Consider the following 52706-nt stretch of genomic DNA (forward strand, 5'->3'; position numbering starts at 1 on the left):
AGAAAAATATGAGCACAGTTATCCCCACTGTTGGCGTACCGATATGCCCATTTTGTACTATCCGCTGGAAAGCTGGTTTATCAAAACTACGGCCTATAAAGACCAACTGGTAGCCCAAAACAAAACCATAAACTGGATGCCGGCCTCAACCGGTACCGGTAGGTTTGGCAACTGGCTGGAAAACCTGGTGGATTGGAACCTCAGCCGCTCCAGGTTCTGGGGTACTCCTCTTCCGATTTGGAGAAACAAGGCAGCAACCGAAACCAAATGCATCGGTTCAGTGGCAGAATTACAGGCGGAAATCCAGCAGTCCATTGACAAGGGATTCATGAAGGAATCTCCCTTTAAGGATGGAAATGTGGACCTGCACCGGCCCTATGTGGACGAAATCATATTAGTTGGAGAAAATGGGGACAAACTGTTCCGCGAGCCGGATCTGATTGATGTTTGGTTTGACTCGGGGGCCATGCCCTATGCACAATGGCACTATCCCTTTGAAAACGAAGATTTGTTCAAAGCCAATTATCCGGCCGACTTTATTGCGGAAGGAGTAGACCAAACCCGGGGTTGGTTTTTCACCCTGCATACCCTGGCCGTGATGCTCTTTGACAGTGTGGCGTTTAAAAATGTAATCGCCAATGGGCTGGTACTGGATAAAAATGGCAACAAAATGTCTAAAAGGCTGGGCAATGCGGTAGATCCTTTCCAGAGTCTGAAAACCTTTGGTCCGGATGCCTTGCGCTGGTACATGCTCAGCAATGCCAACCCATGGGACAACCTGAAATTCAACGAGGAAGGAGTAACCGAGGTACAGCGAAGGTTCTTCGGTACCCTTCAAAATACCTATAACTTCTTCGCCCTGTATGCCAATCTGGATGATTTTGTGTACCTGGAAGAATCAAAAGTACCGGAAAAGGAAAGACCTGAACTGGACCAATGGATCCTATCTAAGCTTCAATCTCTCATCATAGAAAGCGAAAGGGCCTATGAGGCGTATGATGTGACCCCAGCTACCCGTGCGATCATGAATTTTACGGTAGACCAATTGTCCAATTGGTATGTCCGGCTGGCCAGAAAACGTTTTTGGAGAGGAGAAATGAATGCAGACAAAAAAGCAGCCTATGAAACGCTATTTGAGTGCCTGATCAGCATCTCCAGGATCATGGCGCCGGTAGCCCCTTTCTATGCAGATTGGATGTACCAAAACCTCACCGCCAGCCAGCCAAAGAAATTGGCATCCGTACATTTGACAGACTGGCAACAGGTAAATGAACCTTTGATCAATGAAGGCCTGGAAAACAGCATGCAGCTTGCTCAGGACATCTCTTCTTTGGTACATTCCCTGAGAAAAAAGGAAAAGCTGAAGGTACGACAACCCCTTCAGAAAATCCTAATCCCAATACTTAATCCCGAAACCCGGGGTTTTATCGAGCATGTGGAAGAACTTATCAAGTCAGAAGTGAATGTGAAATCCATCGACTATATCGATGATACCTCCGGAATATTGGTCAAAAGCGTTAAGCCTAATTTTGCCTTATTGGGTAAACGTTTTGGGCCAAGAATGAAATTGGTGAATCAGGCCATTCAGCAATGGGGGCAGGAGGAAATTGCCAGCATCGAAAAGGATGGACAAATAAAAATTGACCTGGGTGGTAATGCAGAAAGCTTAAGCTTAGAAGAGGTACTGATACAATCCCAGGATATTCCAGGATGGTCTGTGGCCAGTGATAATGGCATTACGGTAGCCCTGGATGTAAGCCTGACTGTTCCGCTTAAAGAAGAGGGAATTGCCAGAGATTTTGTCAACCGCATCCAAAACCTAAGAAAAGATCTTGGATTGGAAGTTCAGGATAAAATACAAATCAGCGTCATTCCGCAAAGTGAGGCGGTAGATTCCGCCCTGGAAAACTTTGCCGAATACATCAAAACAGAAACCCAGGCGTTGAAACTGACGTTGGATGATCAAATAACTAACCCTACCCTATTGGATATGGATGAGTTTGAGTTATCCGTAAAAGTAGAGAAAGTATAAACAAATGAAATCGAGCATGACGTACCCGTCACACACCGGGATGATTATAAACCATGCGAGATTCCAGGTGACCGCTAAAAGACAATTATAAACAAATGAAATATTGGAAATATTTTGGTATCACTTTAATCGTGATCCTGATTGATCAGGCAGTAAAAATGCTGGTGCACAACGGAATGGATTTCGGTACTGCAGGTCAAATTAAAGTGTTTGGAGACTGGTTCAAGCTTCACTATACCACCAATCCGGGAATGGCATTCGGGATGCAATTGGGTTCTGAATACGGAAAACTGATTCTCACCAGTTTCCGGCTGATAGCCATGTTTGGAATCGGCTTTTATCTGTTTATGCTGATCCGGAAAAAATCCCATCCGGGCTACCTGATCTCCATAGCCATGATCTTAGGCGGTGCCGTGGGCAACCTGATCGACAGTGTTTTTTATGGTGTTTGGTTAAAAAATGCTCCATTTGATGCGCCCAACCCCTGGTTTCATGGGCAAGTAATAGACATGTTTTATATTGACATTTGGGAGGGATTTGTTCCAAAATGGATTCCGCTTTTTGGCGGCAGCTATACGGCTTTATGGCCGATATTCAATATCGCTGATGCATCCATATTTATTGGGGTGGCCATCATCCTTATCTTTCAAAAACGTTTTTTCGAAGAAGAAAACAATAAGGACTCAGAGGACGAGGTGCAAAAGCAATTCATTGATGAAAAACAGGCTTAAGCTTAATTTTTGAAGCAAACTTAGCAATGAAATATTTGCTATAGCAGAAGAATTTCAAAGGAATTGCCCTCCTGCCTTGGTGAGTTGAGTTCTTACAGGCTGGCTTCCTATAAACTGTGAAACCCTATTTTCTACCGGCCATATACCCTAAGGGCGGGAAGCGCAATGAATACACAAGGTACTTTCTGGCATAAATAGCAAACGGTTGATATTGATCTCATTTCCGCATCTGCTGCATTTACCAAAATCAGGGCTACCTAATTTAGTCAGCCAGTTTTTCAGTGCTTTCAGCTTGGCTTCATTTTTCCTCAGCTGGGACTCGTTGATGGATTTATTGTTGATATAATCCATTCTACTGACCCTTCCTATGGCACTGTCCAATCCCTGTGGTTGGGTCATTTCTTTCAGGGTAATGTTTTCCCTGGTAAGTGTTGTTATTTTCTCCTGTATTACCGCTTTTATTTTTGCCTCTTCTGATGGATTCATAGTTTCTCCTTCCAAAAACTTTTGGTTTTGTTTGGTTCAATACCAATTAACTCCAACTTAATATTTTTGTATTCGGCAGTCTTTTTAAAATCCATAATAATCTCAAAGATATCCGGATGCATGAATTTTGTATCCCTGCCGTCAATTACCAGGTGGTGGTTTTCCGGAAGGTGATCCAAGAATAGCATGATATCGGCCTTGTTTAAAAAGGTCGTTTCCTGAGAAAGCCTGATAATGGTTTTTTCTTCTCCTTCGTGCTCCACCTTATCATGAAGATACGCATTTTTATAGTTATCCCTTAAAACAAAAAATATGGCTACGGTACCACCCACGATTATACCGGTAATCAGGTCCGAAAACATGACCACCAATATGGTAATGATAAAAGGTAAAAACTGCTTTTTTCCCTGTTCGAAAACGGATTTGTATACCGAGTAACTTGTAAGCTTGTAACCAACTACAAACAGCACTGCAGATAAGGATGCCAAAGGAATCATGTTGAGTAACTGTGGAATAAGGGCCACACAAACCAGCATGATGGTACCATGCGTAATGGTAGAGGTTTTGGTAAGGCCGCCTGCATTGACATTAGCAGACGTCCGGACGATTACGGCTGTCACCGGCAAACCACCCACCAATCCTGAAACTATATTGCCAAGCCCCTGGGCCTTCAGCTCTGTATTAGTGGATGTCCTCCTTTTGTAGGGATCCAGTTTATCTCCCGCCTCGGTACTCAACAAGGATTCCAGGCTGGCAATGAAAGCAATACTTAATGCGATGGTCACAATCTGAGGATTGCCAATTTGTGAAAAATCAGGAAAAGTAAAAAATCCGAAAAATTCACCTAAACTTCCTGCCTCCGGCAACTGAACCAAATGGTTTCCTGTCAGTGCCAATTCAGGAATAAAAGCGTGATAGGCCACATTTACACCAATACTTACCAGTACTGCCGCCAGCGCAGAGGGAAAAAACTGAAAAAAGGTATATTTTTTCATGACAGGCCTGTCCCAAAGCAGAATAATGGCCAATGATATCAGGGTAATAATGGTAGAACCCCAACCAATATTTCCCAATACGTAAATGATTTCAGTAAAAGTGTTTCTTCCATCATTTTGACTGAAAGACTCCATCCCTTCAAACACCTCATTGATACCCAGGGCATGGGGTATTTGCTTTAAAATCAACACCAGGCCAATGGAGGCCAGGATTCCCTTGATCATGGCATTCGGAAAAAAGTAAGCTACCGTACCGGCCTTCAGGTATCCCAATCCAATTTGAATGATTCCTGCCAACACAACCGCCAGGAGGACAGCCTCATAATTTCCCAGGGTTTGTATGGCCGTATAGATGACCAGGGCAACACTTGCTGCAGGGCCACTGACATTGATATTCGAGTTACTGAAAAAACCCACCACAATACCGCCTATTATTCCAGCTATGATGCCGGAAAATAAAGGCGCTCCGGAAGCCAGAGAAATACCCAAACAGAGGGGAAGGGCAATTAAAAACACCACCAATCCGGCAGATAAGTCTGTTTTAAAATGTTTTCTCTTGGATAATTTATCAGCTGGAGTCATAGGTTATGGTATAATGGATTTCCTTGAAAATAAAAGGTAATGGTTTACCGCAAAAGGATAGCTCTAAAGATCCGGAGGGACAAAAATGCTTAGGTTAATCGTTCGTTTTTTCTGGTAAATTAAGGTGCAAAAATAAATCTTTGCCGAACAAAAAGAAATTTTTTCGGAAAAAACAGTAAAAAATTTAACGAATCAGTATAAATGTTCCTGAAAGTTGCTGCTTGCTCCCGTCCGGAGCTGTATATTGAAGTTTGTAAACATAGGTTCCGGCCATGGCTTCCCTGCCCTGAACAGCCCCATCCCATCCAGAAGAATTCGCATCATCGGTATAGAAAATCACCTCTCCCCATTTATTAAATACCCAAAACTCCAGATCACCTATCTTTGCAAAAACCGGGAAATAGTGGGTATTGTTACCGTCAGCGGATCCGGGAGTAAAGGCATCCGGCATCCGGACCTGAAACTCCAGGATAGAAATTTCCCTGGTTTCCATGGCTGTGCATCCATTGGCATCTGTTACCTCCAAGGTCACCTGATAATTTCCCTGCCGGCTGTACCTGTGCGTTGGACTGGCTTCCACACTATTGCTCCCATCACCAAAGTCCCAGAGGTAAGTACTGATGTTTCCTAAAGATTGGGCTTCAAACCGGATTTCATCTGCAATAAAGAAGTCAGTACTGGAATCCGGACCAAAAAAATCAAAGGCCGCATCCAGAGCATAAGGCAATACCTGCACCTGCTGTTCTGACTCACATCCATTGTCATCCAATAGACTGACTGTGTAGGTCCCAGGCTCGGAGCTGACCATTTGCTTCCCATCATCTGTAACTTGTCCACTACTCCATGTTATACTTGTAGCTTCCACCCCGTCCGGTAGCTCTACAAAAAAAGTTGTTCTTAGGCCCGGCTCACCACAAATCACCTCAGATGCAGAAGCAATCGAAAATGTGGTAGGTGCAATGGGGTCTATGGTAAATTGTTCCTCCCTGCTACAACCAAATTGATCAGAGATTACCACGGAGTAGTCTCCGGCACCCAAATCCTGAATGCCGGCCGTGGTTGCTCCATTGGACCAGAGATAATTGTACGCTCCGGGATCTCCATCAGGTATGATGGAAATGGCAGCAGCCTCCGCTTGCTGGCAAGAGGTTAAAGGGCTCACCGATGTGGTATATGATAAAGTAGGAGGGCCCTCAACCGTAAAAGAAATTTCCTGGGTACAGGCATTGGTATCGGTTGCCTTAATGATATAATTACCCGCTTGAAGGGCATCAAAGCCAAAATTCCTGTTGACCCGGAAATCATAGTCACCTATTGATTCCTCCGCCCCAGACTCACCGATCATTAGCAATTCCGCCTTTACCGGTACACTACCACCCCTGATTTCAAAATTGACAATTCCTCCATCTTCGGTTCCACAATCCAGGTTAAATACAGAACTTTCATCATCTACCTGGATTTCAAGTGGCTGGGGCTGTTCCAGGGTAACAGCAGCGGTGGCGGTACAGGACTGGCTATCTGTGATGGTGACAGTATAGGTCCCTGCCGGCAGACCTTCCAGGCTACTGGAAGTGGAATTACCAGGATCATCCCACTGGTAACTGTAGGGAGGAATACCTCCCTCTACCAGGGCAAGTACAGAACCGTCTGAAGCACCATGACAGGAAATATTGGATCCTTGAAAAGCTGAAGTGACCGTAGGTAGTGCTTCCATGTCCTGGTAGTTGATGGAAAATGGTCGAAAACATCTCCCATCACCTTCCAAAACCGCAACATAATCCTGCTTCTCATTTGTTTTGGGAAAGGGGTTACGCGCAGTATACTCCTTGGCAGCAGGATCGGGTGGAAAAGTATCGTAAAACCTAACTCCTGCTGGAAAATATCCTGCCATTTCCGAAAGCGGTATGTCCTCTCCGGGAACATTACACAGGTTAATTTCCAATACAGCATCATCCGTTGAACAAGCATTACCATCTGTCAACACCTCAAAAAGCATGGGTTCTGAATTGGGGTTTGAAGGACAGTCCTCATCAGCACTAAATTCCTGAATAACGGGAGTGGAAAATGGAATATTGTTTTCAGCGTTCTTTCCGGTTACCTCTCCAGACAGCGAAAAATCCGTTTCACATTGAAAGCCATCCGGCCCGGCACAATTATCCGGTGAAACCAAAGTATATTCCAGGTAACCTAGCAATTCTTCCGGATCATTTGAAACGGGAATAGCTCCAATTTCCCAGATGAGCGTACCACCAGGACCTATGGATGCATCAAAAAAGGCCTCTTGCGGATTTCCAGAATCATCCAGCCAATGGGTAGATACTTCAGAAAATTCAGCAAGCAAGGGCAGGGGAATTTCTACCCGGGCATCCTCAATAGGCTCCTGTCCCTTGTTTCGGACTTCCAAACGAAAAGTCAGGTCCTCATTGGCCGCTACCTGATGTACCTCTTCGTTCAATTCGCTGGCACTGATCAATTGATTCAGTGCTTCAAGTTTGGTTTGCCTGGCATTGATAGAAAAAGTAATGTTAAAAATAACATAGGTATCAATAACAGTAGCGTATTTTATCCTTGTTTTGGTTTGCCCATTTGCAATGATACCATTGTTTTCATTGGGAAGCTCAAAAACCGCCAAATCCATTCCGGTATTGTTTATCAGATCCGGGTTGCGTGGGTTACCTCCTGTAAAAATACTGGAATTGAAAAAATTAAAAGTGTCATTGCTTTCATGCTCCAGTCGGACAAATTCTCCTGTGTTTTCCCCTTTCTCAATTTCGACAAAATCTCCAGTACCCCCTCTTTCTCCCTCAGCACCCATCACACCCATTTTTACCTTTACATCCCCGGACTCCACGGCAGAAAAACCCTCCAGATTTAAGAAATAATCATCCTCCAAATAAGAGGCTACATAGGCATATCCATCAAAAACCACCACATCTCTGGCCTCCATTACCGGGTTTTCATAAATAACTACCAGTCCCCATCCCCCAAAAAACCCGATGGATCCCCCGGTTCCTTCTTCCAAAGCAATATCTGCCAACCAGTATTCTCCCTGACCTGCAGCTTTTACCAGATCGGTTACTTCCGCATAACCTACAAACAATCCATCTTGCTCCAGGTAGGATTCCGGAAACCAAATCTGTTCGTTCTGGGCGCTAATGGTCGTATACTCAGATTGACCGGGTACTTTAAACGAGACAGATTGCTTATCATAGCTCTTTGTAACACCTGATTTGGCTACTTCAAACTGACTCTCCTCCGACGATCTTCCAGTCCAATACAAGCCTGCATAAACCACCTGGGTGCAAGAGGGGTCGGCACCGTTTTCATCGGAAAAAACCAGACTAGCTGAGGAAGAGTTGAGGGTTTGGGGGTCATCATCTGCATCCACATAAACCATGGGGTAGTTATTTTGAAAATTGAGACTGTAATTTTCAAGCGTCAGGTTGGTATTGCCCAGAATGGCAAAATCCCCGTTGATATTATAAATATTGGTGCTGGGCCCCTTATCGCCTACCCGGGGTAAAAATGGCTGTACCAACTGTGCATGTAACTGTAAGACAGGCATCAACACCAACAAAAAAACAAACAGGCAGATTTGTTGGTAAAAATTTGTATAAGATCCCTGTGCAGCAATCACTTTGCCTATTCATTGACATTCCAAGAGTCAATTATACAAAGAATTATTGAATGAGAGGTAATGCACCTAAAAAAATAAAACTGAAACATAAAACTTCAGGAAATCCTGGTGAACCGATCAATCCCTGAAAAGCTGACTTACTTTCTCCTTAGGTAGAGCTTTAACTATCCTTCCATTTTTGCCTTTCATATCATCTGCGGCAAAGAGAGAGTTAATGATGGCTTCTTCAGTCGCTTCAATGGCAGCCAAAAATAAAGGCGTGACCTGATCATTACCCAATACGGCTATTTCTCCGGAAGTTATATGCTGCTCCTTGGTAGTACTGAAAGCCAGTACATAGTCTCCACTACCATTGGAGGCAATACCTCCTGTTCTTGCCAATCCCATCATCGCCCTTTTGGCGATACGTTCCAGGCTTCGGTGATCCAGCGGTGCATCCGTGGCTACCACCATCATACAAGAACCATCTGCAGATTCCAGTTGATTTTTAAAGCTATACTGCCCCAGGATTTTACCTACCGGCTGGCCGGCTATTTGTAAAACTCCTCCAAAATTACTTTGTACCAATACCCCCACCGTAAATCCTCCCAGGCTCTCGGGAAGTTTTCGGGAAGCAGTACCTATGCCTCCTTTGAAGCCAAAACATACAGTACCAGTACCGGCACCCACATTTCCTTCCTTAACAGGACCATCTTTTGCTTTCCTGATGGCTTCCACTACATGCTCAGGCTTCACATGCCTTCCCCTGATGTCATTTAAATACCCATCGTTTGTTTCTCCCACGACGGCATTTAGTGATCCCACATGCTCATTTCCTTTTAAAAACAACATGTAATCCAGTATGCCTTCCATACCTGCGGCCACACTCAGCGTATTGGTAAGAATAATGGGGGACTCCAGATTTCCCAATTCCTGAATCTGGGTGCTCCCAACCAGCTTACCAAAACCATTCCCTACAAATACTGCTGCCGGGATCTTTTGTTGAAAAAGGTTACCCTGATGGGGCAAAATGGCAGTAACCCCGGTACGGATATTTTCTCCCTCATTTAAGGTGACCTGACCAACGGCTACACCAGGTACATCTGTAATTGCGTTCCATTCTCCCGGAGCCAGCACACCCAAATTAATGCCCTGATCTCTTGCACTGTTCTGAGCCAAAAGCAGCTTGGGGACCATCCCAACCAGTAAAAAGAAGATTAATGTAATACGCATCTTTTCAGGGGTTTTGCAAAATGGATTCCAAATCTGCCGGTGAGTAATGAATGGATTTTAGGGTCTTATTATCAGCACTTCTGTAGACCAGGTAAGTGCCCTGATCACAGACAAAATAGCAATCTATCCCTTTGTTTTGGTAATGGTTTACGGTTTCCATCGCTTCCGCTTCTTTATTGCAGGCCTTGCTCATGTTTGATCGCTGGACTTCCTCAAACAACGCTTGAAATTTATCTCCAAGGCCAAATTCCAGGATGGCTCCAGATAGCACATATTGAATATCGCATAAAGCATCGGCTACCTCTGTGAGATCCTGCTTGTCAATGGCTTCCTTTAATTCCTGCAATTCTTCAGCGATCAAGTCCACCCGGAGTTGACACCTGGAAGGAGAGGGGATGCGGGGTTCAGCTAAAACAGGGTGCTTAAAGGTCTGGTGGAATCTGGCTACAGCAGACAGGCATTGTGGTTCTTTCATTTGTCGTTAGCGTATGTCTTTCCAAATAAAAAAAGAGCCTGCTTAAGAAGCAAGCCCTTTTAAATTTAAAACCTTTTTTTGGTTAGGATTTCCTTTCGAATTTAACCGATGATTCCAGGTTACCTTCTATTTTGCTGTACAAACTGGAATTGCCATCCACATCACCGGGTCCAATCTCTATTATTCCATCGGAATTTCCATCTACGGCAGCCTCAAAATCTACTCCCTGGAACAAATCTTCCAAATCAAAGACCAGCAACAGTTCCGTGTTTTCATTGACCTCATGTCCCTCATCATTTTCCGCCATGGCCCTGATTTCACTTTCCACATCCATCCAAATCTGGCTGGTTTCTCCGTTAATTTCTCCATTTATCCACAGGGATTTTCCATACATGGGATCATCATTGTCCACTGAGGTATTGGTATACAATTCAAATTGAATTTCCTGATAGTTGCCTTTTGGCGTGTTTCCTTCGCCGATAGCAGAAACCCTGGCCTGTCCATCACTGATCAACACCAGCGTTTGGGGTTCCCCGGAAGCAGCACCAAGCGCTGTATTTACATTAGATTTCAAGATTATACTGCCCAGGTCTATGCCGGCTACTATATCTGCTTCAGCAGCATATTTCATCTCCATATCTTTCGTACCTACTTGAAATGCCGACACTACCATGGCATTTAGCATGCTTCTGGCTCCCGGATCCGAAGCTGCAGATTGCCTCGCTGTGGATTGTAGCTGTACTTCTTCCTGATTTTCCGGTGGATTGTTTTCTTCTTCCGTTTGGCACGAAACCAACAACAGAAAAATTCCTAAACAAAGTCCGGAGGTAGTCAATTTCTTCATTGTGATTAGCATAATAAATTGGTTTGGTTCGGGTTTCCAACAGGCAAGGTATATGCCAAAAATTATATCAACAGCGTGATAATAGATGTAAATGGCTTATTTTAAGTGATTAATAAATTTTAATTTTCAAAAAGGCTAATCCTGAGTTTGGCACTTCCGGGCCTCTATTCCTGATTGTTTCAGGAAAAATTCTACAAATTGAGGTTGTCCTACAAGTAGTATATCCAACGGACATCAGGGCGTTATACATGTCTTTATTTAAGATTCCATTTTCCAATCCTCAAACATGCATTCCAAAACATCCGTACTTTCCCCGGGAAATTCCATAGTTAATTGAATATAAACCCGAAATTTCGGACAAGATGATTATTTTTGTATTTCATGCTGATATTGGTGAGGTTTTTGATGCAGTAAGCGCACCAAACCTGTTTCCTTTAAGTTAGTTATCAGGATGTAACTTGTTTAGCTTCAAATGGATATCAAATTTTATAAATACCAGGGTACAGGAAATGATTTCATCATGTTGGATGGAAGGGAATATTCACTTGGAGAGGATGCTATCCACCAAATAAAGTTCCTTTGCCATAGAAAATTTGGAATCGGGGCAGATGGTCTGATCATTCTCCAGGAAAAAGAGGGGTATGATTTTGAAATGTGCTACTATAATGCGGATGGAAGCCAAAGCATGTGTGGCAATGGTGCCAGGTGTGCCGTCGCTTTTGCCGCCTTTTTGGGTATCATTTCGGAAAAAACCGTTTTCCTTGCCATAGATGGCCCGCACCATGCCCGCATTTCAGGCGATTGGGTGGAATTGGAAATGGGGGATGTACAGAAGGTCCAGCCTGTGGGAGAGGATTTTTTTGTGGATACCGGATCTCCTCATCATATCGTTTTTGTGGACCAACTGCAGCAGTTTGATGTGTTGGGTAGGGGCAAAAAAATCCGGCATGATGTGCAAAGATACCCCAAAGGCACCAATGTGAATTTTGTGCAAGGGCTAGCAAAAAATCACATTCAAGTCAGAACCTTCGAACGTGGGGTGGAAGATGAAACCCTTTCCTGTGGAACCGGTGTGACCGCCTGCGCTTTGGTATATGGTGCACAACAGCAACAAAATTCAATAAAAATTACCACCTTGGGAGGAAACCTTGAAGTACGGTTTAACGAAGATAATAATGGTGGATTCAAAAACATCATTCTGGCAGGACCTGCCAGGCAAGTATTTTCAGGAAATATTGCATTAATTCCTGAGGTCAAAGAAAAAGAAAATTTAGGACAGCGATAAAGAATTTACATATATGATAGAAGCAATAGCAAAGGGGTTGGCAAAAGTTTTTGGTACAAAATCTGACCGTGACATCAAAACCTTGAGCCCAGCGGTGGCGCTGATCAATTCCGCCTATGATCAACTGTCATCTGTTTCGGATGATGAATTGAGAAATGAAACCAAAAGCATCAGAAATACTATAGACGAAGACCTCAAGGAGTTTGATGATAAAATTGCCCAATTGAGACAAGAGATTGATTCGCTTAATCCGGATCAGGTACAGGCAAAAGATGCCTTGTTTAATGATATAGATAAAGTAGAAAAAGACCGGGACGAGGCTCTTGAAGTCAGCCTTGAAAAGGTACTGCCGCGTGCATTTGCTGTGATTAAAGAAACAGCCCGCCGACTCAAGGAAAACAAACAACTGAAGGTTACTGCCACGGAAACTGACCAGGAAATGGCAGCATCCAAGTCCTATGTGGAGTTGGAAGGAGAACATGCCATCTGGCACAACAAGTGGACGGCAGCTGGGGTGGAAGTCACCTGGGACATGCTGCATTATGATGTACAGCTTTTGGGTGGTGTTGCCTTGCACAGGGGCAACATTGCAGAGATGGCAACCGGTGAAGGTAAAACCCTGGTTTCAACACTTCCGGCCTACCTCAATGCACTTTCCGGAAGAGGCGTCCATATCGTTACAGTAAACGATTACCTGGCAAAAAGAGACTCCGAGTGGAATGCGCCATTGTTTGAGTTTCATGGATTAAAGGTAGATTGTATCGACAAGTATCCACCCAATTCGGAAGGCAGAAAAAAAGCCTATCAATGTGATGTGGTATATGGCACCAATAATGAGTTTGGATTTGACTACCTGAGGGATAACATGGCCAGAGATGCCAAGGATCTGGTACAGGGAAAACACCATTTTGCCATGATTGATGAGGTTGACTCCGTTTTGATAGATGATGCGAGGACGCCACTGATCATTTCCGGTCCGATTCCAAAGGGAGATCAGCACGAGTTTTATGATATGAAGCCCCGGGTATCTACTCTGGTGGATGAACAAAGGAAACTGGTTCAAAACTTCCTTACCGAAGCCAAAAAACTCATCAAGGAGGGTAAGGAAAAGGAAGGCGGATTGGCCTTATTCAGGGCATTCCGGGGACTTCCCAAATACAAGCCATTGATCAAGTACCTTTCCGAACCAGGTATCAGGGTTATCCTTCAGAAAACAGAGAACTTTTACCTGCAGGATAATAAGCGCAACATGCCTGAGGCGGATGAACCCTTATTGTTTACCATCGATGAAAAATCCAACAGTGTAGACCTGACAGACAATGGCATTGAAACCATTACCAGAAAAAATGAAAATGCAAGCTTCTTTATCCTTCCGGATATAGGTAGCGAAATTGCCGACCTGGAAAAAGACGAGGCAATAGATGACAAGGAAAAGCTGATAAGAAAAGAAGAACTGATCAAGGATTACGGGGTAAAGGCGCAACGAATTCATACGGTCAATCAGCTGCTCAAGGCCTATTGCATGTTTGAAAAAGACACCGAATACATTTTGGTAGATGGCAAAGTGAAAATTGTGGATGAGCAGACAGGTCGGGTCATGGAAGGAAGAAGGTATTCTGACGGCTTGCACCAGGCAATAGAGGCCAAGGAAAATGTAAAAGTAGAAGATGCTACGCAAACCTATGCGACCATCACCTTGCAGAATTATTTCCGGATGTACCACAAACTTTCCGGCATGACCGGTACAGCAGAAACCGAAGCCGGAGAGTTCTGGGAAATTTACAAGTTGGATGTAATTGTCATACCAACCAATAAACCCATACAGCGACAAGACCGCGAGGACAAAGTATATAAGACCGTTCGGGAAAAATTCAATGCTGTTGTTGATGAAATCAATGAACTGACAGATGCCAACAGGCCTGTATTGGTGGGTACCACATCCGTAGAAATTTCAGAATTGCTCAGCCGGATGCTGACCATCCGGAAAATCAAACACCAGGTCCTGAATGCCAAGCAACACGCCCGGGAAGCAGATGTGGTAGCAGAAGCGGGCAAACCCAAAACCGTCACCATTGCCACCAACATGGCCGGTAGAGGTACAGATATCAAACTTACCCCTGAATCCAAACAGGCCGGCGGCCTGGCAATCATCGGTACCGAGAGGCACGAATCCCGAAGGGTAGACCGACAGCTAAGGGGTAGATCCGGCCGGCAGGGAGACCCCGGTTCCACCCAGTTTTTTGTATCCCTGGAAGATAACCTGATGCGCCTTTTTGGCTCAGAAAGAATAGCCAAACTTATGGACCGCATGGGCTTGGAAGAAGGGGAAGTGATCCAACATTCCATGATTACCAAATCCATTGAAAGGGCACAGCGTAAAGTGGAAGAAAACAACTTCGGAGTAAGGAAGAGACTGTTGGAATACGATGATGTAATGAACAGCCAACGGGAAGTCGTTTACCGAAGAAGAAAAAATGCTTTGATCGGCGACCGTCTGGAGCTTGATATCCTGAACATCATGTATGATGTTGCGGAGGATTTGATTGAAATGGCCAAGGCTACTGAAGACCTGGAAAACCTGAGAATGAATATTTTCAGTTCATTGGGACTGGATTACCAGTTTACCGAAACGGACCTCAAAGAAAAAGATGTCGCCAGCCTGACCAAAATCCTTTTCAATGCAGCTTACGAAAATTACATCAAGAAAAACCAGAACATTCTGGAAAGGGCCATGCCTATCCTCAAGGATGTGCATAAAAACAGGGGAGCTACGGTAAAAGAAATCATGGTTCCCATCTCCGATGGCATCAAACAGATAGGAGTAGTCATCAACCTGGAGTCCACCATAAGCAACGAGGGCAGAGACCTGATCAGGGCTGTGGAAAAGACGGTGACCCTGGCCATTATAGATCAAAACTGGAAAGAGCATCTCAGGGACATGGACGATTTGAAGCAGTCGGTACAAAATGCGGTGTATGAACAAAAAGACCCTCTATTGATTTATAAATTCGAGGCTTTTGAAATGTTTAAACGCTTCCTGGGTAAACTGAATGATGATATCGTTTCCTTTATTTCCAAATCCGATCTCCCCAAACAAGATCCGGAACAAGTAAAGGCGGCTCAGGCGCAGAAAAAGGCAGAACCCCGTGTGACCGCTTCAAAAGAAGAGGTGGCCAGCAGCCTGGGAAACCCGGGGGGACGAAGAGCCGCCATCGCCAATAGTCGGGCCACAGCCAGCAGGGAACCGGTAAAGCCCAGAAAATCAGAAAAAACCTATGGGCGAAATGACAAGGTGTCTGTCAAGTATGTGGATGGCAAAATCAAAAAAGACGTAAAATATAAAAGCGTGGAACAGGATATTTCTGAAGCAAAATGTGTGGTAATAGAAGATTAAATCCCTACATCATGTTAAAAAAAACAAGCATCTATTTATTATCACTGTTGCTTTTTAGTAGTTGCGGCATCATCAATATACGCAAAACAGGAGACACAGCCGATAAGTTTGACAATTATACGGAAGACCTTACCGGCTCCAGGATACAATTTGAGGATTTGCCTGTTCCTAGTTTTTCTTCTTCTGCTGTTGATAATTCAGGCCCCATCAATCAGGATCTGGAGCGCAGAATTGGCCAAATCACAGAGGAAAACGATAAAGAAAAATTCGTTAATGGGTTTACCATTTTAATCTACAGCGGTGCAGATAGGGAAAGAGCGTTTGAGGTTAGAAATGAGGTCTATTCAGAATTTCCTGATATTCAAACCTATATGGAATATAACCAACCCAGGTACCTGGTCAAGGTAGGCCGCTACATCAATAAAATTGAAGCCCTGGCTACCTATGAAAAAATGAATGAAAATTTTCCAAGCTCCCGGATCACTCCAGATCGTTTTTTGAAGAACCGGGAGAAAGAGGAAAAGAAAGAAGAAAACTTAGAGGATGCTGAAAAATAAAATTCAAGAACTTGCTGATCAATACAAATCAGACACAATCGATATCAGAAGACACCTGCATGCACACCCGGAGTTATCCTTTGAGGAAAACGAAACCGTTGCCTTTGTAGCCGATAAGCTTCGCTCCTTCGGGATCAGCAAGCTCAGTCCCAAAGCAAATACCGGCTTGGTTGCCTTAATCGAAGGAAAAAACCCATCAAAAAAAACGATTGCCCTGAGAGCAGACATGGATGCGCTTCCCATTACAGAAGCGAACGAGGTGTCTTATAAGTCTAAAAACCAGGGAGTAATGCACGCCTGTGGTCATGATGTACATACTTCCTCTCTTTTGGGAACGGCCCGAATTTTAAATGAACTCAAAACTGATTTTGAAGGTACCATAAAACTGCTTTTTCAACCGGGAGAGGAAAAAGTTCCGGGTGGTGCCGCCATGATGATTGCTGACAAAGCCCTACTGGATCCTAAACCTACTGCCATTCTTGGGCAACACGTCATGCCACTGATACCGGTAGGAAAAGTAGGCTTTAGAAAAGGAATGTACATGGCCAGTGCAGATGAACTTTATATCAAAGTCCGGGGAAAGGGTGGCCACGGTGCCATGCCCGAAACGCTGATAGATCCGGTCTTGATCAGCGCACATATTTTAGTAGCCCTTCAGCAGGTAGTCAGCAGAAAAGCAGATCCCAAAACACCTTCTGTACTGTCTTTTGGTAAGGTAATAGCCGATGGCGCTACCAATGTCATTCCTAATGAAGTAAATATTGAGGGTACCTTCCGCACATTGAATGAGGATTGGAGGAAAGCAGCGCATGAACAAATGATTAAAATAGCCAAGGGAATTGCTGAAGGCATGGGAGGAGAAGTCGATTTTGAAGTTCGCAAGGGCTATCCCTTCCTGAAAAATGAACCTGAGCTTACTGAAAGATCCATACAGGCGGCCAAAGCGTACCTGGGAGAAGAAAATGTAGTGGATCTGGATATTTGGATGGCTGCGGAGGACTTTTCCTATTATACCCAGGAAATGGACGGATGCTTTTACAGGCTGGGTACCAGGAATGAAGGTAAAGGAATTGTCTCAGGGGTACATACACCCACCTTTGACATTGACGAAGATGCGTTGGGTTTAAGCACCGGCTTAATGGCCTGGTTGGCATTGGAAGAATTAAAACACAGCTGATTTAAGCTTTCTTAATCACAGAAATGAAAAGTACCGCACTTAGCCTGATTCTTACGGCAGGCCTCATTTTGAATTGTTTTGCATGGGGACAAACAGGCCATCGCGTAGTAGGTCAGATAGCAAGCTGGCACCTCAGCAAAAAAGCAAGCAAAAACATTCAGGCCATCCTAGGGCCCGAATCATTGGCCATGGTGTCTACCTGGATGGACGAGATCAAATCCGACCCCAGTTACGATTACCTGAACTCCTGGCATTACCTCACAGTAAAAGCGGGAGAAGGCTACAATCCGGATTTGCAGGAAAAAGATGGAGATGCCTACGGCAAAACCAAAATGATCATCGCTGCCTTAAAAGGCGGAAAATTAGATGCAGACCAAAAGGCTGCCTACCTCAAAATGCTGGTACATTTGGTAGGAGACCTGCATCAGCCACTTCATGTAGGAACTGGAGAAGACAGGGGAGGAAATGATGTAAAGGTTAGCTACTTTAACGATCGCACCAATTTGCATGCGGTATGGGACAGTAAAGTGATTGATGGAAAGAACCTGAGCTATACCGAACTGGCTGACCACCTCAACAGAAGGGTCAATAAAGCCCTTATTCGAAAATATCAGAATGACCCTCTGGAAAAGTGGCTGCAAGAGGCCGTGGATTTGCGTCCCGTTATTTATGATTTGCCGGAAGATGGTAAGCTTTTTTATGACTACGGTTACCAAACCTATCCCATCATGGAACAACAGTTGCTGGCAGGAGGCATACGACTTGCCGGTATTCTCAACGAAATTTTCGGATGAAGCTCAATTGCCGGCAGCAATCGCAATAAAATCGATTGAATGGGGCTGATGCTCCTGAAGGGTTTTTGCGCATGCAGCCAGGGTCGCACCAGTGGTCAGCACATCATCCACCAAAAGTATTTTTTTACCCTTGATTTCCTCTGAGTTGCAGGCTTCAAAAACCTCAGCTACATTTTCCCACCTTTCCATCCTGCTTTTATTCGTTTGGGTTTGGGTAGGAGTTTTCCTAATCAAATGGTTGGAACAGGTAATTTTCAAACCAGTAGCCATTCCCAAAGCAAACTGTTCACTTTGATTGTAGCCTCTTTTTAAGCGCTTTTTGTAATGCAGGGGGACCGGCACTACCTCATTCCAGGATTCGTTGAACCCATTTTCCCATAAAAATGAACCATACATCTGGCCCAAAATCTTAGCCAATAAAGGTTTATTTTTATATTTGATCTGGTGCAACACTTTTTGGCTCAACCCTTTTTTTGAAAATCGCAGGTAGGACATTACCCTATCTACCGGAGCTAAGCCCAAAACCTTATTTTTCAAATCATTGTCTCTGGGCACAAGGTGGTAATTGGTGATTGGCAATTGGGAAATACAAATTTTACACAACTGACTTTCAAAGGGAAAAAGGCTTCGCTTGCATATGCAACAGGTTTCCGGAAAAACCAGGGATAAAAAATCTTGCCAATAATTGAAACGCATACCTAATTTGGGTTGTTTTTAAGTATTGAGCCATTATACCTGTTATATTTGCAGGATGCAGACCGTTATGAATTTAGGTAAAATTCGTAAAGGAAAAAAGGGCGGGGCAATGGTAAACGCAATTAAAAATCTTTCATGAATGGCATTATTAAAAAAGGATCTGGATCTTGAAAAGAGATGGGGAAAACTACTGGAAGGCCTGGGGGAAATCTTCGGTAAAAAACCTGCCGACTTAAATGCCGTACTCTTTATTATTGGTGTTCAGGAATTGGGTAAGGGGCCCCGACATTTTTCAAAAGAGGAAAAGCAAGATTTGATGCATATTGCCACTTGTAAACTCCTGAGCTTGTCAGGGTTTTATACCTTGGATTTTATTGATCAGGATGGCTGGCCTCACTGGAAATTGGAAAAATCCTTACCGCATTTGAACGCCACAGAACAGGAAAAATTATTGAAAATCCATGTTTTGGAGTATTTTGAAGAAGAATTTGAAATAGACATTTAATGAAGATCATATCGTACAATGTCAATGGTATCAGGGCAGCCATCAAAAAAGGTTTTGTAGAATGGTTAAGAGATGCTGACCCGGATATCATTGGGCTACAGGAAATAAAATCCCTGGAGAATCAAATTGACACCAACATATTTAAAGACATGGGATACCATGTCTACTGGTATCCGGCGGTAAAAAAGGGATACAGCGGGGTAGCCATTTTGAGTAAAATGCCGGCCAATAAGGTTACCTATGGAGTAGGCATGGATGCCTATGATGATGAAGGGAGGATGTTAAGGGCTGACTACAATGAATTCTCTTTTATCAGTGCCTATTTCCCTTCAGGGACTACAGGAGATATCCGCCAGGATTTCAAATACAGATTTCTGGACGACATTTACCATTACAGCCAGGACCTGATAAAGGAATACCCCGATATGATCATTAGCGGAGATTACAACATTTGCCACAAAGCCATTGACATACACAATCCCATTTCCAATAAAAACACATCCGGATTTCTACCGGATGAGCGGGCTTGGATGGATAAATTAACATCTTCTGGATTAGATGACAGCTTCCGGTTAATGAACAAGGAACCCCATCAGTACAGTTGGTGGAGTTATCGCGCAAACGCCAGGGCCAATAATAAAGGATGGCGGATAGATTACCATATGACTACACCATCCATAAGCAAAAAGATAAAAGGTGCAAGCATATTACAACAGGTTCATCACTCAGACCATTGCCCGATTAGCCTGGAATTGAAATAGTAAATAAAAATTTAATCATGATTAAAGCCTAAAAGATCAATGAAATCAATAAAAATTTCTATTCCATCTATTATTGAAAATATAACTATTATTGAAAGTTTCATTGACAATGCCAAGGAAAAGTTTCAAATCAGTGATGACATTTACGGCAATATCATGATTTCGGTAACTGAATGCGTGAGTAATGCCATTATTCATGGAAACAAGGAAGACAAGAAGAAGTCCGTACGCTTGGAGCTCCGTTTCCTGGAGGATCAGTTGAAATTTATCATTGAAGACGAAGGCCTGGGCTATGACTACCAACACTTGAATGACCCGACCTCTCCTGAAAACCTGGAAAAGTCGGGCGGCCGCGGCGTATTTATCATGAAGCACCTATGTGATGAAATCCATTTCGAAAATGAAGGAAGTAAAATAACACTTACTTTTTACATGAATTGATATGGCCATACATTTTTTTGAAGAAGGTATCCAGTCAAAAATAACCCAGAAACGGAAAATAAAGCTTTGGATCACAGAAATAGCGAAAGAGAAAAAATTCCGCATCCAGACACTCAATTATGTCTTTTGCACAGATGATTACTTATTAGAGATCAACAAAAATTACCTAAACCATGATACCTACACAGATATCATCACGTTTGATCAATCAGAGTTCGAAGGAGAAATAGAAGGAGACATCTACATCAGCATTGACCGGGTAAAGGAGAATAGTAAAATTCTCGAGACAAAATACGAAGAAGAACTACTAAGGGTTTTGATACACGGATTACTTCACCTCTGTGGTTACAAAGATAAAAACCAACGAGAAAAAGAAACCATGCGAAGGGAAGAAGAAAAGGCGATGAACTTGTTTCAAAACCTAGGTGTTCCACGTGGAACACCGAATCAATAAATACAAATACAACACAAGTGTTTCACGTGGAACACCTGAAAATTGACAATATGTTTCCAGTATATGATGTTATAGTAGTAGGAGCAGGGCATGCCGGCTGTGAAGCGGCTCATGCAGCAGCAAAGATGGGCTCAAAGGTATTGCTATGTACCATGAACATGAATACCATAGCCCAGATGTCTTGTAATCCTGCTATGGGAGGAGTAGCAAAGGGTCAGATCGTTAGAGAAATTGATGCACTCGGCGGAAAGTCAGGAATAATCTCGGACAAGTCCATGATTCAATTCCGAATGCTGAATAGATCTAAAGGGCCAGCCATGTGGTCCCCCAGAAGTCAGAATGATAGGATGCGTTTTGCTGAAGAATGGCGACTTGCTTTAGAAAGTACTCCCAATATAGATTTCTGGCAAGAAATGGTAACGGGCATAATCGTTAAAGATAAAAGAATCAAGGGTGTCCGAACCAGCCTGGGACTGGAGATTCAAGCCAAATCAGTGGTATTAACTAATGGAACATTCCTCAACGGTATCATCCATATAGGAGAAAAACAAATGGGTGGTGGTAGGACAGGAGAGAGGGCAGCAAAAGGCATCACGGAAAACCTATTGGAACTAGGTTTCGAATCAGGTAGGATGAAAACAGGTACGCCTCCCAGAGTAGACGGAAGAAGCCTGAATTATGAGGTGATGGAAATCCAGGAGGGAGATGAAAACCCCGAAAAATTCTCTTATTCAGACACAACACTAGCGCCCTTAAAGCAAAAAAGCTGCTGGATCACCTATACAAATAAAGAAGTTCATGAAACACTGTCAGAAGGATTTGACAGGTCTCCCATGTTTAATGGTAGAATACAAGGATTAGGCCCCAGGTACTGTCCATCCATTGAAGACAAAATCAACCGCTTTGCAGAAAGGGAAAGACACCAGATATTTGTAGAACCGGAAGGGTGGGACACTGTAGAAATATATGTGAATGGTTTCTCTACTTCCTTACCAGAGGATGTACAGCTAAAAGCACTTCGGAAAATAACAGGATTCGAAAAAGCAAAAATGTTCAGACCAGGCTATGCCATAGAATACGATTATTTTCCTCCCACACAATTGAAACTGAGTCTGGAAACAAAACTGATTGACAACCTCTTTTTTGCCGGACAGATAAACGGCACAACAGGATATGAGGAGGCAGCGTCACAGGGATTGATTGCAGGTATTAATGCACACAATAAAGTAAAAGAGATAGAACCTTTTATATTGAAGAGGTCTGAGGCATATATTGGGGTTTTAATCGATGATTTGATCAACAAGGGCACAGAAGAACCTTACCGCATGTTTACTTCAAGGGCTGAGTTTCGTCTATTGCTAAGGCAGGATAATGCAGACCTGCGACTAACTCCCTATGGATATGAAATGGGACTGGCAGATGAAAGGGATTTTCTCCGCACAAAAGATAAAGAATCAAAAACGGATGAACTCATTAACAAATTAGAAAAAACCCGCTTGTCTCCTGACACAATCAATCCAGGACTTATCAAACACCAAACAGCCCCGATTAAGGAAAACATCACAGTCGAAAAATTACTTAAAAGGCCCCAGTTAGGAATAAACGATATAGCACAGATGAACGATTCCTTAAGAGAAGAACTGTCCCAATATGGTAAAAATATCCTTGAACAGGCCGAAATACAGATCAAATACAGGTCATATATAGATAAGGAAAGGCAAATGGTCGAAAAAATTAGCAACCTCGACCAATTGAAAATTCCGAATCACATGGATTATAGTTCTATCAAAGCACTGTCTGCTGAAGGACGACAAAAATTGGGGAAAATCAAACCTGAAACTATTGGACAGGCATCCAGGATAAGCGGTGTATCCCCCGCAGATATGTCAATTTTAACCATCTACTTAGGAAGATAAAATGTATGAAAGATTAACCAAATGTCCACTTTGCAAAAGTGGACTTTTTATTAATCACATGGTCGTAAAGGATCATGCCATTAGTAAAGAATCATTCATTATATGCGCCTGCAAAAACTGTCAGTTATGGTTTACCAATCCCAGACCAGATGAGAAAAATATTGCCAAATATTACAATGGAGAAAACTATATATCTCACCAAAATAAAAACAAAGGAATTACAGATCTCATTTATAGGGTTGTAAGAAAATACACACTGAGACAAAAGCTAAAACAAATCAACTCCCGTTCCAAACACAGAGGGAAGCTACTGGATTATGGTTGTGGCCTGGGCAATTTTGTAAAAGTTTGCCAGGAAAACGGATGGACAGCTTACGGTATGGAACCCAATGAACAAGCCGCTCAAATAGCCATAAATCAAACCAAAATAAACCTGATAAAAGATCTAACAGCTTTAGAAACAGAAAAAAAATTTGATGTAATTACGCTCTTTCATGTGTTGGAACACATCCATCAGCTTAATAAAACGGTAAAAGTTCTATTAAGCAAACTAAAAAAAAGAGGACTGCTTTTTATCGCCGTACCCAACAGGGAATCACAGGACGCCACCTATTTTAAGGAAAACTGGGCTGCCCTGGACGTACCAAGGCATCTGTACCATTTCAATGAAACGTCGATGAAATACCTGGCAGAGAAAAATGATTGTAGAATTACAGAAATTTTACCCATGACCTTTGATAGCTATTACGTATCCCTGCTAAGCCACCAATACTCCGGATCAGACAACAACTATCTAAAGGCATTGAAATCTGGCTATCTATCCAATAAGGCTGCCAAAAAAAATAACAATTATTCAAGCTTACTTTTCATTATCAAAAAGAAATGAAATTTATCATTCGGTATTTATTTACAATTACAGTCATTACAATAAGTTCTTGTGCCAAACAAAGTTCACCCATGGGAGGCCCAAGAGATGAGGATCCACCCGTATTATTAAACACAATTCCTGAAGATCAAAGCACCAATGTAAGTCCTGAAGACATTTTCCTGGAGTTCAATGAATTCGTAAAATTAGAAAACCCAAATCAATCCATCATTATTACTCCCAGGGTAGAGACAGATAAAATCGAATTTTTAGCTATTAGAAACAGGGTAACCATCACTTTAAACCAGGAACTGGAGGAAAATACAACCTACCTATTCAATTTTCAAAAGAGCATACAAGACATCACAGAAGGAAACCCCGCCGACAGGCTAAAACTGGTTTTCTCTACAGGAGATGCCATAGACAGCCTTAAGGTATCCGGACAAGTAGCGTTTAGCGACCCATTTGAAGAACCTGATTTCAATGATGTGATCGTAGGTTTATACGCCATCGAAGATACCACCGACCTCTTTAACGCTGCTCCATACTACATTGCACAACCAGATTCACTGGGGAAATTTGAAATTTCAAATATCAAAGCAGGAAAATTCAGGGCGTATGCCTGGCTGGACGATAACAATTCCCTAAAAGCGGAATTCAGAAATGAAGCCTATGGATTTGCCCCAGAGATAATCAACGTAGAAAATAACCTCGAAAACCTTCAAATTAACATGGCAAAGGGAGACATCTCAGATTTGAAAATTAATAGAAGCTCCAAAACAGGAGGTAATTTCGATATCATTCTTAGCAAACCTATTGCTGAATTTGCCATAGAACATCCTGATAAAAATAACACCCTTTTTTATCGTTTACAAGATAAAAACATCAGGCTATACCACAGCGAACTTAAAAATGACAGCATACAAGTTAACATCCAATTGAAGGATTCCGTTGGATTTAAAGTTGATACTACCCTATATGCTGGTTTCGAAGAAAGTGAAAGAACGAAGGAAAAATTTGAAGTCACGACAAATACAGGTGCTAAGTTTAGTCAGAAAATAGAAGCCAAACTGGACTTTAACAAACCACTGTATGATATCGTTTATGATTCTCTTTTCATTGAATACGATACAGCCTCATACATCCCAATCGACCCATCAATGATTAGCCTGGCAGACAGCAATCACCTGCGAACCACCATAAGGATAAATGTACCTTTACCGGACTCCATAAAAAATACCACCTTTAAATTGTATGCTGCTGACTCCACCTTTAAAGATGTAGAAGGTGAATGGAATGAATCAGCTGTAGAAGCGACATATAATAAGTTAAAAACGGATAACCTGGCCGATGGGATTAATGGAACAATCAACACAGAAGAAAGACCCATTATACTCCAACTTTTAAATAGCAAAGGGGAGTTGATTAGAGAAAAATATCTGTTGGATACCAATTATTTCGAATTTACAGACATAGAAGCCACCAATTATAAACTCCGGGCAATCGTAGATAGAAACAAAAATGGCCGTTGGGATCCAGGTAACTATTATGAAAACATCCAACCAGAACCGATTTATGCTTTCTTTGATACGGAATCAAATAAACATGAATTCATACTAAGGGGAGGTTGGACATTGGATGACCTGATCATCGAACCCAGAAAAGATTCAGGAATAGTAACAACACCAATACCAAGCATTGACCAAGCACCAATTACATTGCCTTTGGATATATTGGAAATAAGTGAAGAAGATCTATTAAATAATTGATAACCAATTACTTAAATATAAAAATTAGAATTCGCCTTTAGATATTTGTTCCTTAATAATCGAAGTTCCATTACTCTGGATCGGAAAAACATCGGTAATCTCGAAATCATTGGTATGTTTCAAACTTATCTCATCCTGGATTCAAATCGATGTTAACAATCCACCATATAGGGTGGATAATACTAGCACTAACTTATCTAACCAACAATCATAAACGAATTTAAAGAGTCCTTAAAGAATCAAAAATAATTATTGGTGATAACCACAGATTTGTACACCATTATTCACAGTCAATCCCCATTTTATCTTATCCCCAACAAAAGTTTAAAGTTATCAACCAAAAATAAAGCCAGTACTTTAAACTATTGGCAATCAAATATTTAAACAAAAGTAAAATGTGGGATTACTGTGAATAAAAAAAGCTAAATACCCAACTGAAGTGAACAACTTTTTTCTGGACTGATTACCCACATGTCCACCTCATAATAATAACCATGTGTTTTTTAAATTCAATAATTCTTAAAATAATTACCTTGTTGATAAGTTCGTTTCAGGCCAGTCGCTCCATTCAGTAATTACCGCATTGTTTTAATTTGTTAGGGATTGGCAACATTTTTTAAGTTGTTTGAAAAATTAATTTTAGGATTTTATTATGCATGCATAATTTTTTTCGTTATATTAAAACTGAAATGAGCTTTAATAAATGAAAAAAGAGGAAACCATTGATTTTCATATCAAATCCTGTTGGCATTCTATATCAAGAATGTACAATCAAAAAGCCAATATGGAGGGTATAACGACATCTATGGGCTTTGTTCTGATAAACATTCATTCTATTGAAGGAACGGCAGCCACCAAAATAGCTCCCATGATGGGATTGGAGACCAGGAGTCTGACTAGGATATTAAAAACGATGGAAGAGAAGGGTTTAATTAGGAAATCTCCTGATCCTACTGACAAAAGATCGGTAAGAATTTTCCTTACCAACTTAGGGAAAGAAAAAAAATCAGCTGCTGTACAAACCATAAATAATTTCAATCAACAGATCCGTCATGCCTTGACAGATGAGGAATTGAAATCATTCTTTTCTCTATTTAAAAAAATCAACCAGGTTATACAGCAAATTCAGAAATCTTAGACCGCAACTACAAATAATAAACCAATGAAAAGAACCATAAAAAAAGTAGCCGTTTTGGGATCAGGAATTATGGGATCCCGAATTGCTTGTCATTTTGCAAATATTGGCGTTGAAGTGTTGCTTTTGGACATCAGTCCAAAAAAACTTAATGAGAAAGAAGAAAAAAAAGGTTTGACCCTTGATAACGTTTCAGTTAAAAACCGAATAGTAAATAAAGCCCTGGAAGATACCCTTTCTTCAAAACCCTCGCCAATTTATGACAAGGATTTTGCAAATCGCATCACCACTGGCAACTTTGATGATGACCTGCCGAAGATAAAGGATTGTGATTGGATCATTGAGGTAATCATTGAAAACCTGGAAATCAAGCAAGGCCTCTTTGAAAAAGTGGAAAAATACAGGCAAGCCGGAACATTGATTTCCTCCAATACATCAGGTATACCTATTCATTTGATGGCTGATAACCGATCTGAAGATTTTCAGCAGTGCTTTGCAGGAACCCATTTTTTTAACCCTCCCAGGTACCTCCGATTGTTGGAAATTATTCCTGGACCCAATACTAAACCTGAAATCATTGACTTCCTGATGGACTATGGGGATAGATTTTTGGGCAAGGAAACCGTATTGTGTAAAGATACTCCTGCATTCATTGCCAATAGGATCGGTGTTTATGCCATCATGTCGGCAATTCATACCATCGAAAAAATGGGCATGGGTGTATCAGAAGTTGATAAGTTGACAGGAACGGTCATTGGCAGGGCTAAATCCGGAACCTTCCGAACTTTAGATGTAGTCGGATTGGATACAACTGTTCATGTGGCGAAAAACTTGTATCAGGTGCTGGAGCATGACGAATCCAGGGAGCGGTTTAATCTTCCAAAAAGTGTAGAAGTATTGAATGAAAATGAATGGTATGGGGATAAAAGCGGCAAAGGTTTTTACCACATGATCCGACACGATGATGGCAAGAAGGAACTCAAAGAAATTGACTTTGGTACTTTTACCTATAAACCAGCAGAGAAACCTAAAATCAAAGCCCTGGATGATTCCAAAGGAATTGATAACCTGAAGGAAAGAATTAAATTTCTGGTCAATTATGAAGATAAAGCAGGTGAATTCTACAGGGCTACATTTTATGATCTATTCAGGTACTGTACATTTCGAATTCCTGAAATAGCTGATGAATTGTACCGAATTGATCAGGCGGTATGCGCAGGATTCGGTTGGGAATATGGCCCCTTCGAAAACTGGGATATACTCGGCGTAAAGGAAACGGTGGAGCAGATGGAAAAATCCGGTCAAAAACCTGCCGATTGGGTCTATGAAATGCTGGAAGCGGGTATTTCCAGTTTTTACCAGGTCATTGATGGCAAAAAGAATTACTATGATATTACTTCGAAGACCTATAAAGAAATACCAGGATTGGAGGACTTTATTTTATTGGATACCTTAAAATCAGCAAACAAAAAGTTATGGAACAATGAAGGAGCCTCCATTTATGATTTGGGTGATGAGGTGATAGGATTGGAATTTCATACCAAAATGAATTCCCTTGGTCAGGAAGTGGTGGAAGGAATCAATCAGGCCATTAGTTTGGCAGAAAAATCCTACAAAGGCCTGGTAATAGGCAATGAAGGAAGCAATTTCTCAGCTGGTGCCAATTTAGCCATGTTGTACATGTTTGCGGGAGATCAGGATTTTGATGAAATTGATATGATGATTGCCCAATTTCAGCAAACCATGATGCGGGCCAGATTCTCATCGGTTCCTGTAGTGGTTGCGCCTCACAATATGGCTTTGGGAGGGGGATGCGAATTATCCCTGCACGCTGATGCGGTGCAGGCTCATGCCGAACTATATATGGGATTGGTGGAAGTTGGTGTAGGATTAATCCCCGCTGGGGGAGGTACCAAAGAAATGACGCTAAGGTTTTCAAAAAACCTGGTTTCAGGTGATGTAGAGCTCAACCGATTGCAGGAAACATTTATGAATATAGCCACGGCCAAAGTTTCGACTTCCGCTGAGGAAACCAAAAAGCTAGGTTACCTGGAACAAAAAGATAGCTTATCCCTGAATCGAAAAAGGCAACTGGCCGATGCAAAAGAAAAGGTTTTGATGCTGTATGATGCTGGTTATACCCAGCCACTTGAAAGGGAAGATATTCGGGTATTGGGTAAATCTTCTTTGGCTTTGTTTGAAGCAGGAATTACCGGTATGCGCTATGGCGCCTATATTTCTGAGCATGATGCCAAGATTGCCCGCAAGCTAGCCTGGGTGATGAGTGGGGGAGATTTGTCTGAAACGACAGAAGTAAGTGAAACTTACCTTTTGGAGCTGGAAAGGGAAGCTTTCCTGAGCCTTACCGGAGAAAAGAAAACCCTGGAAAGGATTCATAGTATTCTATTTAAGGGAAAACCTTTAAGGAATTAAGCAATCAACTGATGCTGGCAGGAAGGTACATTTCCGTAATGCCACTGGCAGCTATTATCCTCAAAAATTAAAACAAATCTAACAATGGACGCATATATCATCAAAGGTTATCGATCAGCAGTGGGAAAAGCAAAGAAAGGAAGTTTCCGGTTTTACCGACCGGATGATCTGGCAGCTGATATTATCAAACATTTAGTTGGTGAAATTCCGGGTTTGGAAAATAAAATGGTCGACGATCTTATTGTAGGCAATGCCATACCGGAAGCAGAGCAGGGCATGCAAATGGGTCGGATGATTTCCCTGTTGGCACTTGGCAAAGAAAACCCCGGCTTTATAGTAAACAGATACTGCGGTTCAGGAATAGAAGCCATTGCACTGGCCACAGCAAAAATAAGAATGGGAATGGCTGATTGTATCATAGCGGGTGGCACAGAATCCATGTCCCTGATACCCATGATGGGTTTTAAAACCGCTTTAAACTGGAACATAGCTTCCCAAAACCCCGATTATTACCTGAGTATGGGTCTGACGGCAGAAGAATTGGCGAAAGATTACAAGGTAAGCCGGGAAGATGCGGACCTCTTCTCAGTCCAATCACATGAAAAGGCTTTGGAAGCCATAAAGAGTGGCAGATTCAAGGATGAAATTGTTCCGGTAGAGGTAGAAGAAACTTATCTTGACGAGAATAAAAAACGGCAAACAAAAAAATTCACAGTAGATACAGATGAAGGTCCTAGGCCGGGTACTACCATGGAGGTTTTGGCCAACTTGAAACCGGTATTTAAGCAAGGAGGCCAGGTAACTGCGGGAAATTCTTCTCAAACATCCGATGGGGCCGCTTTTGTGGTGGTAATGTCGGAGCAGCTGATGAAAAGCTTAAATCTGGAGCCCCAGGCAAGATTGGTTTCCTACAGTGTCGCTGGAGTAGAACCCAGGATCATGGGTATTGGTCCCAAAGAAGCTGTACCTAAAGCTTTGAAGCAAGCCGGATTAAGCCTAAACGATATTGACCTGATTGAATTAAACGAAGCCTTTGCTGCCCAGGCCCTGGCCGTCATCCGATCATTGGATTTTGATCCGGATATTGTTAATGTGAATGGTGGCGCAGTGGCCCTGGGTCATCCGCTGGGCTGTACAGGTGGAAAACTGACCGTACAAATGATGCATGAATTGGCCAAAAGGGACAAAAAATACGGTCTGGTCACTGCATGTGTCGGAGGAGGTCAGGGAGTAGCAGGAGTAATCGAAAGGCTCAGCTGAAGAAGAGACTTGCTTTAAGAAATTGTGGAAGCTAACGAAAAATTAAAATGGAACCAATAGCAAAGAAAAATACCCTGAATGGAGGGGAGTATTTGATCAGGGAAACCGCAGCAGCGGATGTTTTTATTCCTGAAGCTTTCAGTGAGGAGCAAAAAATGATGGCACAAGCATGCCAGGACTTTTTGGACAAGGAAATTCTGCCCAAAATGGAAGAAATTGATAGCATGAAAAACCCTGAATTGGTTCCTGAAATTCTAAGAAAAGCCGGAGAACTGGGTTTGCTGGCGATTTCAGTACCGGAGGAATTCGGTGGCCTGGGCATGAGTTTCAATACATCCATGCTGATTGCCGATATCATTGGAGCAGCAGGCTCTTTTTCTACTACCTATGGAGCCCATACCGGCATAGGAATTCTCCCGGTACTATATTACGGTACAGCACAACAAAAAGAAAAATACCTACCCAAGCTTTCCAATGCTGAGTGGGCGGCCTGCTATTGCCTGACGGAACCAGAAGCAGGCTCAGATGCCAATAGCGGAAAAACCAAGGCCACATTGAATCCGGAAGGCACCCATTACCTGATCAACGGGCAGAAAATGTGGATTTCCAATGCAGGCTTTGCCCATTTTTTCATTGTATTTGCAAAGGTGGATGACGACAAAAATCTGTCGGCTTTCCTGGTGGAGAAAACTTTCGGTGGCATTAGCATGAATGAGGAAGAGAAGAAAATGGGCATCAAGGGAAGTTCTACCCGTCAGGTATTTTTCAAGGATTGTCCGGTGCCGGTAGAAAACATGCTTTCCGAAAGGGGCCAGGGATTTAAAATTGCGGTGAATATTCTGAATATTGGCCGCGTAAAATTAGGGGCAGGCGTACTCGGAGGATGTCGCAGGGTATTGGGGCTTTCCATACAATATGCATCCGAGAGAAAACAGTTTGGCCTGTCTATAGATTCCTTTGGAGCAGTGCAGGCCAAATTGGCAGAAATGGCCATTAAAACCTATGCCTGCGAGTCCCTGTGTTACCGTGCCGGACAGGATATAGAAGATCGCATTGCCGCATTGGAAGCAGAAGGCATGGAACCCAACAAAGCCAAGCTGAAAGGAGTAGAGGAATTCGCCATTGAATGTGCCATTGCCAAAGTTCATGGTTCGGAAGTATTGGATTATGTGGTAGACCAGGGTGTTCAGGTATACGGTGGCATGGGTTATTCTGCTGAAGCTCCTATGGAACGGGCATACAGAGATGCACGCATTTCAAGGATTTACGAAGGAACCAACGAAATTAACCGTATTTTGATGGTGGGTATGCTGTTAAAGCGTGCCATGAAGGGAGAATTGAACATCATGGATGCCGCCCAAAGAGTAGGAGAAGAGTTAAAGGCTGTTCCTGACTTTTCGGCTCGGGATCATGCAGCTCCTTTATCGAAAGAGAAAGCCCTACTGCAAAACATGAAGAAAATTTTCCTCATGATCGGGGGTCAGGCAGCCAAAAGCCTGGGAGACAAGTTGGAAGATGAGCAGGAAATCATGATGCACCTGGCAGATATCATGATAGAAATCTATGCTGCTGAATCAGCCCTATTGAGGACGGAGAAACTGATGGCCAGCAAAGGTGAGGAAGCGGTAAAAACCCAACTGGCAGCAACCCAGGTGTATTTGTATGAAGCGGTGGAAAAAATTAATGCTGCAGGAAAAGAGGCCATTTATTCCTTTACATCAGGGGACGAGCAAAAACTGCTTTTGATGGGCCTTAAAAGATTTGCCAGGAATGAGGGAATCAACACCAAAAGCTTGAGAAGGGAAATTGCCGCCTCCCTGATAGCAGAAGGCAAATACTTCTTTTTCCATGCCTAAGTAATGAATGAAATACCAGCCGACAAATGAAAAAACCAGAAGCCTGGCTTAGGGGAGCCGTTCCCGGTATACCCCAGATATTGCAGCCTGCTGCCCATGCCCTGATCCAAACCACAGAGGATTTGCACAGATATATGGAGGGTTTTCCTGATGAATATTTATGGGAAAAGGTCGCCAGCCGTGCTGCTGTGGGTTTCCACCTACAACACATGACGGGAGTCATTGACCGCTTGTTTACCTATGCTTCGGGAAAAAACCTGAGTGATGCGCAAATGGAATTTTTAAAAAAAGAAGGCCATCCCGACACTCATTTGACCGGAGAAATGTTGATCCATGCTTTTGAGGCTAAAGTGAATGAAGCGTTGGATATTTTTAAACTGGCAAAAGAGGATGGACTAACAGCGACACGCCTGGTTGGACGCAAGCAATTGCCAAGTACCGTTTTGGGTCTTTATTTTCATGCTGCCGAACATGCGCAAAGACACCTGGGTCAGTTGTTGGTAACCGTGAGTGTGTTAAAGGAACGAAAATCAGGTAATTGATAGTTGGAAAAACTTATCGGCCCATCCATATAATGTGGCCTTTTATATCATGTTCTACCTGCTAGAAAAATATAATCCTTAACTTTAATCCCATGAAATCGACACGATTAAAATCATCATTAAACACACAGGGCAATGATTATTTTAATCGTCAAAGATTCCATCTGACGATTAAAAATCAAATTATAAACAGATGAAATCGAGCATGACGTATCCGTCACACACTGGAATGACTATCAGACATGCGAGATTCCATGTGACCATTAAAGAACAAATTATAGACACATGAAAAAAACCGCTATTCTTCTGATGGTGATGGGCTTGGCTTTTGGTAATGCCCCTGCCCAAAAAACCACTCAAACCGAAAACATCTTCCTGATAACGGTGGATGGCCTCCGTTGGCAGGAATTGTTTAAAGGCGCAGATTCCCTGTTTGTGGATGACACAGGAATGATCAAATCCCAGGGATCGCTGTTGGATGAATTCTGGCATTCGGATCCGCTTAAGCGAAGGGAGATGCTGATGCCCTTTACCTGGTCTACCCTGGCAGGGGAGGGGCAGATTCATGGCAATCGGGCCTTTGGCAGCCAGGTAGACCTCCGCAATGACATGCTTTTTTCCTATCCCGGCTATAATGAAATTTTGACCGGTTCGGCAGATGATGAGCGCATCAATTCCAATGCAAAAACGAATAACCCAAACATCACCTTGCTCGAGCACCTTCATAATATGCCCGAGTATAATGGAAAGGTAATGGCCTTTGGCAGTTGGGATGTGTTCCCCTATATCGTCAATGAAGAGCGCAGCGGCGTACCGGTTAATGCTGGTTTTGATAGGGCTGAAGGATCCAATCTCACAGCTGCCGAACACCTGATCAATAGAATGCAGCAGGAAATACGCGGACCCTGGGGCGGAGTGAGACTGGATCCATTTACCCACCATTATGCCCTTGAAGCCATAAAAAAATCCGCTCCCAAACTGGTGTACATTGCCTATGGGGAACCGGATGACTGGGCCCACGGCAATCGTTATGACGAATACCTGCATTCCATCAGGCAGTTTGATGCCTACCTGAAGGAACTGTGGGAATACATTCAGTCGAGTCCGCAGTACAAAGATAAAACCAGCATGATCATTACCACTGATCATGGCAGAGGTATCGATAAAGCCACCTGGACGGGCCATGGATCGGGAATTCCCCGCTCCAGAGAAATATGGCTTGCAGCGATAGGTCCGGATATTCCGGCAGTAGGGGAAGTGAAGAAAGATGAAGTCCTGTATGCAGCCATGATCGCCCGGACCATTTTCCAGTTGCTGGGATTGCCCTATCCGGATGAGGAGGCGGATGCCCTCATTTCCGATTTGTTGCCATGAATTTCAGATCAGATCATTTATGGGCAGTGGTTTTGATGCTGGCATGCCAGCCTGATCCGGAGACGCCTACCTATAGGGAAGCTTTCCTGGAGGATCAGCAAAAGGTTTCCGGCTTTTTTCAACTTCAATTTCCAAAAGACCAACTGACAGCCCTGGACTCGGGTTGGGTTTTTCTGGGTCTGGATTCACTTACCGGCATCCATCGGGAATGGCCCACTCGTTTTTCTCTATCCGATCCGGTTGCCTTGCCCCATCGCTTGCCTGTGCCTAACCATTCGCTTTGGTACCGCTGGGAAGGAAACCTGGAACCGGGTATTCTGCTGGTCAATGCAGACGACGGCGTACAATGTTGGATAAATCAAAAGCAAATTCCCAGGGCAGCCGAAGGCGACTATTTTGAGGTGGACGCATACGGGCAGACTGAGCTGGGACTTCGGGTGGTAAACAATGCCATGGGAGGAGGTCTGCGAGGCGTACAGTTTTTGCCCCAGGCTGCCCACCAATCCTGGCAGGAAAAGAAAACGCAAATCAGAAAAGCGGTTTTGGCAGATCGGAAAATTGAGCTGCTGCAGGATCCGGACCATGTGAGAAAGTGCGGAGAATTGTCTTTTCCAGAACTGACTGAGCGTTTGTCTGCATACCCCATTTTATTTACCGTTCCAGTGTTGATTTGGAGCACCGATGGCAAGCCCTTTGTCCGCTGGGTAAGTGAATCTGCGGATAAAGCCACCCTGCGCCTGGATAACGGAGAAGAAATCAGTATTGCATCAACAGACGGTGTTTTTACCTACGAACTGGATCCAGGAACCGGTTTTTCCTTTGATCTTTATCAGGAAAAATCCTATCAGGGTCACTATAGTTTGAAAGCCAGGCCGAATACAAAGGATATCAAACTCGCACTTTGGGGAGACTCTCAGGGAGGTTGGGATACCTTCCGAAAAGTAGCCGATGCCATCAGGGCACATGAGGCCGATCTCAGCATTGGAGCAGGGGATTTGGTGAATAATGGCTCGGAGGACTGGGCCTATCCGCGATTTTTACAATTGCTTTCCCGCATGCATACCCCGCAGCTTTTGGTTCCCGGCAACCACGATTATGATGGCCATTACGACGATTTGGTGGCCAGACAGCTGAAGCAATACCTTGCGCAGCCGCAAACACCCACCTATGGACTGCATCAATTTGGGCCAGTAGCCATTCTTAGCCTGGATCCGAATGTGAACTTTCCGGTTTCGGTTCCGGCGGGTACCCGGCAAAGGGATTGGCTAGAAAAGCAGTTGGAATCCGATACCTGGCGAAGCGCTCCCTGGAAAATAATTGTTTTGCACCAGCCTCCGTATGCTCAGGGCTGGTCCGGTTATCAGGGGGAATGGACGATTCGTCAATTGCTGGAACCCTATTTTCATCGGGGCCTGGTGGACCTGGTGGTGGCTGGCCATACCCACGATTACGAAAGACTATCCCTTGACTTTTCCGGCCATCCCGTACATTTTTTGGTAGTCGGAGGAGCTGGGGGAGGGCTGGAGCCGGAGGGCGAGCAATCGGATTTTCCCCGGATGGACCGGCTGATCAAGAAACACCATTATGGAATCCTCGAAATCAATTCCAGCCGAATGCACTTTACGGCCTACGATCTGGAAGGGAATACCATGGATACTTTGTCCATAGAAAAGTGAGCCATGGCTACCACTTCTCCTCAAGTCTCTGGCTACCTTCAATGCCTTTCCTGAGCAAAAATTTTTCCTTTCCGACGGCTCAGCCCTCCTATCATTTCAATTAAACCGGCCAGGGATCAATAAATTTTTCTCCTTCAACAAAATCCACTATCTCCAGATCTGATAAAAGGCAGTTTTCCATCTCTTCATGAATCTTTGCAGGTTCCAGGTTTTGTCCAATAATTACCAATTCGTTCATCCGGTCTCCAAATATTTTGTCCCATTTTTTTTCGATGTACTCCTGATTATCCAGATAGGCCTCATATCTGATCCTTTGATGGAAAGGCATACTGACCCACCAGATTCCCGCAGGTTCCGCCTTGAGGGAGCCCCCGGCCTGAGACCAGACCATGGCTGTATCTTTTCGGGAGGCCAGGTAAAACAGCCCTTTACTTCTGATAATACTGGCTGGCCAGTTTTCACTGATATAGGTCCAGAACCGCTCCGGATGAAAAGGCCTTTTATTGCGAAAAGTAAAGGAACTGATGCCATATTCCTCTGTTTCCGGTTGGTGTTCTTTATCCAATTCTTCCTGCCACTGCGAAGCATTGGAAGCCGTCTCTAAATCAAAGCGTCCCGTACTTAGGATTTCTTTGAGTGATACATGGCTGTGATTGGTAACCAAAATCTTCGCATCAGGATTTAACTTTTGTAGCAAGGTTTTCATCTCCTCCAATTGTTTTTTACCAACCAAATCTGCTTTGTTGAGTAGAATCACATTGGCAAATTCTATCTGATCTGTTAGTAAATTGACAATGGACCGCTGGTCTTCCGGATCTTCATTCAGCGACCTGGAGTAGACCGTCTCAGCACTTCCAAAATCCCTGTAAAAATTAAAAGCGTCAACTACTGTCACCAGGGTATCCAGCCGGCTATACCGGGATAGGTCTATGCCGTTTGCTTCGTCAATAAAGCTGAAAGTCTGGGCCACCGCAAGGGGTTCGGAAATCCCACTGCTTTCAATCAACAGGTAATCAAAGCGTTTTTCTTTTGCCAGTCGCTCCACTTCCACCATTAGATCTTCCCTCAGGGTACAGCAGATACAACCATTGCTCATTTCAACCAGCCTTTCCTCCGTGCGGGATAAGGTATTTTCCTGCCTTACCAGCTGGGCATCAACATTCACCTCGCTCATATCATTGACAATCACAGCTACTTTGAGATTTTCTTTGTTGTGTAGGATATGGTTCAGAAGGGTAGTTTTGCCGGCTCCCAAAAAGCCGCTCAGTACGGTTACAGGTAATTTTTTGTGCATGTCAGTCAATAATTTTAGCCTCTTTAATAGTAAAATTCAATTTTCCTACCGATCGGATGGTTTCATTTTATCACATTACGTTTTAAAATGACAGGAAGCAAAGATAGACAATAATTGAATAAACGCAACAATGTTGCAATAATGAAATCCCGGCTTAATTTCCATAAAATGGCGCTGCACCTGTTGGCCACAGGCCCGATTCGGAGAGGTTTAAAAAAAAAGCTATTTTTAAGCCATGAAAAATCGATCTCGTATACCTTACCCCTTGATGCTGCTTGTTTTCTTGCTGGCAAACGCACTTTTTGTTCAACCCCTTGCCGCCCAATCGGAGGCAAAACCCTACTTCCTAAACGGGGAGGCCCAGGAAGCAGCGGCCTTCAAGGATCCGGCACGTTGGGTACGGCATGATCTCTGGGTGGAAACCGAATTCGATTCCGATGCAGATGGGCAACCTGATCGCATGCACGTGGCCGTCACCCGCCCTTACCAGACCGAATATGAAGGCCTGAAATTACCGGTGATTTACGTGAGCAGTCCCTATTTTGCAGGGGTGGCGCCGGATGTAGACGGCTTGTTTTGGGATGTGCGACACGAATTGGGATCCCCGCCGGAAGAAAGGGTCTCTCCGCAAGTAACGCCCATCAACAATCGCCCCTTTATTTCCGACTCCCACATCCAAACCTGGGTACCCAGGGGGTATATCGTGGTGCATTCTTCTTCCCCAGGCACGGGGCTTTCCCAGGGTGCCCCCACCGTGGGCGGCAAAAACGAATCCCTGGCCCCCAAAGCCGTGATCGACTGGCTCTGCGGGCGGGCTAAAGGCTATACCCAACCTCAAGGTGGGGAACTGGTGGAAGCCTATTGGTCTACAGGCAAGGTAGGCATGACCGGGACTTCCTACAATGGTACCCTTCCCCTGGCGGCGGCCACCACCGGTGTAGCCGGACTGGAAGCCATCATTCCCATCGCACCCAATACCTCTTATTACCACTATTACCGCTCCCATGGGCTGGTGCGATCCCCGGGTGGATACCTGGGTGAAGACATCGACGTGCTGTACGATTTTATCCACAGTGGGGATCCGGCCATGCGGGCCGGAAACAATGCCCGTATCCGCGATACCGAAATGAAAGCAGGCATGGACCGGGTCACAGGCGATTACAACGATTTCTGGGCCGGCCGGGATTACCTGAACCAGATGGAGCCCATGAAGGCCGCCCTGCTGATGTCTCACGGCTTCAATGACTGGAACGTGATGCCTGAACACAGTTATCGTATCTATAAAAAAGCCGAATCCATGGGCCTGCCGGTGCAGCTGTATTACCACCAGGACGGCCATGGGGGACCACCGCCCATGCGGATGATGAATCGTTGGTTTACCCGCTACCTGCATGGCGTAGAAAATGGGGTAGAGGAAGACCCCAAAGTATGGATCGTCCGGGAAAATGACAGTCAGGAGAATCCGTCCCCCTATGAATCCTACCCCCATCCCCAATCCGAAGCCGTCTCGCTTTTTCTGGAAGGGGCCGCTCCGGCAGCCGGAAAGCTACACCTGGAGAAACCCTCCCGGCAGGGCAAGGAGACCCTGGTCGATAACTTTTCTTTTGATGGGGCTTCCCTGGCCAGGGCGGAGCTGACCGATCACCGGCTGTTGTTTTTAAGTCCGGAGCTGAAGGAGGACCTGCACCTCTCGGGTCTGGCCGAGATGAGCATAAGGCTGGCATCCAGCAAGCCTGCCGCCAACCTTTCCGTTTGGCTGGTATCTTTGCCCTGGAACGAAGGGAAAAATGCGAAGATCACCGACAATATCATCACCCGAGGCTGGGCAGATCCACAAAATCACCGTTCCTTAACAGAGAGCGAGCCGCTAAAGCCAGGCAGGTTTTACACGCTGAGTTTTGAGCTGCAGCCCGACGACCAGGTCATTCCCCGGGGTCAGCAGATCGGATTGCTGATCTTTTCCAGCGACAAGGAATTTACCCTCTGGCCCGACCCCGGCACCGAACTGACGGTAGACCTGGACAAAAGCACCCTGCAGCTACCGGTAGTGGGCGGTAAGGAGGCGTATGAAGCGGCTACAGCTACTGATGCTGAGCGGAAACAATAAAATAGGTCACGGAGGACACAAAGTGGGCACGAAGAATACAAAGCAAAGAATGTGAAAAAAGTTCTCAGAGATCTTTGTGGCCTTTGTGTTTTCTCGGTGTCCTTTGTGGCTAAACCATTTAGAAACGTACAATTTATTACTCAGACGGATCCAGTCATTCACTAATTTTTCGGGACATGAAGCGGGCACGAAGAAATATTATGGTGGTGCGAAAAAGATTTTGTCATAACATGATCTGGCAGGAGAATGAGCTATGATAAATGACAAATTATATCTATTTCCATATAAATTTAAGCGATTGATTAATATTATACGTATAAGCATATACTAATCAAGTTTTTTTTACCTCTGTATGTTTAGGCATATAACATGAGCCAATTATCTAATTTTGTAAAGACGAGAAGGAAGCAACTAGGAATCAGTCAGGAAGAATTTGCAGAAAAGTCCGGGGTAGCCTTGACGGTAATCCGAAAAATTGAACAAGGCAAGGAAAACCTCAATTTGTCAAAAGTCAATCAGGTACTCCAAATGTTTGGTCATGTCGTAGGTGCTGTAAACGAAAACCATGCGGCAGGGGATAAATAAAGACGTATTCATAGAAATCCCCAAATAATCTGTGAAAACCCGGCGAATCTGTTCCTGTGCTTTTGGTGTAAAAAGATTTTCCCCTTCCAAAAAAAGCCACTATCTTGTTAGGGAATTATTGGCAAATGGAAACATGTTTTTAGGAATAACGGGGTATCGGCCCATGGGTTTTTGAAACTAAATTGATTTGATTAGGTGCCGTCAAAAAACCGCTTGGTGTAATTGAAAGCAACTTAGACGAGATCGATTCGTTTCTGGAATATCTGCTTTCAGTTATTTATACTTCAAAGTTGAAGCCAGAAAGGCATTTTTCCATTAGCAAACAGACTTCATTTTTTTAAAGATATAAAATAGGATCATGGCAGACGTTCACGAACCGGAAATAAGGAGCTATAACATGAGCCGTATCAAAGGGAAGGATACCAAACCGGAAATGCTGGTTCGGAAGTTTCTTCATGCCCATGGTTTTCGGTATAAACTTCATGACAAAAAGCTACCGGGAAAACCGGATATTGTTTTGCCAAAATACAATTCCATAGTTCTCGTGCACGGGTGTTTCTGGCATGGGCATGAAGGATGCAAATATTACGTTGTTCCGAAAACCCGGACGCAATGGTGGCTGGATAAGATTGCTGTCAACAAACGCAAAGATCAGGAAAATGAAAAAAAACTTAACGCTTCGGGATGGAATGTTTTCATTGTATTTGAATGTGAACTTAAATCTGGAAATCAACAAGAGACATTAATGAACCTTATAAAAAAAATTACAAATGGCAATTCCGGTAATTGACCTATTTGCAGGCCCGGGGGGTCTTGGGGAAGGTTTCTCAGCAGTAAATGATGGAGCGGCGTTTGATATCAAGTTATCAATAGAAAAAAACCCTGCGGCTCACCAGACTCTTGAACTGAGAAGCTTTGTTCATCAGTTTGAACACCGAGACCTGCCTAGAGCCTATTACGAGATGTATGAGGAATCAAATCTGGCAAAAAGAGATTTACTAAAACAGAAATTGTTCTATCAGTATCCCCGGCAATACGAAAAAGCTAAAAACATCGCCTGGAGATGTACCCTGGGTTCGCCGGAATTTCCGCCTGAAATAGTCAATAAAAGGATTGCCAAAGCTCTGGCGGGCGAAAAAAACTGGGTGCTTATAGGAGGACCTCCCTGTCAAGCCTATTCCGTCGTGGGAAGGTCCAGGCTGCAATGGAAAGATAATCTTGATGAAAAAGACCATCGGGTTCACTTGTACAAGGAATATTTGCGAATCATAGCCGACCATCATCCGGCAGTATTTGTAATGGAAAATGTCAGAGGTATCTTATCCTCTAAACTAAATGGAGAGGTTATTTTTGACAAAATCCTGAGAGACCTAAAAAACCCGGGAATTATTTTTAAAAAGAGAAAAGCGCCCAGGTATAAAGTTTTTTCTTTAGCGAAAGATCCCATGGTATCCGACGGGCGAGGAAATCCGTACTACGAGGATTATTCCGATTACTTGATAAAAGCGGAGAATTATGGAGTTCCCCAAAACAGACATAGAGTAATACTGCTTGGAATACGTGAAGACATTTCAGTATCGCCGAAAACTCTAAAAAAGGCAGAAAATATAGTTTCACTTTCCGAGGTTATAGGAGATTTGCCAAAAATTCGCAGCGGAATCAATCGCTCATTTGTACGGAGCGAAATGGTAGACGGAATGAAAAAGCGGTTTTATCGAAAAGAAACTGATTCAGATAACGCCTGGAAAATATTGACCAATTCATTAAAAAACGAGATAATTTCCTGGAATGGTTTTGCAAAGGATTATTCCGCTAATGGTATTGAAATTCCTCTTCAAGGAAGGGGTTCCGAATTTGTCCCTTGTGAAACTCCATTGGAAACCAACCCGCTTTTTGATTGGTACCATGATCCAAAATTGAAAGGAATAGCCAATCATGAATCACGAATACACTTGGTGGAAGACTTGAAACGGTATATGTTTTCCAGTATGTTCACAAAGACCTATAACCGTTTTCCCCGATTGCATGAATTTGAAACCCATAGTGACGTCTTACTTCCTGACCACGAAAATGCCAAATCTGGAAAATTTGCGGATAGGTTCAGGGTACAAGTGCCGGATCAGCCGGCAACAACAGTAACAAGCCATATTTCCAAAGATGGACACTATTTTATTCATTACGACCCGAATCAATGCCGGAGTCTGACCGTCCGGGAAGCTGCCAGGATACAGACCTTCCCTGATAACTATCTATTTTGTGGACCTCGTACCGCCCAATACCATCAGGTGGGGAATGCGGTGCCGCCTTTATTGGCAAATAAAATTGGGAAGGTTGTTCTTGATATTTTTCTCCAGATCACTCGCAAAATAAGTGAAATTGAAAAATTAGTGGATCTACAAGCTTGATGGATAAAAATGAATATTGACTACTCCAAAATAGAGTCCACAACTGCCGAACCGGAGGCAAGCTCCATGATAGAAACCTTCCGGGCAATCGGGTATTCTGTTGAAACTGCAATTGCCGATATAATTGATAACTCAATAACCGCTGGAGCGAAAAACATTTGGATTGATTACAACTGGAAAGGATCAAATACCACACTCTCAATTTTGGATGATGGTATTGGAATGAATAATGACCAACTTATTCAGGCATTAAGACCAGGTAGTAAAAACCCACTTGATGAAAGAACTGATGATGATTTGGGTAGATTTGGTTTAGGTCTAAAGACCTCTTCATTTTCTCAAACCAGGAAATTTACTGTTTTATCAAAGGCTGCTGATAACAAATCCATTTTTTGGAGTTGGGATTTAGATTTTGTCAATCAAAAAAAAGCGTGGAAATTGATCCGCTATGTACCTAATGAATCCTATTGGACAGAAAAAATTGAATCGGTAAATACTGGAACTTGCATTATTTGGTGGGACTTAGACAGACTTACCAAAGACACTTCAGAAGATAGTGAAGAAGCGAAAAGCAAGTTCTTAGGAATTATGGATTCTGTTAAATCACACTTGTCTATGGTTTTTCAAAGGTTTATGGATGATGGATTGAAAATTTATTTCAGGGAGCGTCTTATTAAACCTTGGGATCCTTTTATGATTGGTTTAGATGGATTACAAACAAAGCCCGAAACCAGACTAGTAGATGGAAAAATAAAAATTAAGGGGTTTGTCTTACCTCACCGCTCAAAACTTTCAGCTGAACAATATAATCTTGGCAAAGGGCCAAAAGACAACTGGACTGCACATCAGGGCTTCTATGTGTATCGCAATCGAAGACTATTGGTTGCTGGTGATTGGTTAGGTTTTTTTAAAAGAGAAGTCCACTATGATTTATGTAGAATTCAAATTGATTTGCCCAATAATTTTGATGGCGACTGGCAAATCGACATAAAGAAGTCAATTGCAAGACCTCCATCAATGTATCGTGAACAGATCAGAGCGTTGGCAACAGAAGTTCGTAATCAAGCTGTTGAGGTTTACAGGCATAAAGGTAAAGTCCTTAAAAGAAAACTTGCGTCAGATGAATACTTTCCTTTTTGGGAAGAACGAGCAAGACACGGTAAAAGATTTTATAAAATCAACCGAAATCATCCTCTATTAAATGATTTACTTTCTAAGTCTGGTGACTTGAAAAAAGATATTGAAAAAGTCATCCAGTTCATTGAAGAAACGATTCCTGTTCCTTTAATCACACTTCAGGAAAGTGAAAACGAAAAGCCTCACGGACAACCTTTTGAAGGAATTGACCACAATGCCATAAAAGAAACTATGCAAAAGCTTTTCAATGGTTTTGTTTCTAGTGGATTATCAACTGAAAAAGCTAAAGCAAGGGTTCTGAACACAGAGCCATTTAATTTTTATCCAGAATACATTGAGTTTTTGATAAATGAGTAATATCGACCCAATTAAAATAATACGGCAACTACTATTCGATAAGACTTCCGTAACTATTGATGAAGTTGAAACTGCTGTTGATACTTTTCTAAAAATGAATCTTCCTATATCGGATTCTCGGGAAATGTTAATTAGAAAAGTCGAAGAGTTGTTTACTATCAGACAGGATGAGTGGCGATCAATTGTTAAAGAAGAGGAAAACGACCCTTGGTTAAGTGATAAAAGAGCTTCTATAAATTTTACTAATGGCTTTTGGGGTAATTACCGTCAATATCTAGAAGAAGAAAAGGGGTTTGCACCTGAGGTAGTAAACCGTCTTGATTTGTTAACGGACAGCATACTTGACAATCTTTTTGATCCAGCATTAAAAATTCAAGTAAATAAAAAAGGTTTAGTCGTTGGGCAAGTGCAATCGGGGAAAACTGCAAATTACACAGGGTTAATATGCAAGGCAGCTGATGCAGGTTTTGGTTTGATTATTATTATGGCAGGTATTCACAATAATTTAAGAAGTCAAACACAGGTACGAATTGATGAGAGTTTTTTGGGTTACGACACTCAACATACCAGGGCCTTAAATCAAGGGTCTATTAAAATTGGTGTTGGGAGGCCTGGTTTTGGAAAGATAAACGTTGCTCACTCTCTAACAACAAGTCAAGAGAAAGGGGATTTTACACAAGGAGCAGCTAATTCAGGTAAAACGAGTTTTGAAACAAACGAACCGTTAATTGCAGTTATTAAAAAAAATCCACACGTTCTTCGAAGAATTTATCAATGGTTGGCTGCTCAAGCAAGCGAAGACAATGAGCTTGGACGAGTTATACGAAACAAATCACTTTTGTTAATTGATGATGAAGCGGATAACGCTTCAATTAACATATCAAATGATCCTGAAAGACAAAGTTCTATTAATGGTTGGATCACTCAAATTTTGAATCTTTTTGGAAAAAATGCGTATGTCGGTTACACTGCGACACCTTTTGCAAATATTTTCATTCCACTGGATGATCAAAACCTATTCCCAAGAAACTTTATAAAGAACATTCCAGCCCCATCCAACTATATTGGCCCGGAAAAAGTATTTGGTTTTAGCCCGTTAGAAAAAGAGGAAGCTTCTGATACAGTTTTACCCATAGTGAATAGAATTAATGACCATAGAGACTTTGTACCTGACAGGCATAAAAAAGATGACCAACTGCCTTCGTCTCTACCAGAGTCATTAAAACGAGCCATCCGTTGTTTTATAATTACATGTGCTGTCCGGAGATTAAGGGGGCAAACAACTGTTCATAATTCAATGTTGGTGCACGTTTCAAGATTTATGCGTTGGCAAGACCATATCGCAGAGTTAATATCCAATCAATTCATTTATTATCGTAGAGGAATTGACCAAAATGATAGAGTAATTCTAAATGAAATAAAGGCCACATTTGAACAAGATGACAATGGCTATAAATCTTTCGTTACTGTTTCCAATAGTATTCTGAACACTGAATTAGTAAATCTCGATTCACAAATACAAGTTCATCAATGGAATGATGTATTAAAGCATTTGAATGATGCTGCTTCAAGAATTGAGGTTAAATCAATACACGGTGGTTCAGGGGAAGCCCTTGATTATTTTGACCATAAAAATGGTCTTTCAGTCATTGCGGTTGGTGGTAACAAATTATCCAGAGGACTTACTTTAGAAGGGCTGTCAATAAGTTATTATCTGCGTGCTTCCCGAATGTATGACACGCTTATGCAAATGGGACGCTGGTTTGGATATCGTGGAGGCTATGTGGATTTGTGTCGCCTCTTTACGAGCCGGGAACTAAACGAATGGTTCTGCCACATTACTCAAGCCTCTGAAGAATTAAGAGAAGAATTTGACTATATGTCTGATGTGGCGGGTTCAACACCTGAACAGTATGCCTTAAAAGTAAGAACGCATCCTGGTGTTCTTCAAATTTCTGCAACAAATAAAATGCGATCAGCTACAACGGTTCAAATTTCCTGGGCTGGAAGATTAGTTGAATCCTATGAGTTTAAAAAGGATATTCCAGTAATTTACAACAATTTCACGAATACTCAAAAATTCATTTCATCCTTGCCAAAATACTCAGAACCAAGGCCAAGTAATGCGTTTTTATGGTATGATATTCCTGCTGAGCAGATAATCAATTTTTTTGAGGGAATTCAATCTGTTGAAAATTTGAAAAAAGCGGAACCGCGAAAATTGATTCAGTTTATTTCGGCTCAATTGAGAAATGGGGAATTGACAGATTGGCGAATTGCCTTAATGTCAAAGCCCAATGCTAAAAACAATTCTCAATTTCATATTAATGGGACAGATGTTTTGATAGGGCAATGGAAACGAACAGAAGACGATAAGAACTCTAATGAACAGATTTACTACCTAAGAAAATCACACATTATAAGTCCTTCAGATGAGTTTATTGATTTTACTGATGCGGAAAAAGGAAAAGCAATGGAACTGACAAATCTACATAGAAAAAAAGAAGGTGAAGCTATGTATCCAAATGGGCAAGTAGTTAGAAATGAATTAAGAGACCCCAGAAAACCATTGCTTTTAATCTATTTACTTGATCCGGAGGAGAGTTTAGAGAAGAAATTACCAGGAGGCACGAATCCATTTGTAGGTTACGCAATTAGTTTCCCAAAAAGTAATTTCAACGCACCAGTTTCTTATGCAGTAAATGAAGAGTTGCTGGATAGATTTGATGTTGTTGAAGAAGATTTTGAAGATTATGGAGATGACGAAAATTGAAACAATTTGGTCGGGTTTAGAAGATGAGACACCTGTTCATTCTGGTTTACTTTACAAGCGGTTTGCCGCTGAAGTTCTGCCCGATGTTTTCATTGCTCTAAAATCACCTGAAAAACTGAGATGTATTGCATTTAGGATAAGTAAGTCTTTCCCTTTTGATGAAAATCAATGGAATAAACTCAAAGACATCAAAATTGAAATATTACTTGATGAACGAGATAAAGCCAAAATATTCTTATTGATTCTCTTATTAAACAAACAACACAAAGATATTTTCTCAACCCTTTGCGAAGATTTAATTTTTGGTATTTCAGATGTTTCAACTGAGCAAACTTTAGTTGAAAAATTGCTTGAACGCTTAGCCAAATGGCAATCATTATTTGAAAAGGTCGGAAAACAAGGATTATCTGATGAGGCACAACGAGGACTTTACGGTGAAGTTTTTTTCTTGCGGGTGTTCTTAAATAATTCAGCAGAACAAAATTACTGTGTTAAATCCTGGTTAGGGCCAGAAAAATCAATTCAGGATTTTCAATATTCAAATTGGGCTGTTGAAGTAAAAACAACCCACGGGAATAATCATCAAAAAATTCATATTACCAGTGAAAGACAGTTGGATGATTCTATTATTGAAAAAATCTTTCTTTATCACCTTTCACTAGATATTCGGGTAGGCAATGGTGAATCATTAAATTCTCTCATTGATGAAGTTTTGAAATTGTTGACTAAAAACACAATGGCCTCAAATCTTTTTAAATTGAAACTATTAGAATCAGGATATTATGATATTCATAGGCCAATTTATGAAGAAATGGGTTATTCAATCCGTCAAGAAAATCTCTATCGTGTTTCAGGTAATTTCCCAAGGATCACAGAAAGTCAAATTCCTATCGGGGTTGGTGATGTAAAATACTCAATCGTGCTATCTGAATCAGAAGAATGGAGAATTGACCATCAAACACTATTTAGCGAAATAAAATAGACTGTTAAATGGAAAATAAAGAGCTACAAAGGTTTTATATTGACATTCAGGAAGAGACAAATTCAAGTTTAATTTCGGAAGTAGAAGGCACAAATCCTGAACAGATTTTTACGGATTATGCACTGTCCTTACTTTCTGATGCCGGAGAAACAGAAAACTACAGAGTTTGCTATGATGAAAAAATAAGCAAGAGAGGTGTTGAGCATAAAATAAATGCATATGCTCTTTACGAAAATTATGAAACTCTTGATCTGTTTGTTACTATCTACAGATTTGATGAAAGTGTCCAACCTGTTTCAAAAACAGAAGCTGAAAAGGCTATTGACCGTCTTGCTAAATTTTTCAGAAATGCCATCTACAAAGATTATGTGAACGAACTGGAAGAAAGTTCGGAAATATTTGATTTAGCACAGACATTGGCTAATGTGGCGGAAATAAGAGAGTTTCTTACCAGAGTCAATGTCTTCCTGATCACGAATGGAGAGGTAAAAGCTGACTTGAAACTTTCAGATAAAGTAGCTGGTTATCCCGTTTTTTATCGTGCCATTGACATTAATTACCTCTTTAACCTTTCCGAAAAATCAAGAATTCCAATTGAGATTGATTTTGAAAGTAACAATGTTACTGTTCCCTGCATAGACAATAGAATTGAAAACAAGGATTATCAATCATACCTCGCGATTATGCCAGGGCCAGTTCTGGCAGATATATATGAACAGTACGGGCCAAGACTTTTAGAGCAAAATGTCCGTTCATTTTTACAGTTTACCGGGAAAATCAATAAAGGAATCAGAAAGACCATCTTGGATGAACAACATATGTTCATGGCATTCAATAATGGAATTGCTGCTACTGCTGAAGAAGTAAAAATCATCACTCTTCCCGATAATCAGGGTAAAGCAATAGGATATGTGAAGGACTTTCAGATTGTGAACGGAGGACAAACAACAGCTTCGATCTACCATACCTGGAAAAAAGATAAAGCAGATATTTCGCAAATTTTCGTTCCGGTAAAGCTAACCATTGTTAATGACCGGCAGAACTTTGGTGAAATTGTAGGTAGAATAGCAGAGTATGCCAATACCCAGAACAGAGTTTCTGCCTCCGATCTTAGCTCAAACAGGGAAAACCATGTAATCCTTGAAAAATTATCACGTACCATATGGGCTCCACCTCTGACAGGAGAATCACATCAAACCCGTTGGTTCTTCGAAAGGTCAAGAGGACAGTATAAAAATGAAAGAATCAGATTTGGAATCACTCCTTCCAGGCGAAAACAATTTGACAAGCAGAATCCAAGAAGCCAGATGTTTACCAAAGAACTTCTGGCAAAATATGTCAACTCTTACAGAGAGATTTACAATGGAAAGAAACTGGTCATAGGTCCACATTTTGTCGTAAGAGGAAGCCAGAAAAACTATGCTCAATTTCTGAATTATAACTTTGATTCCAAACCGGATAATTTATGGTTTGAAGATGCAATCGCATTGGCTATTCTATTTAAGAGTGCCGAAAAAATATACGGTGTAAGCCCGAATTCAATAGGTGATATGCGGTATATCACAGTTCCATATTCCGTTGCATGGTTGGGAATCCAACTAGAGTACTCACTCGATTTATTCAAAATATGGAGAAACCTAGAACTAACTGCTCAACTAAAAGATAAATTGTATGAAATAATGGTGACCATTGAAAAGTTTATCAAAGAATACGCTCCGGGTTCTCTATATGGTGAATGGGCTAAAAAAGAGGATTGCTGGAATGCAATTAAAGAGCATGACTTTGGAATTAATCTTGATAGTTTAAATGAAGACAGAACAAGTAAAACATCTGCCAGTCGAAGAAGGGTAAGCGAAGATGAAACGATTCAGGCAGAAGTAAACGCTTCCCTGGAAAGAATTAAATCTGTACATCCGAAAACGTGGAAAAAAATTGAGGATTGGGGAAGGGAAACAGGAAAACTATCCCAGTATCAGTATGACATGGCCAATACTCTCGGAAACAGAGTCAGGAATGATAGAAACATATCAGAAATTGAACGCCATCAAGGAGAACTAATTCTAGATCTAGTTGCAGATCAGGTTCCTGAAATTTTTTTTGATATGGAGCAGTTCTTTTCAGAAGAAGAAAAGGAGCAAAATAATGAACGAGAAATTACTATGGTCCTTGTAGAAAAAATTGTTCAGTGGGACAAAAGGAATAAGAGGCTTAAACCTTTTGAATATCGTTTTATGGCTGACCTTGCAGATGGTAAAAAGGACTTTACGGAAAGGAATAAGTTTATTGCCAGATTAAATCTCAAAAAGATTGAAAAATTTGGTTTTGATAAATGAATTAAAAATTAAAACCTTCGCAGTTGGACTTCAACATTAAGGCCGGATTACACGCTATCTTTTTGGCCTGTTGGCATTTCAGAAGCAGAAGCGGAAAAACAGGAACTGATCGTTCATGTTCATTTTGATGCCAAATACAAAATAGCAAATTTATGGGATTACCTGAATCCAGATTCTGAAGAAAAGCTGAATGAAGAAAAAAACGAAAACAGAAAAGGGGTCTACAAAAATGCAGACCTACTAAAAATGCATGCCTATAAGGACGCTATTCGGAGAACGGGTGGAGCCTATGTGTTGTACCCAGGCGAAAAACCCTTAACCAAAAGGGGATTCCACGAGATAATTCCCGGCCTTGGTGCATTTCCGCTACGTCCATCGAAAAGGGATAGTGGTGTTGGGGAATTAAAGGCCTTTATACTTGAAGTCCTGGATCATTTTGTTAACAGGGCTTCTCAGCGGGAGAAAATGGCCTTCAGAACCTTTGATATCCATAAAGATCCACCGGATTCGAAGAACCAGATACGAGAGGCACTACCGGAAACCTTTCACAGTAATCGTGGGCTTTTACCGGATGAGACCTTTGTGTTGGTTGGGTATTACCATTCAGAAGAACACTATGAATGGATAAAACAAAATAAGCTTTACAATTTTAGAATGGGCACCGGAGCTGGTTCGTTGGTGTTGGACAAGGAATCCGTTAATGCCAAATACTTACTGCTACACACCAAGGGAGAAAAGGTATCTGAAGCCTTATGGCGGATTGTAAGCAGCGGACTTTCGGTATTTTCTAAAGAAGACATGATCAAAAAGGGCTACCCCCATCCCTCTCAGGATCATTACCTGCTGATACAATTGGAACCCGTAATGGACCCGGAATTTCAAGGCCTGTCCTGGGATTTCAGGAGCCTTTCGGGCTATTCCCCGGGCAGGGCCTCCGCCTTTCCCTTTACCAGCAGCCTGGCGGAATTGATGCGGCATAAAATCAGGTAGGGGTTCGTATTTTTTTATGATGGCAAAAATATAACCTTAGCAAATCGGTGCTTAAATCAAAGCTATCCTGGTTTGATTATCGTGAATATTCCGTATTCGAATATGGAATAACATTTTTAAACCGTATTAAGGAACTTGAGAAAATTAAAATTAATGAAACCCCTAATATGCCCATATATGGTTCCCTATTTTTTAAACCACCTAAGACACATAAGTACACCTAAGCATATCGCCCCCCTTACATGCCCTTATATTCCTTATGTGGTTTTTTTTTAACCACCAAAGGCACATAAGCAGCCATAAATATATCTCAGCTCCTTCTATGCCCTTATGTTCCTTATGTGTTTTCCTTTTTTTAACCACCTAAGACACCTAAGTAGCCATAAATATATCGCAGCTCCTTCTATACCCTTATATTCCTTATGTGGTTTTCTTTTTTTTTAACCACCCAAGACACCAAAGCAGCCATAAATAAATCGCAGCTCCTTCCATGCCCATATATTCCTTATGTGGTGCTACTTTTATCCGAGAACCCTAACATGCAAATGAGCTCATTACCAGATAGCTACAAGGAAAAAGTTGACGCTCATTTATTGATAATCATAAAAAATTATTTTATTTTACCCGGACCGGAAAATCCTACCCCATTTGTAAACAAAGTTAACGGTAAATGAAACGCACAATAACGCGAATAGTCATCAGTATCCTTGCTTTGGTGGTCCTGCTAGTTCTTGCTTTCAAACTTTCTCCCTATCCGGCGGTTTGGCTGGTACGCTATGCGTTTGAAAAAGAGGCGGTCCGGGTGGATGAGGCGCTGGAAAAATTCGTTCCTGAAAATATTCGTTCCATCCGCAATGTTCAGTATGACCCAAGCGATCCAAATTCCCTTTTGGATATCTATTACCCCAAAGATGCCATGGCGGCAAAAAGCAAGTTGCCGGTTATCGTCTGGACGCACGGGGGAGGATTGGTTTCCGGAACTAAAGACCATATCAGCAATTACTCCAAATTGCTGGCCTCCCAGGGCTTTGTAGCTGTATCCATCGATTATACCATTGCTCCCGAAGCCAAGTACCCCAGGCCCATCCGTCAGCTTAACGAAGCATTGGCTTTTATTTCTTCCCATGCCGACCAATTTGCCATTGATTCTACCCAGTTTATTTTGGCAGGAGATTCAGGGGGTTCCATGATTACTGCCGCAACAGCCAACCTCATTAGCAGCCCTTCCTACGCAAGCATCACAAAAGTCAACCCGGGTTTGCGTTCAGATCAACTCAAAGGCCTGCTGCTGTACTGTGGCATTTATGAGGTAGACAACCTGAATTCAGAAGGTGCCTTTGCCTCTTTTCTGAATACCGTCACCTGGGCCTATTTCGGTGAAAAAGACATTTCCAATAACGAATACGCCAAAACGGCATCGGTACTCAATTATCTTACAGATTCCTTTCCCCCTAGCTTTATTTCAGCCGGAAACAAGGACCCGCTATTGGCTCAATCCAAACGCTTTGCAGAAAAGCTTTCAACCCTAGGTGTCCACCTGGATACGCTATTCTTTCCAGAATCTTACGAGCCTGGCCTGGGGCATGAATACCAGTTTACCTTTGATGAGGATGGAAAGCAAGCCTTTGAAAGGTCCATCCAATTTATAAACCAGGTGCTGTCTACTAAGGTTGGCCCCGATTCACCTTCCATGGTTCCCGCTTATTGAACCACCTAAGACACCAAAGCAGCCATAAATATATCGCAGCTCCTTCCATGCCCTTATGTTCCTTATGTGTTTTCCTTTTTTTTAACCACCTAAACCACCAAAGCAGCCATAAATATATCGCAGCTCCTTCCATGTCCTTATGTTCCTTATG

General features: G+C 42.5%; 38 protein-coding genes and 1 pseudogene (1 of these 39 cut by a window edge). 31 read left to right on the forward strand and 8 right to left on the reverse strand.

Translation table 11 applies throughout. The features are described from left to right. On the forward strand, nt 1-2032 hold the 3' portion of the coding sequence (gene ileS, locus GL182_RS15315) for an isoleucine--tRNA ligase (protein ID WP_163380650.1). The gene continues 1343 nt to the left of window position 1, outside the view; the window shows 2032 of its 3375 coding nt (coding positions 1344-3375); the start codon falls outside the window, past its left edge; its stop codon occupies nt 2030-2032. Between the two features lie 95 nt (nt 2033-2127). Further along, nucleotides 2128-2763, forward strand: coding sequence for a lipoprotein signal peptidase (locus GL182_RS15320; RefSeq protein ID WP_163380651.1), 636 nt, complete (start codon nt 2128-2130; stop codon nt 2761-2763). A gap of 147 nt (nt 2764-2910) precedes the next feature. On the opposite strand, the gene GL182_RS15325 is transcribed toward GL182_RS15320, so the two are convergent. From GL182_RS15325 to GL182_RS15350, 6 genes are all read right to left on the reverse strand, one after another. Then, complete coding sequence (locus tag GL182_RS15325) at nt 2911-3249, reverse strand: TraR/DksA family transcriptional regulator (protein ID WP_163380652.1); 339 nt, start codon at nt 3247-3249, stop codon at nt 2911-2913. After that, nucleotides 3246-4826 (reverse strand): SulP family inorganic anion transporter, encoded by a 1581-nt coding sequence (locus GL182_RS15330; protein ID WP_163380653.1) that lies wholly within the window; start codon nt 4824-4826, stop codon nt 3246-3248. Before GL182_RS15330 ends, GL182_RS15325 begins: the two co-directional genes overlap by 4 nt. A gap of 184 nt (nt 4827-5010) precedes the next feature. Continuing rightward, a complete protein-coding gene (locus GL182_RS15335; protein WP_163380654.1) occupies nt 5011-8391 on the reverse strand; it encodes a PKD domain-containing protein in 3381 nt (1126 codons plus the stop codon). A gap of 189 nt (nt 8392-8580) precedes the next feature. Further along, entirely contained in the window at nt 8581-9675 is a 1095-nt protein-coding gene (locus GL182_RS15340; RefSeq protein WP_163380655.1) for a P1 family peptidase, read from the reverse strand. A gap of 4 nt (nt 9676-9679) precedes the next feature. Next, a complete protein-coding gene (locus tag GL182_RS15345; protein ID WP_163380656.1) occupies nt 9680-10150 on the reverse strand; it encodes a nucleoside triphosphate pyrophosphohydrolase family protein in 471 nt (156 codons plus the stop codon). An 82-nt stretch (nt 10151-10232) separates the two neighbouring features. Continuing rightward, a complete protein-coding gene (locus GL182_RS15350) occupies nt 10233-11006 on the reverse strand; it encodes a hypothetical protein (RefSeq protein WP_163380657.1) in 774 nt (257 codons plus the stop codon). 460 nt (nt 11007-11466) lie between these two features. Here GL182_RS15350 and dapF point away from each other — a divergent pair, with 460 nt between their 5' ends. Genes dapF through GL182_RS15375 form a run of 5 tightly spaced genes read left to right on the forward strand, consistent with a single transcriptional unit; the run spans nt 11467 to nt 18201 of the window. After that, complete coding sequence (dapF, locus tag GL182_RS15355) at nt 11467-12279, forward strand: diaminopimelate epimerase (RefSeq protein ID WP_163380658.1); 813 nt, start codon at nt 11467-11469, stop codon at nt 12277-12279. A gap of 13 nt (nt 12280-12292) precedes the next feature. After that, nucleotides 12293-15673, forward strand: a complete 3381-nt coding sequence (gene secA, locus GL182_RS15360; protein WP_163380659.1) for a preprotein translocase subunit SecA — start codon at nt 12293-12295, stop codon at nt 15671-15673. Nucleotides 15674-15684: 11 nt separating this feature from the next. After that, nucleotides 15685-16230, forward strand: coding sequence for a hypothetical protein (locus GL182_RS15365; RefSeq protein WP_163380660.1), 546 nt, complete (start codon nt 15685-15687; stop codon nt 16228-16230). Then, a complete protein-coding gene (locus GL182_RS15370; protein WP_163380661.1) occupies nt 16217-17407 on the forward strand; it encodes a M20 family metallopeptidase in 1191 nt (396 codons plus the stop codon). The genes GL182_RS15365 and GL182_RS15370 overlap by 14 nt, the downstream gene beginning before the upstream one ends. Nucleotides 17408-17430: 23 nt before the next feature. Beyond that, nucleotides 17431-18201 carry a S1/P1 nuclease gene (locus tag GL182_RS15375; protein WP_163380662.1) on the forward strand — a complete coding sequence of 257 codons (771 nt, stop codon included), beginning with the start codon at nt 17431-17433 and terminating at the stop codon, nt 18199-18201. A 3-nt stretch (nt 18202-18204) separates the two neighbouring features. Here the strand turns inward: GL182_RS15375 and GL182_RS15380 are convergent, their stop codons facing one another. Beyond that, a complete protein-coding gene (locus GL182_RS15380) occupies nt 18205-18897 on the reverse strand; it encodes a ComF family protein (RefSeq protein ID WP_163380663.1) in 693 nt (230 codons plus the stop codon). A gap of 139 nt (nt 18898-19036) precedes the next feature. Here GL182_RS15380 and GL182_RS15385 point away from each other — a divergent pair, with 139 nt between their 5' ends. The 14 genes from GL182_RS15385 (at nt 19037) to GL182_RS15450 (ending at nt 35884) form a co-directional block, all read left to right on the forward strand. Next, the gene (locus GL182_RS15385; RefSeq protein WP_163380664.1) at nt 19037-19402 is read left to right on the forward strand and encodes a hypothetical protein; all 366 of its coding nucleotides are present in this window, start codon (nt 19037-19039) and stop codon (nt 19400-19402) included. Continuing rightward, nucleotides 19402-20163 carry an exodeoxyribonuclease III gene (locus GL182_RS15390; protein ID WP_163380665.1) on the forward strand — a complete coding sequence of 254 codons (762 nt, stop codon included), beginning with the start codon at nt 19402-19404 and terminating at the stop codon, nt 20161-20163. Before GL182_RS15385 ends, GL182_RS15390 begins: the two co-directional genes overlap by 1 nt. A 39-nt stretch (nt 20164-20202) precedes the next feature. After that, nucleotides 20203-20604, forward strand: coding sequence for an ATP-binding protein (locus tag GL182_RS15395; protein WP_163380666.1), 402 nt, complete (start codon nt 20203-20205; stop codon nt 20602-20604). Nucleotide 20605: 1 nt separating this feature from the next. After that, nucleotides 20606-21058 carry an rRNA maturation RNase YbeY gene (gene ybeY / locus GL182_RS15400; protein WP_163380667.1) on the forward strand — a complete coding sequence of 151 codons (453 nt, stop codon included), beginning with the start codon at nt 20606-20608 and terminating at the stop codon, nt 21056-21058. 50 nt (nt 21059-21108) lie between these two features. Further along, nucleotides 21109-22974, forward strand: a complete 1866-nt coding sequence (gene mnmG / locus GL182_RS15405; RefSeq protein WP_163380668.1) for a tRNA uridine-5-carboxymethylaminomethyl(34) synthesis enzyme MnmG — start codon at nt 21109-21111, stop codon at nt 22972-22974. Nucleotides 22975-23032: 58 nt separating this feature from the next. Next, on the forward strand, nt 23033-23860 hold the full coding sequence (locus GL182_RS15410) for a class I SAM-dependent methyltransferase (protein WP_240469848.1): 828 nt from the start codon (nt 23033-23035) through the stop codon (nt 23858-23860). A gap of 71 nt (nt 23861-23931) precedes the next feature. Continuing rightward, nucleotides 23932-25608: an Ig-like domain-containing domain gene (locus tag GL182_RS15415; protein WP_240469849.1), complete on the forward strand. Its 1677-nt coding sequence runs from the start codon at nt 23932-23934 to the stop codon at nt 25606-25608. A gap of 703 nt (nt 25609-26311) precedes the next feature. Continuing rightward, nucleotides 26312-26746, forward strand: coding sequence for a MarR family winged helix-turn-helix transcriptional regulator (locus GL182_RS15420; protein ID WP_163380671.1), 435 nt, complete (start codon nt 26312-26314; stop codon nt 26744-26746). Nucleotides 26747-26770: 24 nt separating this feature from the next. Further along, nucleotides 26771-29176 carry a 3-hydroxyacyl-CoA dehydrogenase/enoyl-CoA hydratase family protein gene (locus GL182_RS15425; protein ID WP_163380672.1) on the forward strand — a complete coding sequence of 802 codons (2406 nt, stop codon included), beginning with the start codon at nt 26771-26773 and terminating at the stop codon, nt 29174-29176. A gap of 84 nt (nt 29177-29260) precedes the next feature. After that, a complete protein-coding gene (locus tag GL182_RS15430) occupies nt 29261-30436 on the forward strand; it encodes an acetyl-CoA C-acyltransferase (protein WP_163380673.1) in 1176 nt (391 codons plus the stop codon). 47 nt (nt 30437-30483) lie between these two features. Next, nucleotides 30484-32292, forward strand: coding sequence for an acyl-CoA dehydrogenase family protein (locus GL182_RS15435; RefSeq protein ID WP_163380674.1), 1809 nt, complete (start codon nt 30484-30486; stop codon nt 32290-32292). Nucleotides 32293-32318: 26 nt separating this feature from the next. Then, complete coding sequence (locus GL182_RS15440) at nt 32319-32834, forward strand: DinB family protein (protein ID WP_163380675.1); 516 nt, start codon at nt 32319-32321, stop codon at nt 32832-32834. Between the two features lie 285 nt (nt 32835-33119). After that, nucleotides 33120-34208 (forward strand): alkaline phosphatase family protein, encoded by a 1089-nt coding sequence (locus GL182_RS15445; protein WP_163380676.1) that lies wholly within the window; start codon nt 33120-33122, stop codon nt 34206-34208. Beyond that, nucleotides 34205-35884 carry a metallophosphoesterase family protein gene (locus tag GL182_RS15450; protein WP_163380677.1) on the forward strand — a complete coding sequence of 560 codons (1680 nt, stop codon included), beginning with the start codon at nt 34205-34207 and terminating at the stop codon, nt 35882-35884. Before GL182_RS15445 ends, GL182_RS15450 begins: the two co-directional genes overlap by 4 nt. A 100-nt stretch (nt 35885-35984) precedes the next feature. Here the strand turns inward: GL182_RS15450 and GL182_RS15455 are convergent, their stop codons facing one another. Continuing rightward, the gene (locus tag GL182_RS15455; protein WP_163380678.1) at nt 35985-37178 is read right to left on the reverse strand and encodes a GTP-binding protein; all 1194 of its coding nucleotides are present in this window, start codon (nt 37176-37178) and stop codon (nt 35985-35987) included. 235 nt (nt 37179-37413) lie between these two features. On the opposite strand from GL182_RS15455, the gene GL182_RS15460 reads away from it, so the two are divergent. The 10 genes and pseudogenes from GL182_RS15460 (at nt 37414) to GL182_RS15505 (ending at nt 52555) form a co-directional block, all read left to right on the forward strand. Next, nucleotides 37414-39285: a Xaa-Pro dipeptidyl-peptidase gene (locus GL182_RS15460; RefSeq protein WP_240469850.1), complete on the forward strand. Its 1872-nt coding sequence runs from the start codon at nt 37414-37416 to the stop codon at nt 39283-39285. Nucleotides 39286-39654: 369 nt separating this feature from the next. After that, nucleotides 39655-39870 (forward strand): helix-turn-helix transcriptional regulator, encoded by a 216-nt coding sequence (locus GL182_RS15465; RefSeq protein WP_163380679.1) that lies wholly within the window; start codon nt 39655-39657, stop codon nt 39868-39870. 358 nt (nt 39871-40228) lie between these two features. Further along, nucleotides 40229-40660 carry a very short patch repair endonuclease gene (locus GL182_RS15470; RefSeq protein ID WP_163380680.1) on the forward strand — a complete coding sequence of 144 codons (432 nt, stop codon included), beginning with the start codon at nt 40229-40231 and terminating at the stop codon, nt 40658-40660. Next, nucleotides 40641-42275: a DNA cytosine methyltransferase gene (locus GL182_RS15475; protein ID WP_163380681.1), complete on the forward strand. Its 1635-nt coding sequence runs from the start codon at nt 40641-40643 to the stop codon at nt 42273-42275. The genes GL182_RS15470 and GL182_RS15475 overlap by 20 nt, the downstream gene beginning before the upstream one ends. Nucleotides 42276-42284: 9 nt before the next feature. Continuing rightward, nucleotides 42285-43769 carry an ATP-binding protein gene (locus GL182_RS15480; RefSeq protein WP_163380682.1) on the forward strand — a complete coding sequence of 495 codons (1485 nt, stop codon included), beginning with the start codon at nt 42285-42287 and terminating at the stop codon, nt 43767-43769. Then, nucleotides 43762-46542 carry a Z1 domain-containing protein gene (locus GL182_RS15485; protein WP_163380683.1) on the forward strand — a complete coding sequence of 927 codons (2781 nt, stop codon included), beginning with the start codon at nt 43762-43764 and terminating at the stop codon, nt 46540-46542. Before GL182_RS15480 ends, GL182_RS15485 begins: the two co-directional genes overlap by 8 nt. After that, entirely contained in the window at nt 46529-47524 is a 996-nt protein-coding gene (locus GL182_RS15490; protein ID WP_163380684.1) for a PD-(D/E)XK motif protein, read from the forward strand. Before GL182_RS15485 ends, GL182_RS15490 begins: the two co-directional genes overlap by 14 nt. Nucleotides 47525-47532: 8 nt before the next feature. Beyond that, nucleotides 47533-49857, forward strand: coding sequence for an AIPR family protein (locus GL182_RS15495; RefSeq protein ID WP_163380685.1), 2325 nt, complete (start codon nt 47533-47535; stop codon nt 49855-49857). 30 nt (nt 49858-49887) lie between these two features. Beyond that, a pseudogene (locus GL182_RS15500) lies at nt 49888-50847 on the forward strand (nuclease domain-containing protein); the annotation flags it as partial. A 670-nt stretch (nt 50848-51517) separates the two neighbouring features. After that, nucleotides 51518-52555, forward strand: a complete 1038-nt coding sequence (locus GL182_RS15505; protein ID WP_163380686.1) for an alpha/beta hydrolase — start codon at nt 51518-51520, stop codon at nt 52553-52555. Nucleotides 52556-52706: the final 151 nt, after the last annotated feature.

This window comes from Cyclobacterium sp. SYSU L10401 (genome assembly GCF_010993705.1).
Taxonomy (GTDB): Bacteria; Bacteroidota; Bacteroidia; order Cytophagales; family Cyclobacteriaceae; genus Cyclobacterium.

Coding starts and splice junctions, on each gene's coding strand:
- GL182_RS15320 (WP_163380651.1), top strand. CDS start 2,128: ATGAAATATTGGAAATATTTTGGTATCACTTTAATCGTGATCCTGATT.
- GL182_RS15325 (WP_163380652.1), bottom strand. CDS start 3,249: ATGAATCCATCAGAAGAGGCAAAAATAAAAGCGGTAATACAGGAGAAA.
- GL182_RS15330 (WP_163380653.1), bottom strand. CDS start 4,826: ATGACTCCAGCTGATAAATTATCCAAGAGAAAACATTTTAAAACAGAC.
- GL182_RS15335 (WP_163380654.1), bottom strand. CDS start 8,391: ATGCCTGTCTTACAGTTACATGCACAGTTGGTACAGCCATTTTTACCC.
- GL182_RS15340 (WP_163380655.1), bottom strand. CDS start 9,675: ATGCGTATTACATTAATCTTCTTTTTACTGGTTGGGATGGTCCCCAAG.
- GL182_RS15345 (WP_163380656.1), bottom strand. CDS start 10,150: ATGAAAGAACCACAATGCCTGTCTGCTGTAGCCAGATTCCACCAGACC.
- GL182_RS15350 (WP_163380657.1), bottom strand. CDS start 11,006: ATGCTAATCACAATGAAGAAATTGACTACCTCCGGACTTTGTTTAGGA.
- dapF (WP_163380658.1), top strand. CDS start 11,467: ATGGATATCAAATTTTATAAATACCAGGGTACAGGAAATGATTTCATC.
- secA (WP_163380659.1), top strand. CDS start 12,293: ATGATAGAAGCAATAGCAAAGGGGTTGGCAAAAGTTTTTGGTACAAAA.
- GL182_RS15365 (WP_163380660.1), top strand. CDS start 15,685: ATGTTAAAAAAAACAAGCATCTATTTATTATCACTGTTGCTTTTTAGT.
- GL182_RS15370 (WP_163380661.1), top strand. CDS start 16,217: ATGCTGAAAAATAAAATTCAAGAACTTGCTGATCAATACAAATCAGAC.
- GL182_RS15375 (WP_163380662.1), top strand. CDS start 17,431: ATGAAAAGTACCGCACTTAGCCTGATTCTTACGGCAGGCCTCATTTTG.
- GL182_RS15380 (WP_163380663.1), bottom strand. CDS start 18,897: ATGCGTTTCAATTATTGGCAAGATTTTTTATCCCTGGTTTTTCCGGAA.
- GL182_RS15385 (WP_163380664.1), top strand. CDS start 19,037: ATGGCATTATTAAAAAAGGATCTGGATCTTGAAAAGAGATGGGGAAAA.
- GL182_RS15390 (WP_163380665.1), top strand. CDS start 19,402: ATGAAGATCATATCGTACAATGTCAATGGTATCAGGGCAGCCATCAAA.
- GL182_RS15395 (WP_163380666.1), top strand. CDS start 20,203: ATGAAATCAATAAAAATTTCTATTCCATCTATTATTGAAAATATAACT.
- ybeY (WP_163380667.1), top strand. CDS start 20,606: ATGGCCATACATTTTTTTGAAGAAGGTATCCAGTCAAAAATAACCCAG.
- mnmG (WP_163380668.1), top strand. CDS start 21,109: ATGTTTCCAGTATATGATGTTATAGTAGTAGGAGCAGGGCATGCCGGC.
- GL182_RS15410 (WP_240469848.1), top strand. CDS start 23,033: ATGGTCGTAAAGGATCATGCCATTAGTAAAGAATCATTCATTATATGC.
- GL182_RS15415 (WP_240469849.1), top strand. CDS start 23,932: ATGGGAGGCCCAAGAGATGAGGATCCACCCGTATTATTAAACACAATT.
- GL182_RS15420 (WP_163380671.1), top strand. CDS start 26,312: ATGAAAAAAGAGGAAACCATTGATTTTCATATCAAATCCTGTTGGCAT.
- GL182_RS15425 (WP_163380672.1), top strand. CDS start 26,771: ATGAAAAGAACCATAAAAAAAGTAGCCGTTTTGGGATCAGGAATTATG.
- GL182_RS15430 (WP_163380673.1), top strand. CDS start 29,261: ATGGACGCATATATCATCAAAGGTTATCGATCAGCAGTGGGAAAAGCA.
- GL182_RS15435 (WP_163380674.1), top strand. CDS start 30,484: ATGGAACCAATAGCAAAGAAAAATACCCTGAATGGAGGGGAGTATTTG.
- GL182_RS15440 (WP_163380675.1), top strand. CDS start 32,319: ATGAAAAAACCAGAAGCCTGGCTTAGGGGAGCCGTTCCCGGTATACCC.
- GL182_RS15445 (WP_163380676.1), top strand. CDS start 33,120: ATGAAAAAAACCGCTATTCTTCTGATGGTGATGGGCTTGGCTTTTGGT.
- GL182_RS15450 (WP_163380677.1), top strand. CDS start 34,205: ATGAATTTCAGATCAGATCATTTATGGGCAGTGGTTTTGATGCTGGCA.
- GL182_RS15455 (WP_163380678.1), bottom strand. CDS start 37,178: ATGCACAAAAAATTACCTGTAACCGTACTGAGCGGCTTTTTGGGAGCC.
- GL182_RS15460 (WP_240469850.1), top strand. CDS start 37,414: ATGAAAAATCGATCTCGTATACCTTACCCCTTGATGCTGCTTGTTTTC.
- GL182_RS15465 (WP_163380679.1), top strand. CDS start 39,655: ATGAGCCAATTATCTAATTTTGTAAAGACGAGAAGGAAGCAACTAGGA.
- GL182_RS15470 (WP_163380680.1), top strand. CDS start 40,229: ATGGCAGACGTTCACGAACCGGAAATAAGGAGCTATAACATGAGCCGT.
- GL182_RS15475 (WP_163380681.1), top strand. CDS start 40,641: ATGGCAATTCCGGTAATTGACCTATTTGCAGGCCCGGGGGGTCTTGGG.
- GL182_RS15480 (WP_163380682.1), top strand. CDS start 42,285: ATGAATATTGACTACTCCAAAATAGAGTCCACAACTGCCGAACCGGAG.
- GL182_RS15485 (WP_163380683.1), top strand. CDS start 43,762: ATGAGTAATATCGACCCAATTAAAATAATACGGCAACTACTATTCGAT.
- GL182_RS15490 (WP_163380684.1), top strand. CDS start 46,529: ATGACGAAAATTGAAACAATTTGGTCGGGTTTAGAAGATGAGACACCT.
- GL182_RS15495 (WP_163380685.1), top strand. CDS start 47,533: ATGGAAAATAAAGAGCTACAAAGGTTTTATATTGACATTCAGGAAGAG.
- GL182_RS15505 (WP_163380686.1), top strand. CDS start 51,518: ATGAAACGCACAATAACGCGAATAGTCATCAGTATCCTTGCTTTGGTG.